We start from the raw sequence: 57,671 nt of genomic DNA on the forward strand, positions 1-57,671 counted from the left end.
CGATGAGCGTGAGTTCGCGCGCCCCGCCGGCGGCCAGCCGCTCGGCCTCGGCCAGCACCTTGGCCACCGGCCGGGAGACCTCGGCGCCGCGGGTGTAGGGCACGACGCAGAAGGCGCAGAACTTGTCGCAGCCCTCCTGCACGGTGAGGAAGGCGGAGGCGCCCGCGACCCGGCGCGGCGGCAGGTGATCGAACTTGTCGTCGAGGGGGAACTCGGTGTCGACGACCTTGCCGGCCTTCGCGCGCCGCAACAGGTCGGGCAGGCGGTGGTAGCTCTGGGGGCCGACCACCACGTCGACGGCCGGCGCGCGGTGGATGATCTCGTGCCCCTCGGCCTGGGCCACGCAGCCCGCGACCACGATGGTGGTCTCGCGCCCGGCCTGCAGGCGCTCACCCTTGAGGTCGCGCACGCGGCCGAGTTCGGAATACACCTTCTCGACCGCCTTCTCGCGGATGTGACAGGTGTTGAGGACGACGACGTCCGCCTCCTCGATGGCCGCCGTCTCGGCGAAGCCCTCGCGGCCAAGCAGGTCGACCATCCGGGCCGCGTCGTAGACGTTCATCTGGCAGCCGTAGGATTTGACGAACGCTTTCTTCAACGAACCGGCCTTCTTGCGCGGGAGACGGACCTGCCGCCCTGCCGTCATTTAAGCGGTCGGGGCGGGAATGAGAATAGGCGGGCTGGCGGCCGTCTCCGGCGGCGCCGGGCGGTCGGCCTGGGGGATGCGCCCGGTCACCGCCGCCTGGAGGCTGCGGCGCACCGCGGCCTCCGCGAGCGCGGTGGCGGCCTTGCGGTCCATGCCGTCCGCGAAGGTGACGGGCTCGCCCCAGACGATCTCGGCGTCGATCGGCCCCCGCTCTAGGAACAGCGCGAGGTGCGGGGCCAGCTCCATGTCGCCGTACCACGCGACCTCGGGACGCTCTTTGCGGGTGAGCGGCATCCCGTGGCGGCCCGTATAGGCGATGCAGAGCGGCTGCAGGCGCACCCGTTCCAGCCCGCCCACCGTCAGGGCCGCCCGGGCGGCCCCGACGAGCGAGGTGCGGAAGGGCAGGAGCCGGTTGCCGTCCCCAGTCGTGCCCTCGGCGAACAGCACCACCACCTCGCCCGCCGAGAGGCGCCGGCTGAGTTCGGTGTTCACCACCGCCGTGTGGCGCTTGCGGGCGCGGTCGATGAAGACGGTGCGCTGGAGCTTCGCCATCACGCCGATCACCGGCCAGCCCGCGATCTCTGACTTCGCCACGAAAGAGAGCGGGCGCAGCGAGCCCAGCACCGGGATGTCGAGCCAGGAGATGTGGTTGGCGAGCACCAGGGCCGCCTCGCCGCCGGAGGGCGGCGTGCCCGTCACCCGCACCCGGACCTGGAACAGGCGCAGGAAGAGCCGGTGCATCAGCATCGGCGCCACGCCGGCGAACCGCCCCCCGGCCACCGCCATGCTCAGGCGGTGCGGCCCGATCAGCAGCGCCAGGGCGGTGAGGTAGACGAGGAGGCGCAGGCCGGTCTTGGCGTGGCGCGCGAGCAGGGCGGGTGCGATCACGCGAGGGAGACCTGCATGGTCAGGGCGCCGGCCCGGCTACCGTCGGGCCGCGCGTAGTAGCCGGCCCGCCGGCCGGTCTCGACGAAGCCGAGGCGGCGATAGAGGGCGAGCGCCGGGCCGTTGGCGTCGTCGACTTCGAGATGGACGGTGCGCACCCCCGCATCGGCGAGCGCGCGCAGGTGGGTGGCGAGCAGCGTGCGGCTGAGGCCGGCACCGCGGCAGGCCGGCCCGAGCACCACCGTCAGGATCTCGGCCTCGTCGAGCACCCGGCGCGAGAGCACGAAGCCGACGAGACCCGTGCCCCGCATCAGCGCGTGCGCGAGGTGGCCGCGCTCGCACAGCATCCGCTCGAACTCGTCGGCCTCCCAGGGGCGCGCGAAGCCGGTTGCGTGCAGGGCCGCGAGGTCGGCGGCGCGCTCGGCGGAGAGCAGCGGCTCCACGTGGGGTGTGGCCGGAGTGCGGAAGGGCATCCACATCGGAGCCGCCTCGCCGGTCAGCGCCGGGGCAGGCGCGCGTGGTCCTGCGGCTGCGCGTCCGGGCCGCGCAGGTACAGGGGCCGCGGCAGGGCATGGTCGGGATCGGCCACGAGGCCGAGCGAGGCCACCCAGGCGATCTCCGGCGCGGTGTGCCCCTCGGGCACCACCGCGCGGCCGCCCGCGGCATTCACGGCCGCCGCCACCGCGGGCGCCCCGGAGCCGGCGAGCGCCGCCGGGCCGGCCCCGACATGCTGCACCGCCTCGGCGAGCGGGATCAGGGCGGGCGGGACGACGATGCCGCCGTCCGGGCTGAGCGCCTGGAAGTAGACGTGGCCGTGCCGGGCGTCGATCGCGGCGCCGAGGAGGTAGCCCTGTCCGAGGAAATCCTCCGCCGAGGCGAGGAGAGGGGCGAGCAGCGCCGAGAGGGTGGTGACGCCGACCACCGGGACGCCGGCGGCGAGCCCGACGGCGCGCGCCGCCGCGAGGCCGACCCGCAGGCCGGTATAGCTGCCCGGCCCCACCGTGACGGCGACGCGGTCGATGGCGGAGAAGCCGCCCTCCACCCGGGCCACGACCCGCTCCACCAGGGGCAGCAGCGCCTCCGCATGGCCGCGCTGCAGCGCGAGACTCTCCTGCGCCAGCGGCTCGGCCGCCTCGTCGGAGGAGATGCAGGCCGCGCAGGATTCGAGCGCCGTGTCGATGGCCAGGATACGCAAGGATCGTCGACTCCGCCCGCCGCACTGACGCGGCCGCGCCTGATCCGCGCGTCCGCCGCCGTCATCATAGCGCAGCGCGGCCGTTTCGTCAGCGCGGCGCCGGCGCCGGCACCGCGCCCGCGGGCGGCCTCAGACCGCCTGGACCTCGCGCACCTCCGGCAGGAAGTGGCGGAAGAGGTTCTGCACGCCCTGGCGCAGCGTCGCGGTGGAGGACGGGCAGCCGGAGCAGGCCCCCTTCATCTCCAGGTACACGACGCCCTCGCGGTAGCCGCGGAAGGTGATGTCGCCACCGTCGCCCGCGACGGCCGGACGCACGCGGGTCTCCAGCAGGTCCTTGATGGTCGCCACCGTGTCGGCGTCGCCCTCCTCGAAGAACTCCTCGGCGTCGCCCTCGGGGGCGGCCCCCTCGGCGAGCACCGGCGCGCCGGACATGAAGTGCTCCATGATGGCGCCGAGCACCGCGGGCTTCACCTGCGGCCATTCCGAGCCGTCGTCGGCCTTCGTCACCGAGATGAAGTCGTGGCCGAAATAGACGCCCGACACGCCCGGCACGTCGAACAGCGCCGCGGCCAGCGGCGAGCGGGCCGCCCCGTCGCGGCTGCGGGCCTCGAAGGTGCCCTCGGGCAGGACCACCTTGCCGGGAAGGAACTTCAGGGTGGCGGGATTCGGGGTGGCTTCGGTCTGGATGAACATCGGCAATCCTTCGGGGTTCTCTGCGCCGGTTCAAGGCCGGCCGGGAACGGCGCGTCGCGCCCTGCGAGATGTGGACCCGCCGCGGCAAAACCGCAACGGCGCTGCGCCGGCCGCCCCGCGCTCAGCCGGCAAGCGCCGAGATCTCCGCCTCGCTCAAGGCCCCCGGCACGATCACGACCGGCACCGGGAAGGTGCCGGCCGCCCGCCCGGCGATGGAGGAGACCAGCGGGCCGGGCCCCTCCGTGCCGGCGGCGGCCGCGAGCACGAGGAAGCCGATATCCTCGTCGTCGCGAATCAGCCGCAGGATCTCGTCGGCCCGTTCGCCTGTGCGCACCACGATCTCGGGATCGACCCCGGCCGCCTGCCGGGCCGCCGCCGCGAGCTGCTCCAGCCGCTCGCGCACCTCGGCCTCGGCCTCCGCCCGCATCGCCTCGCCCACGCCGAGCCATTCGAGGGTCTCGGGCGGCTCGGCGACCGCGAGCATCACCACGCGGGCAGTCAGGCGGGCGGCGCGGCGGACCGCGAAATGCACCGCGCGGTCGCATTCGGGCGTCTCGTCGACCAGCACCATGAACTTGAGCCGGTGCCCCGGCTCGAAGGACCGGCGCCGCTTCATCTCGGTCATGACAGGACGGGCTCCGCCGGCCGCGATGCTGCCCGACGCACCCCCCGGCCGGCAAGGCCCACCGAACCGCCACCCGGGCATCGACAAGTCACGGCCCATCCTGTAGAGACCCGGCCAACTCACAACAGGACGCCGAAATCCTGTGCCGGGCCGCATCCCGCGGCGAGGCGCGACGGCCGGAGCACGACCATGAACATCATCCAGCAGCTCGAGCAGGAGCAGATCGCCGCGCTCAACAAGACCATCCCGGACTTCGAGCCCGGCGACACGGTCGTGGTGAACGTGAAGGTGAAGGAAGGCGAGCGCACCCGCGTGCAGGCCTACGAGGGCGTCTGCATCGCCCGCGCCGGCAGCGGCCTCAACGAGAACTTCACCGTCCGCAAGATCTCGTACGGCGAGGGCGTCGAGCGCGTCTTCCCGATCTATTCGCCGCTGGTGGATTCCATCAAGGTGACCCGCCGCGGCAAGGTCCGCCGGGCCAAGCTCTATTACCTGCGCGACCGCCGCGGCAAGTCGGCCCGCATCGCCGAGCGCGCCGAGCGCGGGGGCGACAAGTCCAAGGCCACCCCGGCCGCCGCTGAGTAAGGCTTTTTCGGAGCGCCGAGGCGGCGCTCCCCTCCTCCCGGGCGGCGTGCCGCGACGGCGCGAAGCGGCCCGGGATCCTGCCACGCATCAAAGCCGCGAACCGGCTCCGTCCGTCAGCCTCGTCGCTGAACCCGGAGACCTCGCGGCTTCTGTCGTTGAGGGCCGAATCGTCCGTCGACGCGCGTCCGGGACGGGGCGTCAGTCGAGCCCCAGGCCCCGCCGCAGCCACCACGCGTAATGCTCGGTGAGGGACACGAGCCGGCGTCGCTCGGAGGCCGGGTCGTACCATGCGCCCCCGGAACTCGCCGGATTGGCCGAGAGCTGGGGATGGCGCGCCAGGACCTCGCCGCGCCGCCCGACCACCAGGGCCTCGCCGTCGAGGTAATCGGAGTTCATGGCGCCGCCGCGGCCGAATCGGCTCTCGCTGCCCGCATAGGCGTTGAGCGAGACCCCGGTCACGCGCACCACCAGGGCCGGCCCCGGGCCGCCGACGCGGCCCGCGAAGGTGCGTGCCAGCGCCGCCTGGAGGTCGTCCTGCACCGCCGTCGCGAAGGGGCCGAGCCCGCGGGCGCGCAGAGGCCCGACATCCACCCGGATGGCCGAGAAGCGGGTGTCGGGCGGAAGCGGATCGGCGCCCGCCGCGGTCGCGGCGAGCCCGAGCCAGGCGGCCGCGAGGAGGCGGCGCAGCGGGAAGGCGCACATGCCGCCGCGCTCAGGTCGCGAAACGGATGCCGACGATCTCGTAGGACTTGCCGCCGCCCGGCGTCGAGACCTCGACCGTGTCGCCGACGCCCTTGCCGATCAGCGCGCGCGCCACCGGCGAGGTGATCGACACGCGACCGGAGCGCACGTCCGCCTCCGGCTCGCCGACGATCTGGTAGGTCTTCTCCTCCTCGGTGTCCTCGTCGACGAGCTGCACCGTGGCGCCGAACTTGACCTTGTTGCCCGAGAGCTTGGTGACGTCGATGATCTCGGCGCGGGAGATCAGGCTCTCCAGTTCGAGCACGCGGCCCTCGTTGAGCGACTGGGCCTCCTTGGCGGCGTGGTACTCGGCATTCTCCGAGAGGTCGCCGAGCGCGCGCGCTTCCGAGATCGCCTGGATGATCCGCGGGCGCTCCACCTGCTGGCGATGCTTCAGCTCTTCCTCCAGAGCCGCAAATCCCCGGATCGTGATCGGAACCTTGTCCATCGTTCTCGTCTCACACCACAAGCAATCGGCCCGACGAGACGCGTCGCCGCGTCCCGAACGGGCCTGTCCCAATACCACTCGCGCAGGCGCGAGAACTTCGGCGCGCGGCCCGCGCCTCAGGCCGCGAAGTATTCCTGCAGGGCGCGCACCTGGAGATCATCCCCGAGATACGCCGTGATGCCCTCCGCAGCCGCCATCGCACCCGCGAGAGTGGTGTAGTACGGGACTTTATGCAAGAGGGCCGCCCGGCGCAGCGAGCGCGAGTCCGACAGCGCCCCGGCCCCCTCGGTGGTGTTGAAGACGAGGTGGATCTCGCCGTTCTTGATCGCGTCCACGACGTGCGGGCGGCCTTCCAGCACCTTGTTGATGCGGGTCGCCGCCACGCCGTTCTCGGCGAGGAAGACCTGCGTGCCGCTGGTCGCCAGGATCGTGAAGCCGATATCGGCGAGCATGCGCACCGCCGGCAGGATGCGGGCCTTGTCGGCGTCGCGCACCGAGACGAACAGCGTGCCCTCGCGCGGGACCTGCGTCCCAGAGCCGAGCTGGCTCTTGGCGAAGGCGACGCCGAAGCTGCGGTCGAGCCCGATCACCTCGCCGGTGGAGCGCATCTCGGGCCCGAGCAGCACGTCGACGCCGGGGAAGCGCGCGAAGGGGAACACCGCCTCCTTCACGGCGATGTGCGGCAGGGCCTTCTGCGTGAGCCCGAAGCTCGCCAGCGTCTCGCCCGCCATCACCCGGGCGGCGATCTTGGCGATCGGCTCGCCGATGACCTTGGCGACGAAGGGCACGGTGCGCGAGGCGCGCGGGTTGACCTCAAGCACGTAGATCTCGCCGTCCTTGATCGCGTACTGGACGTTCATCAGCCCGCCGACGTTGAGCGCGAGCGCGAGGTCGCGGGTCTGGCGCTCCAGTTCGGCGATCGTCTCCGGCGAGAGCGAGCGCGGCGGCAGCGAGCAGGCGGAATCGCCCGAGTGGATGCCCGCCTCCTCGATGTGCTCCATGATGCCGGCGATGAACACGTCCTTGCCGTCGGCCACCGCATCGACGTCGACCTCGGTCGCGTCGGAGAGGTAGCGGTCGAACAGGAGCGGGTTCTTGCCCAGCACCGTGTTGATCTGCCCGGTCTTGTCGTTGGGGTAGCGCGCCTTGACGTCCGAGGGAATCAGGCTCGGCAGCGTGTCAAGCAGGTAGTCGGCGAACTGCGTCTCGTCGCGGATGATCGCCATGGCCCGCCCGCCGAGCACGTAGGAGGGGCGCACCACGAAGGGCAGGCCGAGATCGGCGGCGACGAGGCGGCTCTGCTCCACCGAGAAGGCAATGCCGTTCTTCGGCTGCTTCAGGTGCAGCTTGTCGAGGAGGCGCTTGAACTGGTCGCGGTCCTCCGCGAGGTCGATGGCGTCCGGCGAGGTGCCGAGGATCGGGACCCCCGCCTCCTCCAGGGCGCGCGCGAGCTTCAGCGGCGTCTGCCCGCCGAACTGCACGATGACCCCGTGCAGCGTGCCCGCCTGCCGCTCGGTCTCGATGATCTCCAGCACGTCCTCGGCGGTCAGCGGCTCGAAATAGAGCCGGTCCGAGGTGTCGTAGTCGGTCGAGACCGTCTCCGGGTTGCAGTTGACCATGATCGTCTCGAACCCGGCGTCCGAGAGCGCGAAACAGGCATGGCAGCAGCAATAATCGAACTCGATGCCCTGCCCGATCCGGTTCGGGCCGCCGCCGAGGATCACCACCTTCTTGGCCGAGGAGGGCTGCGCCTCGTCCACCACCGAGCCGGCGAAGGGCGCGACGTAGGTCGAGTACATGTAGGCGGTCGGGGAGGCGAACTCGGCCGCGCAGGTGTCGATGCGCTTGAAGACAGGGCGCACCTGGAGCGCGCGCCGCGCCGCACGCACCGCCGCCTCGTCGGTCTTGGCCAGCACCGCGAGCCGCGCGTCGGAGAAGCCGGCCGCCTTGAGCTGGCGGAAGGCGCCGGCCGTCTTCGGCAGGCCGAAGCGCTTCACCTTGGTCTCGAGGTCCACGATCGCCTGGAGCTGCTCCAGGAACCAGGGATCGATGCGGCAGGAGGCGTGGACCTCCGCGTGGCTGACGCCGAGCCGCAGGGCCTGCGCCACCTTGAGCAGCCGGTCCGGGGTCGGCGTGCCGAGCGCCGCCTTGATGGCGTTGCGGTCGTCGCCCTTGCCGAGCCCCTCGATCTCGATGTCGTCGAGCCCGGTGAGTCCCGTCTCCAGCGAGCGCAGCGCCTTCTGCAGCGATTCCGCGAAGCAGCGGCCGATCGCCATCGCCTCGCCCACCGACTTCATCGCGGTGGTGAGCGTCGGCTCGGCGCCCGGGAACTTTTCGAAGGCGAAGCGGGGGATCTTGGTGACGACGTAGTCGATCGTCGGCTCGAACGAGGCGGGCGTGGCGCCGCCCGTGATGTCGTTGGCGATCTCGTCGAGCGTGTAGCCCACCGCGAGCTTGGCCGCGACCTTGGCGATCGGAAAGCCGGTGGCCTTGGAGGCGAGCGCCGAGGAGCGCGACACGCGCGGGTTCATCTCGATCACGACCATGCGGCCGGTCTTCGGGTCGATGGCGAACTGCACGTTCGAGCCGCCGGTCTCGACGCCGATCTCGCGCAGCACCGCGATCGAGGCGTCGCGCATCACCTGGTACTCTTTGTCGGTGAGCGTCAGCGCGGGCGCGACCGTGATGGAATCGCCGGTGTGGACGCCCATCGGGTCGATGTTCTCGATGGAGCAGATGATGATGCAGTTGTCCGCGCGGTCGCGGACCACCTCCATCTCGTACTCCTTCCAGCCGAGCACCGATTCCTCGATCAGCACCTCGTTGGTCGGCGAGGCGTCGATGCCGCGCTCGACGATATCGAGGAATTCCTCGCGGTTGTAGGCGATGCCGCCGCCGGTGCCGCCGAGCGTGAAGGAGGGCCGGATGATCGCCGGCAGGCCGATCTCGGCGAGCGCGATCAGCGCCTGGCCGAGCGCGTGCTCGCCATAGCGCTTGCGCCTCTCCGCCTCGCCCGCGGCCCACTTCTTGTCGAAGGCGGCGAGCGCGCCCTTGCGCGCCTCGGGATCCGGGGTGGCGCCCTCGATCCGCGCCACCTCGGCGAGGTATCTGTCCCGGTCGGCCTTCTTCGCCGCCGAGGCGTTGGCGAGCGCCGAGCGCGGCGTCTCCAGGCCGATCTTCGTCATCGCGTCGCGGAAGAGCGAGCGGTCCTCCGCCTTGTCGATCGCCTCGGCGGTGGCGCCGATCATCTGCACGCCGTAGCGGTCGAGCACGCCCATGCGCTTGAGCGACAGGGCGCAGTTGAGCGCCGTCTGGCCACCCATCGTGGGCAGGAGCGCGTCGGGGCGCTCCTTCTCGATGATCTTGGCGACGATCTCGGGCGTGATCGGCTCGACGTAGGTCGCGTCCGCCAGCTCCGGATCGGTCATGATCGTGGCCGGGTTGGAATTGACCAGGATGATCCGGTAGCCTTCGGCCTTCAGCGCCTTGCAGGCCTGCGTGCCGGAATAATCGAACTCGCAAGCCTGCCCGATGACGATCGGACCCGCGCCGATGATGAGGATGGAGGAGAGATCGGTGCGCTTGGGCATCGGACGCGTCAGACTCTTGCGGCGCGCATCCGGCCTTCACCGCGCCGGGCGGCCCGGGGACGGGCGCGGGCGGGGCAGGCCGGGCGCGGGGGGATGGTCGTGCGGCGCCTTTAACACGCCCCCCGAGATGAATGAAAGGCCGCGCGACCATCGCGCGGATCAGGCTTGACGGCAGCGCGCGACTGGACCCTCGTCACCGGCGCATCGAGCGGGATCGGCGCGGACCTCGCCCGGGCCTTCGCCGCCCGCGGCCACGCGCTGGTGCTCACCGCCCGCCGGGCGGACCGCCTGGAGGCCCTGGCTGAGAGCTTGCGCGCGCAGGTGCCGGTCGCCGTCCTGCCGGCCGACCTCGCCGATCCGGCCGCGCCGGGCCATCTCCTGGCCGCACTCGCCGAGCGCGGCATCGCGCTCCACACCCTCGTCAACAATGCGGGCTTCGGCCTGCGCGGGCGCTTCACGGCCCAGCCCTGCGCCGAGATCGCCGAAATGGTGGCCGTCAACGTCGCGGCCCCCACCGCGCTCGCCCGCCTCGTCCTGCCCGACCTGATCGCGCGCGGGCGCGGCGGCATCCTCAACGTCGCCTCGGTGGTGGGCTACCTGCCCGGACCCAACATGGCCGCCTACTACGCCACCAAGGCCTACCTGCTCTCGCTCTCGGAGGCGCTGTACGAGGAGGCGCGGCCCCACGGCGTCACGGTGACGGCGCTGTGCCCGGGGGCGACCGCCACCGAGTTCTCGCAGCGGGCCGACCGGCATGGCGCGAAGCGCTTCGAGGGCACCGTCATGAGCGCGCAGGCCGTCGCGCAGGCGGGCCTCGCCGGCTACCTGCGGGGCGACGCGGTGGTGGTGCCGGGCGCGGCGAATCGTCTGGCGGTGCTGGGGGCGCGGCTCGCCCCCCGCTGGCTCAGCCGCAAGGCCGCCGCCCGCCTGCAGGAATGAGCCGGGGTCATCTTCGGTTCAGTCCCATGCGCTAGACAGGGAGCAGGGTGGGGAAGGCCCGCGGCGTCGGATGGATCAGGGCGTGACGGATCGGACGATCGGACTTGCGGCCCGGAGCAGGCATCCCCTCGTGGCGCTGGCCGGGCAATTCACGGCCTATCTCGGCGTCGGCCTCGTGGCGATGGTGGCCCATTACGGCACGCTGGTCGCGCTGGTGGAGGTCGGCCGCCTCGACCCGGTCGCGGCCTCGGTGATCGGCTACGCCTGCGGCGGCGTCGTGTCCTACACGCTCAACCGCCGCCACACCTTCGCCAGCGACCGCCCGCACGCGCAGGCCGTGTGGCGCTTTGCCCTGGTGGCCGGGCTCGGCCTCGTTCTGACCGGCCTGCTGATGGCCCTGCTGACGCGCGGGCTCGGGCTGCCCTACCTCGCCGCCCAGGTGCTCACCACCGGGATCGTGCTGTTCTGGAACTTTTCCGGCAACCGGATCTGGACCTTCGCGGTGCGCCGGTAGGACGCGTCGCGAAGGTCCCCTCTCCCACACGGAAGAGGGGATTCGGCGCTGCATCCTTCGGCCCGCCCGGCGCGACGGGCCCCGGGCCATTGCAGGGCCGGCAGCCTCAGCGCGGCCGGCCGATGATGGCAGGCGGCGGGGGCGTCGGCGCCATCGTCTCGCTGCGGCGGATCTCGCCGCGGATCTGGTTGGTGTCGAACCGGTTCTGCTGCTGGATGCTGCGCATCTGGTTCTGTTGCGTCATCGTGTCGTTGAGGCGGTCGACCCGGCGCTCGGCGCGGGTCTGGGCCAGGGCCGGTCCGGCCGCCAGGAGGGCCGCCAGGATCAGGAACGGTCGGGCACGCATGGGAACTCCGTCTCGGACTCGCTAGCCGTGATGAGATGGGGACGCGCCGGGAAGCCGGAAGGTTCCGCTTCGCCCGCACCGCCGCGTTGCACGATCGCGCGAGGGCCAACCCTCGACGCCGTTCGCGTTTTGGTCCAGTGAAGACCGCATGAGTCGCGATGCCGCCGGGGCCGAGGCGCCCTCCTCCACCTCCATCGCCGCCCGTGCCCGCGCCGCCGTGGTGCCGCAGGCCGCCGGCTATCTCGACGGGCTCAACCCCGAGCAGCGCCGGGCCGTCGAGGCCACGGAGGGGCCGGTGCTGGTGCTCGCCGGGGCCGGGACCGGCAAGACCCGGGTGCTCACCACCCGCATCGCCCATCTCATCGCCATCGGCCGCGCCCGCCCCTTCGACATCCTGGCCGTGACCTTCACCAACAAGGCCGCGCGCGAGATGAAGGAGCGCATCGGCGCCCTGATCGGCCCGGCCGGCGAGGGCATGCCCTGGCTCGGCACCTTCCACGCCATCGGCACCAAGATCCTGCGCCGCCATGCCGAGCTGGTGGGGCTCAGATCCGACTTCACGATCCTGGGCACCGACGACCAGCTGCGCCTGCTCAAGCAGGTGATCGAGGCGGCCAACATCGACGAGAAGCGCTGGCCGGCCCGGGGTCTCGCCCAGGCGATCGACGGCTGGAAGAACCGCGGGCTCGCGCCCGAGCAGGTGCCGGCCGGCGAGGCCGGAGCTTTCGGCTTCGGCAAGGGCGGGCCGCTCTACGCCGCCTACCAGGAGCGGCTGCGCACCCTCAACGCGGTGGATTTCGGCGACCTGCTGCTCCTGTGCCTGAAGCTGTGGCGCGACCATCCGGACGTGCTGGCGAGCTACCAGGACCGCTTCCGCTACATCCTGGTGGACGAGTACCAGGACACCAACGTCGCCCAGTACCTCTGGCTGCGGCTGCTGGCGCAGGGGCGGCGCAACGTCTGCTGCGTGGGCGACGACGACCAGTCGATCTACGGCTGGCGCGGCGCCGAGGTCGACAACATCCTGCGCTTCGAGCACGACTTCCCGGGCGCCGTGGTGGTGCGGCTGGAGCGCAACTACCGCTCCACGGGCCACATCCTGGCCGCCGCCTCGACCCTGATCGCCCGCAACGAGGGCCGGCTCGGCAAGACCCTGCACACCGAGGCTGCGGCGGGCGAGCGCGTCACCGTGATGGGCGCGTGGGATTCGGAGGAGGAGGCGCGCCTGCTCTGCGAATCGATCGAGAGCATGCAGGCCAGGGGCGAGCCGCTGTCGCAGGTCGCCGTGCTGGTCCGCATCTCGGCCCAGATGCGCGAGATCGAGGACCGCCTGGTGCAGCTCGGCCTGCCCTACCGGGTGATCGGCGGCCCGCGCTTCTACGAGCGGGCCGAGATCCGCGACGCCCTGGCCTATCTGCGGCTGACCGCCAACCCGGCCGACGACCTCGCCTTCGAGCGCATCATCAACACGCCCAAGCGCGGCCTGGGGGACGCCACGCTCCAGGCCCTGCACGGGCATGCGCGCCGCCAGTCGGTGCCGCTGCTCCAGGCCGCCCGCCTCATCGTCGAGACCGAGGAGCTGAAGCCCAAGCCCCGCTCGACCCTGCGCGCCCTCGGGCAGTGCTTCGGCCGCTGGGCGAAGCTCCTGGAGGCCCAGCCCCATGCCGAGGTGGCACAGACCATCCTAGAGGAATCCGGCTACACCGAGATGTGGCAGAAGGAACGCACCGCCGACGCGGCGGGCCGCCTGGAGAACCTCAAGGAGCTGGTGCGCTCGCTGGAGGAATTCCCGGACCTGCCGGCCTTCCTCGAACACATCTCCCTGGTGATGGACGCCAGCGAGGCCGAAGGGGGCGAGCGCGTCAGCCTGATGACGCTCCACGCCGCCAAGGGGCTCGAGTTCGACACCGTCTTTCTTCCGGGCTGGGAGGACGGGTTGTTTCCCAACCAGCGCGCCATCGACGAGAGCGGCCGGGCCGGGCTGGAGGAGGAGCGGCGCCTCGCCCATGTGGGCATCACCCGTGCCCGCAAACGCGCCAAGATCTCGTTCGCGGTCAATCGGCGCATCCACGGGCTGTGGTCGTCCACCATCCCGAGCCGGTTCATCGACGAGCTGCCGGAGAGCAGCGTCGAGGTGATCGAGGCGCCCGCGAATTTTTCCTATGGCCCCTCGCGCTTCGACCGGCAGCCGACGCCGTTCGGCTCGTCCTACGGCACGCCCGGCTGGCAGCGCGCACAGGCCAACACGGCCGGCCAAGACCGCTTCGGCGGACAAGACCGCTTCGGCGGCCAGGACCGGTTCGGCGGCGGACGCCGCGGCGGGCCGCAGCAGATCGAAGGCACGCTCGTGGCGAAATCCACCGGCTCACCCTCGTCCTTCGCCGTTGGCGCCCGGATCTTCCACACCAAATTCGGGCCGGGCTCTGTGGCGGCCGTCGACGGCAACAAGCTCACCGTTGACTTCGACAAGGCCGGCCGGAAGATGGTCCTCGACAGCTTCGTCCAGCCGGCCTGAGCCGGTCCGAACAACACTCGGGAGGGGCGGATCGTCTGTCGTCCCGCCCTGCGCGGGCGGAGGAACACGTGGCGGCGGCCCTGGACGGACCCCGGATCACCTCAGATCCCCTCTCCCGCGGCCGAGACCTCCGTTCCTGTGTGGTTCCCGCCACAGATCACCGACATCACCGTGAGAAACGGGGTTTTTTGCACTGCAACGCGGCGCGGGAATTGCTGGTTGAGCCTGCGGGTCATACCCTAGCGGCAGACGCGAAGCGGACTTGTCCACCGCCTGCGTCGATCGGACGTGGAACCCGTCCGGCCCCGCGGACTTTGAGTCGCTGACATCGCACGAAGGAGATCGAGGGACACGAGAGGGCACACGATACAGCGGCACCGCAAGTCCAGTGGGAGTGTTGATCTATGAAGAGACGACGCGCACGACTTGAACTGGTTGAAGACCGCCCGATCCGGGTGCACCGCACCCGCTTCGAGGAGGAACGTAATCCGCCGCCGATCCAACCCATGACGGCCCGTCAGGCCGAATATCTCGAAGCCCTCGGTTCCCACGCGCAAGTCATCGTCCTCGGCCCCGCCGGCACCGGCAAGACCTACATCGCCGGAACCCGCGCCGCCGACCTCCTGCGCCAGCGCCGCATCGCCAAGGTGGTGATCACCCGGCCCAACGTGCCCTCCGGTCGCTCGCTCGGCTACTTCCCCGGCACCCTCGAAGAGAAGATCGCCCCCTGGGTTGCTCCCCTCACGGAGGCGATGAAGGAGCGGATGGGCGCGGGCGCCTTCGACATCGCCCTCAAGACCGGCGACATCGAGATCGTGCCCTTCGAGGTCATGCGCGGCCGTACCTTCAAGAACTGCCTCGTGATCCTCGACGAGGCCCAGAACACCACCCCGGCCGAGATCAAGATGTTCCTGACCCGCATCGGCGACGATTGCCAGGTCATCATCAACGGCGACGTCTCTCAGACCGACCTGCGCGAGACCTCGGGCCTGCGTACCGTGATCCACTTGGTCAAGAGCCGGCTGATGCCGATCCCGATCGTGGAATTCGGGCTGGAGGACATCGTGCGCTCCGGCATCTGCGCCGAGTGGGTGCGCGCCTTCGAGGAGGCGCGCCTGTAAGGGCATGCCCTCTGCGCGCAGTCCGGCGCGGCTCCCGCGCCGGTCCGGCCGTCCGCGCTGTGGTTGTGTCGATGAACCCGCGGTGCCGGGCCTTCACAGCGCCCGCGCCATCGCGACGAATCCCGCCACGGGCACCTCCTCGGCCCGGGCGGTCTCGGGGATGCCGGCGGCGGCGAGCAACCTCGCCGGGTCGGGCGTCGCACCCTTGAGGCTCTGGCGCAGCATCTTGCGGCGCTGGCCGAAGGCCGCGCCGGTGACCGCCTCCAGCGCCCGCACCCGGCAGGATGCGGGCTCGGGCCGGGGCACGAGGCGCACCACGCTCGACGTCACCTTGGGCGGGGGCACGAAGGCCGAGGGCGGCACGTCGAACAGGAGGCGCGCCTGCGTGCGCCAGCCGCACAGCACGCCGAGCCGGCCGTAATTGGCGCGGTCGCCCTCGTCCGCGACGATGCGCTCGGCTACCTCGCGCTGGAACATCAAGGTGAGCGAATCCCACCAGGGCGGCCACGCCTCGGCGGTGAGCCAGCCCGTCAGCAGCGTCGTGCCGACATTGTAGGGCAGGTTCGCGACGATCCGGGCCGGCCCCTCCCCGATCAGCGGGCGCGGATCGAAGGCGAGCGCATCGGCCTCCACCACTTCCAGGCGGCCCGGATAGGCGGCGGCGATCTCGGCGAGGGCCGGCAGGGCGCGCGGATCGCGCTCGATCGCGACGACCCGGGCCGCCCCCTCGGCGAGCAGCGCCCGGGTGAGGCCGCCCGGCCCCGGCCCCACCTCCACCACCGTCACGCCGTCGAGCGGCCCGGCCGCGCGGGCGATGCGGCCGGTGAGATTGAGGTCGAACAGAAAATTCTGGCCGAGCGACTTGCGCGGCATCAGGTCGTGCGCACGCACCACGTCCCGCAGCGGCGGCAGGCCGTCGGCAGCTTTGGCGGGTTCCGTCATGGCCGCGTCAGCCGCCCGGCGAGGCGCAGGGCCGCGATCAGGCTGTCGGCCTTGGCGATGCCCGCGGCCGCGATGTCGAAGGCCGTGCCGTGGTCGGGCGAGGTGCGCAGGAAGGGCAGCCCGAGCGTGACGTTCACGCCCTCGTCGAAGGCGAGCGTCTTGATCGGGATCAGCGCCTGGTCGTGCGTCGGGGCGAGCGCCACGTCGTAGCCGGCGCGCGCTCGGGCGTGGAACAGCGTGTCGGCCGAGAGGGGGCCGCGGATGTCAATGCCCTCCCGGAGAAGCCGGGCCACCGCGGGCTCCAGCACGTCCCGGTCCTCGGTGCCGATGCTGCCGGCCTCGCCGGCATGCGGGTTGAGCCCGGCCAGCACGAGGCGCGGCCGCGCGATCCGGAACCGGGTGCGCAGGTCGCGGTCGACGATCCGGGCGGTCTCGACCACGAGGTCGGCGGTGAGCAGATCCGGCACGGCGCGCAGCGGCACGTGGATCGTCACCGGCACCACCGCGAGCAGGTCCGACCACAGCAGCATCACCGGGCGCGGCGCCGCGCCGTCGGGATCCGCCGCGAGGGACGCGAGGTATTCCGTGTGGCCCGGATGACGGAAGCCTGCGGCGTAGAGGACGTGCTTGGCGATGGGGTTCGTCACGACCGCCTCGGCCCGCCCCGCCCGCACGAGGCCGACCGCCGTCTCGATCGACGCCAGGGTGGCGGGTGCGGTCGCCGGATCGGGCCGGCCGGGCTCGGCCTGCGTCGCCATCGGCAGCGGCACCACGGGCAGCGCCCGGGCGAAGACCGCGGCCGCCTCCGCGGGCGCGCAGGGCTGCAGCGGGACGGGCAGGCCGAACCGCTCGGCCCGGCGCGCCAGCAGGTCCGGGTCGCCGATCAGGAAGAACGGCGCGAGGCCGGCCGCCTCGCGGGCCATCCAGGCCTTCAGGGCGATCTCGGGGCCGATGCCGGCGGGATCGCCCTGCGTGAGGGCGAGGCTCTGTGTCATCGGCACCTCCTGCGGCCGCGCGGGGCCGCCGTCACCGCACGGTGGCGATGCCGTCCGCGGTGGTGGTCGTGCTGAGGTTCTGGCGGAAGTTGGCCTCCCCGAGGGTCCGCAATTCGAGCCGCAGCAGGAAGGTCTGGTTCCGCTCGCGCAGGCCCGAGGCGGTCTCGCGCGGCGAGGAGATGTAGTTGAGCGAGACCGTGGTGCACTCGTCCCGGTAGCCGAAGCCGAGATTGGTGCCCGCGACGTAGAGCTTGTCGCGGGTGCCGCGGTCCGGCGGCAGGCCGACCGGGTTGAGGAGGTAGGCCTCCGCGCCGTTGGAGTAGAGGTCGCGCACTTCGAGGTAGCGCGACAGGTCGAGGAGCAGCGAGCCCGAGACGAACCAGTTCGGGGTGATGCTGTAGGTCGCCGAGGCCTGCACGCCCTCGCGCCGGAAGCTCTGGCCGAGTTCCGGGCGCGCGGCGTAGCGGGCGTAGATCACCGAGGTGTCGAGCGGCACGAACGGCGACAGCTTGGCGAAGACGCCCGCCTCGAAGCGGTCGAGGGCGAAGGTCTTCTGGTCGAAGCGCGCCCGGGTGATGAAGCTGATGTTCTGGTTGGGCGAGACCTGCAGACGGGAGACGAAGTCCGAGCGCTGCGTCTCCAGCCCGGAATCGCGCCCGACATTGGCGATGTCGCCGCGCCGGAAGGAGTTCACGCCCGCGAGCGCGAAGGACTCGCCGACCATCGCGTTGACGTGGAAGCCCGTCCGGGTGGTGATGGCGTACTCGGCGCCGAGATTGGCCCGCACCCCGCCCTCGACCCGGTCGTAGCCGGAGAACTTGTCCCACTGGAACAGGTTGGTGTCGTCGAAGACGAGGCTCTGGGCGTCCTCGTTCGGCAGGCGGCCGATATGGGTCTCGCTCGGCCGCGCGATCACCTGCGCCACCGGCGAGACCGTGTGGACGCCGAGCGCGCCGAAATCGGCCACGAAGGGATAGCGGTATTCGAGGCCCACCGCCGGCATCACCCGGCCGGTGAAGTCCACGTCGGGCGAGAACAGGTTGGTGATCTCGCGGTTCTGGTAGGAGCGCGTGTTCGGGTCGACGTAGAACACGTCGGTGCGCAGGTACGCGAAGGGCTGCCAGACCTGCCCGAACTCGTCCGTGAAGGTGCGCCGCCAGGACACCTGGGCGGAGAGCCGGGTGTCGAGGCCGGCCAAGCCCCGCACGAGGCACTGCCCGCGCTCGAACACCGTGCAGGTGGGATAGAGCGGGAAGGTGAAGCCGTTCGCGCTCGAACTGACGAGATAGGAGCGGGTGCGCGGGATCTCCTGGTACTGCGTCGCCTCGCGGGTGAGGTTCTGGAAGTTCATCTGGAAGCGCACCTCGCCCCCGAGCGGGGCCGGGCCGTTGATGCGCTTGTCGTAGTCGACCACCGGGGCGACGATCGGCTGCTGCTTCTGCCAGTCGTAGGTGGACAGGCCCTTGAAGTAGTAGGCCCGCGCCTCGAACCAGGAGCGATCCCCCTGCCCGATCAGGAAGGCGGTGGAGATCGCCTCGCGGAAGTAGTCGGTCGAGATGGTCTGGTTGCGGATGCGGTAATTGTCGAGGAACCACTTGTCGGTGACGCCGACCACGTCCCAGCCCGCGCGCCAGCGCTCGCTGAGGTAGAAGTGGCCGCTCGACTCGACCGAGCCGCGGAAGTCGCGGTTGCCCGGGCCGAGCGGCCCCGGCAGGAAGGCGCTCGGCGTGGTCTGGAAGATGCCGCTGAGGCGGATGTTGTAGAAGCCGTTGGCCAGCCGCTGGCGCCACTCGGCCTGCCCCAGCACGCCCTGGCGCGACAGGAAGGTGGGCTCGACCGTGAGGTCGTAGTCGGGGGCGATGTTCCAGAAGAACGGCGTGCCGATGCCGTAGCCCAGCGCGTTCGACGACACGAAATGGGGCGCGAGGAAGCCGGTCTCGCGCCGCACGGTCGGGTCGGGGGTGTAGAAGTAGGGCAGGTACGCGACCGGCACGCCGGCGATCTCGAGGGTGGAATCCTCGTAGTAGATCCGCCGCTGCGAGTTGTTGTGGATGATCCGCGCGGACTTCACCTGCCAGAGCGGCGGGCGCTCGGGATCGGTCTTGCAGGGCTCGCAGGCCGTGTAGGTGCCGTTCTCGAAGGTGGTGGTCTCGCCCTCGATCCGCTCGGCGCGGGGGGCCGAGAAGCGCACGCGGGCGACGCGTCCGCGCTGCTCCACGGTCTGCTGCACGCGCAGGCTGTCGATGAAGCCGCTGCGGAAATCGTCCGTCAGCTCCATTCGGTCGCCGGTGACGACCGCGCCGGTCTCGTCGGTGAGGCGGACGTTGCCCTCCGCGAAGACCCGGCCGGTATTGCGGTCGTACAGCACCTTGTCGGCGAGCAGCGTGCGCGGGCCGTAATGCAACTCGGCATTGCCGACCGCCGAAACCGTGTTGCGGTCGTTGTCGTAGACGAGCTCGGCCGCCTCGACGAGGAGCCGCTCGGCGGGCTTGTCGGAGGGCTTGGTGCCGCCGGGCTTGAGCCGGTCGCTGAGCGTGCCCTGCGCGCGCGCGGCAGGCGCCGCCATCAGCACGAGGGCGGGCAGAACCGTCAGGACCGAAGCGGCCGCCCAGCGGACGGCCGTACGCACGACACGACCCATACCTGCACCCGTTGCCGCCGCGGCCTTGGACAGGAGGACAGTCATCAGCCGTCCTCCAGGTACAGAAGCGCGAGCGTGCCGAGCAAACTCCCTACCACGGCCGGGAACCATGCCGCCACCGGCGCTGCGACCAGCCCGGAGGCGCCGAGGCTCTCCATCACCTGCCGGGCGACGTAGAGCACGAAGCCCGCGGTCACGCCGGCCAGCGCCATCGTTCCGATGCCACCAAACCGGAAGAACCTTAACGAAACGGAGGCCGCGACGAGGACCATGGCGAGAAAGAGCACCGGCCGGGCGGTGAGCACGGCCTGCTGCAGACGATAGCGCGTCGCGTCGAGTCCCGCCCGCTCGGTGCGCGCGATGATCTCGTCGAGTTGCCAGAAAGGCACGGAATCCGGCGGGGTGAAGCGCTGGCGCACCTGCGAGGGGTCGAGATTCGAGGCGATCAGGTAGGTGTCGTAGGTCTCGGGCTGCTCGTCCTTGGCCAGGACGCGGGTGTCCTGCAGCTCCCAGTAGCCGTCGTGCAGCACGGCGCGGCGCGCCTCGATCTGGCGCGAGAACACGCCCTCGTCGTCGAAGGTGAAGACCGTCACGCCCGCGAGCGTCGTGGTGCCCTCGATGGCGGTCTCGGCCCGCACGATCGCCTGCCCGTCGACGCTGCGCTGGCGGATCCACAGCTCCTTGCCGGAGGTCGCCTTGTTGGAGCGCGCGAAGATCTTGGCCTCGATCTCGGTGGAGCGCTGCTTCAGCCCGGCCGCGACCGGATTGTAGACCCCGACCGTGAAGGCGCCGATGCCGAGCGCCACGAGGAAGCCCGGCAGCAGGAACTGCCACGCCGAGATCCCGGCCGCGCGCGCGACCACGAGTTCGAGCTTGCGGCTGAGCTGCAGGAGCGCCCCCATCGAGCCGAACAGGATCGCGAAGGGCATCACCTGCTCGGCCACCGAGGGGGTGCGGAAGAGCGCGAGCCGCGCCATCACGGCGGCGGTGGCGCCCTGCGTCTCGCCGGCCCGGCGCATCAGCTCCACGAAGTCGAGGGTGTAGACGAGGGCGAAGACCGTCAGGAACACCCCCGCGATCATGCGCAGGAAGCGCCCCGCGAAGTAGCGGCCGAGAGTGGCGCCGATCAGCATCGCCGCGTCCTCAGCCGTGCCGCAGGCGCGGCCGGGCCAGGCCGGCGGCCATCCGGCGCAGCTGCGCCGCGAGCCCCGCGTTGAACGCCCGCACCCTCGTGCCGTGGAAGGCCACCACGACCGAGATCGCGATGGCGAGGAGCGGGGCGGCGTACATCGCGACCACGGCGCCGGCGCTGCGCACCGCCGCGCCCGAGGCCGCGAACCCCGCGATGCGCAGGGCCACCACGGCCGCGATCGCTCCCGCGATGGCGAGCCCCCGCCCCTGCCGGGTGGTGCGCGGATCGCCGAGGGCCGCGAAGGCGATCAGCGCGAGCGCCAGGGGGTAGAGCCACGCGGTGAGCCGCTCGTGCAGCTCGGCGCGGAAGCGGCCCTTGGTGAGCTTGTAGTAGCCGTCGTTGGCGTTCGGGAACAGGAGCTGCGCCGTCGAGCGCTCGCGCGGCTTGTAGACCGTGTCGGTGTCGGGCGGCGTGAAGGCCGCGAGGTCGACGGCGTAGCGCTCGAAGGTGATGATGGAGGAATCGCGGCTGTCGGGCTGCTGGCGGTGGACGCTGCCCTTCTCCAGCACGAGGTAGCTCTGGCCGTCGAGATCGACGATCTGTCCGCGCTCGGCGAGGTAGACCACTGTGCGGCCGGCCTCGCGGCGGTCCTGCATGAAGATGCCGAGCAGCGACCCGTTCCCGCTGCGCTCGCGGAAGTGGAAGGTGATGCCGTTGTCGAGGCTGGTGAACTGCCCCTCGCGGACCACGTTGGCGATGAAGTCGCCGCGCACCCGGGTGAGCAAGTCGCGCAGCTCCTGGAAGCTCGACGGCATGACCTGGATGGTCAGGAAGCCGACGCCGAGGCTCACCACCAGGGCCAGCGTCAGGAAGGGCCGCATCAGGCGGCGCGGCGAGACGCCGGCGGCACTCATCACGATGAGCTCGGAATCGCCGTTGAGCTTGTTGAGCGCGTGCACCACGGCCATGAACAGCGCCACGGGGGCGATCACCGTGAGCAGCGCGGGCAGCGACAGGCCGGTGATCAGCAGGAAGATCAGCAGCGTCTGGCCCTTGGCGGTGATGAGGTCGAGCTCGCGCAGCGCCTGCGTGACCCAGATCACGCCGGTGAGGCCGACGAGGCAGGACAGGAAGGCGCCGAGGGCGATCCGGAAGATGTATCGCTCGATCTGCGTCATCGGCTCTCGCGGTCGGGCCCCCTTCCGCTCACGGACCGGTTAGGCCTCCGGCCGCCGCCGCACAAGCGGCTGCGACGCCGCAACCTGGGGAGCGCCGCCCGCGGGCGGCGTTTTCCGGCAGGCTGCGCGCTTGCGGCCACAGCCGGGCGAGGCGCAGGGGCGCAGCCCGTGCGGCGCCCCTCGCGTTGCGTTTCCGGGCGCGCGCCCGCTACACAGGACACCTCACGGCGCCGGCGGACCGGCCCTCGCTCCACGGATTGAAAGCAGCGTCATGGCGGACGGCATCAGCATCGCGTTCGAGCCCCTCGATTCGGCGAAGGGGCAGGATCCGGGCGACCTCGTCCTGTTCGTCGGCGAGGACCTCGCCCTGTCGGAGCGGGCCGCGGAGATCGCGGGCGGCGCGGCTTCCGATCTCGTCGCGCGGGCGGCCGGCGTCGAGCGCTTCAAGGGCAAGGCGAACGCCGCCTTCACGGTGACGGCCCCGGCGGGCCTTTCCGCCGAGCGCCTCATCGTGGTCGGGGTCGGCCCCGAGAAGGACAGGGGCAAGCTCGACTGGGCGACGCTCGGGGGCGTCACCGCCGGCAAGCTCAACGGCCGGCGCGCTACGGTGGTGCTGGACTTGGCCACGGGCGCCCCGAGTGCCGAGCAGGCGGCCGAATTCTCCCTCGGCCTGCGTCTGCGCGGCTACAAGTTCGACCGCTACAAGAGCAAGAAGGCCGAGGGCGAGGAGACCGGTGCGACCCGGGTCACGGTGCTCACCGCCGAGGCGGGCGGGATGAAGAAGCCGCTTCGTGCCGCCGAGGCGGTGGCGGAGGGCGTGATCACCGCCCGCGAACTCGTCAACGAGCCGCCGAACGTCCTCGACCCCGAGGAATTCGCCCGCCGCACCGAGGCGCTGGAAAAGCTCGGCGTCTCGGTGGAGATCCTCGACGAGAAGGCGCTGCGCAAGATCGGCATGCGCGCGCTGCTCGCCGTCGCGCAGGGCTCCGCCAAGGAGGCGCGCGTCGTCATCATGCGCTGGAACGGCGGCGACGATGCGAGCGAGGCCCCGATCGCCTTCGTGGGCAAGGGCGTGTGCTTCGATTCCGGCGGCATCTCCATCAAGGGGAGCGGCGGCATGGAAGACATGAAGGGCGACATGGCGGGCGCCGCCTGCGTGGTCGGCCTGATGCAGGCGCTGGCCCAGCGCAAGGCCAGGGTGAACGCCCTCGGCGCCATCGGCATCGTCGAGAACATGCCGGACGGCAAGGCGCAGCGACCGGGCGACATCGTCACCTCGCTCTCCGGCCAGACCATCGAGATCATCAACACCGACGCCGAGGGGCGGCTCGTGCTGGCCGACGTGCTCTGGCACGTGCAGCAGGAGTACAAGCCGAAGTTCATGATCGACCTCGCGACGCTCACCGGCGCCGTGATGGTGGCCCTCGGCCAGGAATTCGCCGGGATGTTCACCACCAGCGACGAACTGGCCGAGCGGCTCACCGCGGCCGGCGAGGCCACCGGCGAGAAGGTCTGGCGCATGCCGCTCTCGCCGGGCTTCGACAAGCTGATCGACTCGAAGTTCGCCGACATGAAGAACACCGGCGGACGCCACGGCGGCTCGGCGACGGCGGCACAGTTCATCAAGCGCTTCGTCAACGACGTGCCCTGGGTGCATCTCGACATCGCCGGGGTGGGCATGAATGCCCCGTCGAGCGAGATCAGCCGTTCCTGGGGCTCGGGCTGGGGCGTGCGGCTGCTCGACCGGATGGTCCGCGACCATTACGAGAGGTAAGATCGGGGTTGCCCGCCAGACGGGTCCCGACCCGGGCGGAATCCTCGCGGAGCGTCCGCCTGGTCTCTTGGTCGTGCATCAGGGGCGCCGCCGCACCGGCGACCGCCTCGACCGATGATGCTGAGGAGCCCGGCCGTGCCGCAGGATTCGCTATGGTGGCGCTGGGAGCGGGGCGGGTTCGGCCTCGGCCCGGCGGATCCCGTCCCCGCTGCGCCCCGCATCCGGCTCGCCGGTCCGGCAGGCACGGCGCCGGCCTTTGCGGCGCGCATGGCGGCGGCGGCATTCCTGCCGCTCGCCGCGGCGCTCGGGACGCTCGTCCTCGTGGCGGCCGCCGGCCTCGATCAGGCGCGGGTCGAGGCCGCAGGCCTGGGCATGTGGTTCTACGGCTTCTTCCTCGACCAGTTTCCGCTCTATGCCGTCGCACTCGTCTACGGCGTCGCACGGGTGATCGCGGTCACCGCCGAGGCGATGGACCGGCCGGTGCCGCTGCGGCTGCTCGGGGCGCTCCTCGGCCTTGCCGTCCTGCTGGCGCTCTCGCTCCACCCGACCTTCGGCGGCCTCGTGCTGCGCGGGGGCTTCATGGTCGGCGGCATGACGTTCCTGAACGGGGCGCCGATGCCGCTCGCCCAGGCGCTGGGGGCGCTCGCCGCGGCGTTCGCGTTCGCGCTGCCGCTCGGGCTCGCCGGCCTCGTCGGCGGCCGCCGGCGCAAGCCGGGCTGGCTCCTGCGCGGGGTCCTGCGCTTCGCGGCGCTGTGGTGGGCGTTCGGCCTGCTGGCGCTCGGGCGCGCGTTCGTGGCGGGCTGGCCCGCCCGGCCGCTGACGGAGCCCGGGACGCTCGCGGCCGCAGGTCTCATCACGGCGGCCTTCCTGCCGCACGCGCTCCTTTCGGCGCTGCCACGGAGAGAGGCGGCCGCGCGGCCTTGACGCGGCGGGAGAAACGCTCTTCCAAGATCGCTATACCCCGAACCGATGCGGCCGGCGCGACCCGGCTGCGGGATCGGCCAACACAGGCGCCGCCACAAGGCTGCCGACGGAGGGAAACGCCACATGGGTGACGCTGCGAAAGCGATGTCGGTCCACTCGACGGAAAAGCCCTGGCTGTCGCATTATCCGGCGGGCGTTCCGGAGGAGATTGACGCCGACCGGCTCGGCACGCTGGCCGACCTCTTCAACGACTGCATGGCCCGCTTCGCCGACCGGCCGGCCGTGACCTGCTTCGGCGCCACGCTCACCTACGCGCAGGTGAAGGAGGGCGCCGAGGCGGTGGCGGCCTGGCTCCAGAGCCGGGGCATCGCCAAGGGCGACCGGGTCGCGATCATGCTGCCCAACGTCCCGTCCTATCCGCTGGCGCTGTTCGGCGCCCTGATCGCCGGGGCCACCGTCGTCAACGTCAATCCGCTCTACACGCCGCGCGAGCTGATCCACCAGCTCAGCGATGCGGGCGCCCGCATCCTGATCGTGCTGGAGAACTTCGCCGGGACGGCGGCGCAGGCCCTGCCCGCGCTGCCGGGGCTGGAGACCGTGGCGGTGGTGGGGGCGGGTGACGGGCTCGGCCTGCGCGGCACCCTGGTGACGCTGGCCGCGCGCCACCTCAAGAAGGCGGTGCCGCCCTACGAGCTGCCCCCGGCGCGGTGCACCACCTTCAAGCTGGTCCTGGCCGCCGGGCGCAAGGCCGCCTTCGTGCCGCCCGCGATCGCCCAGAGCGATCTCGCCTTCCTGCAATATACCGGCGGCACGACCGGCGTGTCGAAGGGCGCGATGCTCACGCACCGCAACGTGATGGCGAACCTGGAGCAGAGCCGCGTCTGGTTCGGCATGCGCGACGACGAGGGGCCGGGCCGCGTCATGGTCACGGCGCTGCCGCTCTACCACATCTACGGGCTCACCTGCTGCTTCTTCTTCATGGTGCGGCTCGGCGCCTGCTGCCTGTTCGTGCCCAACCCGCGCGACATCCCGGGCTTCGTGAAGCTGCTGCGCAGCAACCGCTTCACCAACATGTCGGGCGTCAACACGCTGTTCAACGCCCTCCTCAACCACCCGGACATCGGCAAGGTCGACTGGTCGGCCCTCGAATACGTCAATGCCGGCGGCATGGCGGTCCAGGCGGTGGTGGCGCAGCGCTGGAAGAAGCTCACCGGCCGGCCGATCATCGAGGGATACGGCCTGTCCGAGACGGCCCCGGTGGTCTCCATCAACCCGCGCACCCTGAGCGAGTGGTCCGGCACGATCGGCTATCCGGTCCCCTCCACGGAGATCTCGGTGCGGGACGCCGCCGGGGCGGAGGTGGGCGTCGACGTGCCGGGCGAACTCTGCGTGCGCGGCCCGCAGGTGATGCCGGGCTACTGGAAGCGCCCGGAGGAGACCGCCCGCGCCATGACCCCGGACGGGTTCTTCCGCACCGGCGACGTGGCCGTGCTGCAGGCGGACGGCCAGATCCGGCTCGTCGACCGGATGAAGGACATGATCCTGGTCTCTGGCTTCAACGTCTATCCCAACGAGGTCGAGGACGTGCTGGCGACCCATCCGGGGGTGCTGGAAGTGGCGGTGGTGGGCCGGCCCCACCCGGAGACCGGCGAAATCGTGGTCGCCCACGTGGTGCGCCGCGACCCCGACCTCACGCCCGAGGCCCTGCGCGCCTTCGCCCGCCAGGGCCTGACGGCCTACAAGGTCCCGCGCGAGGTCGTCTTCCACGACAGCCTGCCCAAGAGCAACGTCGGCAAGGTGCTGCGGCGGGAGCTGCGCGACGGCAGCGCCTGAGGCCCCGGCCTCACGCGCCGGAGCGGCCGCCGGTTCGGCGGCGAGACCGATGAGGAACCGGGCCGCTCCGCTCAGATCGGCCGGACCTCGCCGGGCCGGAGCTTGAGGCGGGTCGTCAGCCGGTCCGAGAGCGTGCCGGACAACTCGACCGACGCCTCTTCCGCCGCGACCGCACGCACGGCCTCCAGGGCGCGCGAGGCGTCGGGCGCCATCGCGACGTAGACTTGGAGACCGACCGGAGCGGCCCCGTTGTCGGGAGCCGAGACCGCGACCGTGAACGCCGTCTGCTTCTGCTTCTTGGAGGCCATGGGCGGGTCTATGGCACGCGCAGCGGGCGCTGTCCCGCAGCGATGCGCGGGCCCGGGGGGAATTGGGCGGCGCTGCCGCCCGGGCAAGGGGCAGGCTCCGGCGTAACCGCGGCGCGCTCCTCGCCGAACCGTGATTTGCACGCGGGCGGCAGCCCTCTCATCTGCGGTCCGTGACGGCGCGTGCGGGCGGCAAGGAGGTTCGACATGCACATCAGGATCAGGCGCGGCTGGGAGATCCCGGAGAGCATGGCGACGCCGGAATCGGTCTTCCTCGACCGGCGGGCGCTCCTCGGCGGCGCCGTCGGCCTGGCGGCGGCCTCGCTCGCGGGGGGACCGGCGCAGGCGGCCCTGCCCGGCAGCGGCACCGGTGCGGTCGCGACCGCCGACCTCTACCCGGCCAAGCGCAACGAGGCCTATGCGCTCGACCGCCCGCTCACCGAGGAGCGCTACAGCGCCACATACAACAACTTCTACGAGTACGGCACCGACAAGACGGTGACGCCGGCCTCGAACGCCCTCAAGGTGCAGCCCTGGACCATCAAGGTCGACGGTCTCGTGGAGAAGCCGTTCGAGATCGGCTTCGAGGATCTGGTGCGCAAGATGCCGCTCGAAGAGCGGCTCTATCGCCACCGCTGCGTCGAGGCATGGTCGATGGCCGTGCCCTGGACCGGCTTTCCGCTCGCCGCCCTGGTGGCGCTGGCCAAGCCGAGCGCGGACGCGAAGTACGTCCAGATGCAGACCTTCCTCGACAAGGCGATGGCACCCGGCCAGCGGGCCTTCTTCTACCCCTGGCCCTACACCGAGGGGCTGACGCTCGCCGAGGCGACGAACGACCTCGCCTTCCTGGCCACGGGCGTCTACGGCAAGCCGCTCCTGAACCAGTTCGGCGCGCCGCTCCGGCTCGCCGTGCCGTGGAAGTACGGCTTCAAGTCGGTCAAGTCGATCAACCGGATCACCTTCACGGCCGAGCGGCCCAAGACCTTCTGGGAGGCGCTCCAGGCCGCCGAATACGGCTTCTGGGCCAACGTCAACCCGGCGGTGGCGCATCCGCGCTGGAGCCAGGCCACCGAGCGGGTGCTCGGCACCGACCAGCGGGTGCCGACCCTGATCTACAACGGCTACGGCGAGCAGGTCGCGGGCCTCTACAAGGGGCTGGAGAAGGAGCGGCTGTTCGCCTGATCGCGAAAAGGCCGGGATCCTTGCGGAACCCGGCTTCAGGAAGGGAAGGGTAGGTCCGGCCGGAGGGACCGGACCCGTCCAGAGGAGTCAGGCCGGTCGACGTCCGAGACCGGCCGCGCCCATCATGGTCGGCACGACCGGGCGTATGCAACTGCCGGTTTCAGCATGCGTGCCTCCGCCTCCGCGCATGGAACCGGGCGCGGCCTAGCGCATTGCCGGGCTCAGTACGTCCAGCGCTGCGCCTTGGCGACGAGGAAATCCCGGAACGCCTGCACGCGCGCGACCGAGCGCATCTCCTCCGCATAGACGAGGTAGCTCTCGAGGTTCGGCATCTCGACGTCGCGCAGCACCTGCTGCAGGCTCGGATTCCCGTTCGCCGCGTAGTCGGGCAGGATGCCGATGCCGGCGCCGGTCTCCACCGCCACCTGCAGGGCCGAGATGTTGTTGACCGTGAAATGCACGGTGCGCGGCTCGCGCCCCTCCCGGCCGGCGGTCGAGAGCCAGTGCGTCGCCATCAGGTAGGAGGGCTGGTCGCCGCCGAAGGAGACGATGCGGTGCTCGTCGAGATCCTCGATGGTCTTCGGCTCGCCGAAGCGCTTGATGTACTCGGCCGAGGCGAAGACGTGGTAGTGCACGGTGAACAGCCGGCGCTGAATCAGGTCCGGCTGGGCCGGGCGGCGCAGGCGGATCGCCACATCGGCCTCGCGCATGGCGAGATCGAGTTCCTCGTTGGTGAGGATCAGCTCGATGCGCACCTCCGGATGCAGGTCGAGGAATTCCGAGACGCGCTGCGACAGCCACGCGGTGCCGAGGCCCACGGTGGTGGTCACCTTGAGGTCGCCGGAGGGCCGCTCGCTCGTCTCCACGAGGCGCGCGCGCGTCGTCTCCAGCCGCATCTTCATGTCCCGCGCGGCGCGAAAGAGCAGGTCGCCCTGCTCGGTCAGGATCAGCCCGCGAGCGTGCCGGTGGAACAACGGCGCCTTCAGCTCGCGTTCGAGCGCGCTGATCTGGCGGCTCACCGCCGACTGGCTCAGACCGATGTCGTCGCCCGCCTTGGTGAAGCTTCCCGCCTCGGCGACGTTGAGGAAGATCCGGATCTTGTCCCAGTCCACGGCGTTCATCCCCGCGCCAGAGATCCGGCCGGCGGGCAGCGGCTGGCGGCTCTCGCGTACGCTCACTCGATTGGGCCGCGAGGCGGGGATGGGACCCCGATCCGTCTCGGCCGGTCCCGCCTGCTGCCCTACTCGGCGGCGGCCTGGCGCGGCGTCTCGCCGATGGCCAGGTTCGCCAGGTACTTCTCCGCTTCCAGCGCGGCCATGCAGCCCATGCCGGCCGCCGTGATCGCCTGCCGGTAGACGTCGTCCGTGACGTCGCCGGCCGCGAACACGCCCGGGATCTCGGTCGCCGCCGTGCCGGGCGCGACCGTGAGATAGCCGCCCGCCCGCATCGGCAGCTGCCCCTCGAAGATGCCGGTCGCCGGCTGGTGGCCGATGGCGATGAAGACGCCGTCCGCCGCCCGCTCGCTCACCGCCCCGGTGCGCACGTCCTTCAGGCGCAGATGCGTCACCGACGGCGCCGGGCTCTCGCGCCCGCAGATCTCCTCGACGGTGTGGTTCCAGACCACCTCGACATTCGGATGCCGGAAGAGGCGCTCCTGCAGGATGCGCTCGGCCCGGAAGCCGTCGCGGCGATGCACCACCGTGACCTTGCGGGCGAGGTTGGCGAGGTACAGCGCCTCCTCCACCGCGGTGTTGCCGCCGCCGACCACCACCACGTCCTTGCCCCGGAAGAAGAAGCCGTCGCAGGTGGCGCAGGCCGAGACGCCGAAGCCCTGGAACTTCGCCTCCGAGGGCAGGCCGAGCCACTTCGCCTGGGCGCCCGTGGCGATGATCAGCGCGTCGCAGGTGTAGACCGCGCCGGAATCCGCTTCCAGCCGGAACGGCCGCTGCTTGAGGTCGACCCTGGCGATGTATTCCGAGACGATGCGCGTGCCGACATGCTCGGCCTGGAGGCGCATCTGCTCCATCAGCCACGGACCCTGGATCGCCTCCGCGAAGCCCGGGTAGTTCTCCACGTCGGTGGTGATCATCAGCTGTCCGCCCGGCTGGAAGCCGGAGATCAGCAGCGGCTCGACCATCGCGCGGGCGGCGTAGATCGCGGCGGTGTAGCCCGCCGGGCCGGAACCGATGATGATGAGCTTCTCGTGCGTAGTGGACATCAGGGTCTCCGGGGCTCCCGCTCCGGTCCGGTCTCAGGGGCCGGTGGAACGGGCGCGCGCATCGCGGTGCCTCGCATAGGCAACCGCGACAGCCTCAGCGATCGCGGGGGTGAAATCTAAGGGTTGATACCGGAAGCCTTCAAGCCGGCCGGTGAACGCATGCACAGCTCCGTACTGCCTGAGTGCGGCAAAGACCGGGCGCAGCCTGATATAGGTATCCTGAAACTCGAACACGAGCACCGGGGCGCCGGTGGCGACCGCTTCTCCCAGCATGTTGGCGCTGTCGGAGGTGACGACGATGGCGTCGGCGAGGGCCAGCAGGGCGAGATAGGGGTTCTCTCCCGACCCGTCCCAGAGGAAGGCGCCCCGCCGGGCGGCCAGCGCCGCGAGGGCTCGGCCCAGGAAGGCGGGCGTGCGCCGGGAGGCGGTGATCATCAGGTTCGCCTCGTCGGCGAGCCGGTCGAGGGCGGCGATCAGCCGGTCCGCCTCCTGGGGCCGCACCCGCCCGTGGCGGCTGTCGCCGCCGACCAGCACCGCGGCCCGCGGTCCGCACAGCCGGGCGAGCCGCGGATCGGGCGCCGCCCGGGCGGCGGCGAGGCGCTCGGCCGAGATGCCGTGGGGCGACAGCAGGGTCGTCAGCACGGTCGGCCCGCGCAGGCGGTCGTGCTCGGGCACCCAGACGAGGTCGGCCACGCCCGCGCCGATCCGTGGGTCCTTCAGGAAGACCGTGAAGGTCGCCCCCCCGGACAGGCGCCGCAGCGCGCGAAGATGCGGCACGGCGCGCCGCCCGGTGGCCAGCGCGAGGTCGGGCCAGGGCGGCGCGAGCGGGCTGCCGGGCCGGCCCGGCCCCTCGCGGGGGTCGACCGGACCGCGCGGGGCGAGCCAGGAGAAGGGCGGCCGCGGCGCCACGCGACGCTCCTCGGGATCGAGACCGAGCGCCGCGGCGAGGCCGCGGCAGGGGGCGAGGTCCCCGGCCTTGCCGTCGGTGAGGATCCAGGCGCGGGTGCCGGGCGGCAGGGTGGTCACGTCTCCCTGTCGGGGGCGGCGCCCCTCCCTGTCAAGCCGCCGCGCCTTGTCTCGGGTCCGGCGGCCCTGTAGGGACCCGGTAGCCTCACCGGGACCGCGCGCCGCCTTGCCTGTTCGCCTCGACGCCATCGACTGGGCGATCCTCCGTGAGCTGCAGGGCGACGGCAACATCACGAATGTCGAGCTCGCCCGCCGGGTCGGCCTCTCGGCCCCGCCCTGCCTGCGCCGGGTGCGGGCGCTGGAGGAGGCCGGCATCATCCGCGGCTACCGGGCGCTGCTCGACCCCAAGCTCCTCGGCTACGAGGTGATCTGCTTCGCGATGGTGCAGCTCGCCGCGCAGGGGCAGGCGGAGATAGCCGCCTTCGCCGACCGGATGCGGACGTGGCCGGTGGTGCGGGAATGCTGGACGCTCTCCGGCGAGACGGATTTCCTGCTCAAATGCGTGGCCGCGAACCTGCCGGCCTTCCAGCGCTTCGTCAGCGACCTCACCGGTTTGCCGAACGTGCGCAGCGTGCGCACGGCGCTCGCCCTCGATCAGGTCAAGGACGCGCCCGCCGTACCGCTCGCCGAAGAGTAGAATCTTCGGCAAGTACACAGACAGATCCCGTTCGCTTCACTTCCAAAACGGCCGCTTTCGTGCCTATCATGCGGCGGCACCGAAGCGATGTGCCGGGCTGCCGCGGCAAGTCGAGTGCGGCCGAACCGAGGTTCATGATTGGGTCCGACGCAATCGTCGAGGCCGATCCTCGCGCCGCATCACATGTGTCCGCCTGCCGACAACCGGGAGGGTTGCGCATGCCACGGCCACTGTCCTCCGCCGTCGTCCTGGGCGCGAGCATGAGCGGGCTCCTCGCCGCGCGCGTCCTGAGCCGCCACGCCCGCCGGGTCACCCTGGTTGAACGCGACCGCCTCTGCGGCGAAGCCGCGGCACGCAAGGGCGTGCCGCAGGGCGGGCACGCCCACGGGCTTCTGGCGAACGGCTATCGCATCATCGAGGGCTACTTCCCCGGGACCATGGACGAGCTGGAGGCGCTGGGCGCGACGCGCGGCGACATGGTCGGCGACTTCCTGTGGTTCCAGTACGGACGCTGGAAGCTGCGCCACCGGTCGGGCCTGCGCGGCATCATCATGAGCCGGCCCTGTCTGGAGGCGGCCGTGCGCCGGCGCGTCCTGGCGCTTCCGAACCTCGACGTGGTCGCGGCGGACGGCCTCGCTCCGGTGCTGGACGAGGCGCGGCGCGAGGTGGTCGGCCTGCGCATCAGGCGACCCGGGGCGGCCCCCGAGATGCTCGGCGCCGACCTCGTGGTGGACGCGAGCGGGCGCGGCTCGCAGACGCCCGCATGGCTGGAGGCCAACGGGTTCGGCCGGCCGGACGAGGATGCGGTGCGGGTCGACGTGGGGTACGCGACGCGCCTGTTCGCGCGGCGCAGGGGCGACTTGTACGATTCCTTTGGGGCGATCGTCGCCGGCGCCCCGCCCACCGACAAGCGCTACGGCTGCGCCATGGCCATCGAGGGCGACCGCTGGATGGTCACGCTGAGCGGCATCGCCGGCGATCATCCGCCAGCCAACGTCACCGGCTGGACGGATTTCGCCCGCAGCCTGGCGGTCCCAGCGCTGCACGATCTCGTGGCCGGCGCCGAGCCGCTGAGCGGCATCGAGACCTATCGCTTCCCGGCCAACCGGCGGCGGCGATACGACCGCATGCGGCGGTTTCCCGGCGGGTTCCTCGTCGTCGGCGATGCGGTGTGCAGCTTCAACCCGATCTACGGGCAGGGCATGACGGTGGCGGCGAGCGAGGCGGAGGTGCTCGACGCGGCGCTGGCGCAGGGCCTCGGCGGCCTGCACGAGCGGTTCTCCGCCTCGGCCCGCCGCATCGTCGACATTCCTTGGGCGATCGCGACGGGCGAGGACCTGCGCTATCCCGAGGTCGCGGGCCGCCGTCCGCCGGGCGCGGGTTTGATGGGCCGCTACCTGGAGCGCGTGCACGCCAGGGCGGCCGCCGATCCGATGGTGTGCCGGCGCTTCTTCGACGTCGTCAACCTCCTGGCCCCGCCGGCCGCACTGCTCGCGCCCGCCATCGCGTGGCGGGTGCTCGCCCACCGCGCGCCCGCCGGGCTGGGCTCGCCGCAGCCCGACGCGGCCGCGACCTCGGCCGCCGCATGAGGACGGATGGCGCCCCCGCGCGCGCCGGCGAGGCGGTTTGGCGCGCGCCCGTGATCGTCGAACCCGTCACGGTCGCGGGGCTCCGCACGATCCTGCGCCGGAGCGGGCCGGATCAGGACGACACCGCCTTCGTGTTCGTCCACGGCAACCCCGGCTCGTCCGAGGACTGGACGGCGCTGCTGGGAGCCGTGGGCCGGATCGGGCGCGCGGTGGCCGTCGACATGCCGGGCTTCGGCCGCGCCGACAAGCCGAAGGACTTCACCTACACGGTCGAGGGCTACGCCCGGCATCTCGCCCGCCTGCTCGACCACCTCGGCATCGCGCGGGCGCATCTGGTGCTGCACGATTTCGGCGGGCCCTGGGGGCTCGCCTGGGCCGCCGCGCATCCGGACAGCTTCGCGAGCGCCGTCCTCATCAACACCGGCGTGCTCCTCGGCTACCACTGGCACTACATGGCGCGGATCTGGCGCACGCCGCTCCTCGGCGAGCTGTCCATGGCGACCACGACCCGGGCCGGGTTCCGGCTGTTGCTGAAGCACGGCAATCCGAGGGGGCTGCCCGGCCCGTTCGTGGACCGGATGTTCGACGAGTTCGACCGCGGCACCCGCCGCGCGGTCCTGCGGCTCTATCGGGCTACCGACCCGGCGGCCGGTGCCGAGCCGCTGGCCGCTTTGCTGCGCGCTCACCCGCGGCCCGTGCGGGTGATCTGGGGCGCCCGCGACCCCTACCTGCCGCTCCGCTTCGCCCACCAGCAGGGCGACGTGTTTCCCGGCGCCGAAATCCACGTCCTAGACGACAGCGGGCACTTCCCATTCGCCGACGACCCCGACAGGGTCGAGGACTTGGTGATGGCATTCGCGGCCCGGGTGGCCCGCCCGGTGTGAGACCGAACGCCAAGCGGCGGCCTCTCGGCCGCCGCTCGCCATGTCTACGGTTCCGGGTGTCGCGTCAGCGGGTCTGCTGGATCGCCGAGACCACCCACGGCCCGCCGCGGTCGCGGCGGAAGGTCCAGACCTCGACCGCTTCGGGATCGCCGCTGCGCACCACCCGGCCGGAGCTGCGCTCCAGCGTGACGTCGCGCAGGGTGTAGCGCATCGCCACGGTGGCGTAGTCGGTCTGGCCCTCGCGCCACGCCTCCGAGAGGTCGCCCTGCTGGAGCTTGACGTCCGAGATGCGGTTGATCAGGCCGCGCGAGGCGTTGGTCTGCAACTCCTCGGTGAAGTAGCCGACCATTTCGGGCGTCGCGAGCCGCTGGAGCGTCGCCACGTCCTCGTTGCCGTAGGCGAGCTGCACCTGCCCGAGCGTCCGCTCGAACGCCTCGTAATCGGCCGGGCCGATGCCGACCTCGTCGCGCTGGGCCGGGTTCACCGGGCGCGCGCCGGCTCCGCCACCGCCCCCTGCGCCGAGGCCGCCACCAAGGCCGCCGAGGCCGCCGGCGAGCGGGCCGGGGCCGCCCGTGCCGGGCGCCGGGCCGCTGCGCGCATAGGCGCCGGCCATGGCCGGCTGCGCCTGACGCCGCCGGAAGAAGCGCACGGCGAGGAAGATCAGGCCGCCGATCAGCGCCACCTGGAGCAGCAGGCCGAGGAAGGAGGCGATGCCGCCGAGGCCGCCGAAGAAGCCGCCGCCGATCAGGGCGCCGAGCAGGCCCGCGCCGAGCAGGCCGGCGAAGAAGCCGCCGCCGAAGCGGCGCTGCGGCGCGGCTTGGTTGAAGCCGGGATTGTTCATGCCGGGTCCGGGCTGGACCTGCGAGCGCTGCATCGGCGCCGCCGTACCGGGCGCCGTGGTGGTCGGCGCCGGGGCCGAGTAGGTGCGCGAGCCACGCGAGCCCATGCTCGACGAGCCGCCGGGACGCGCCTCGCCAGCCGTCGCCGCCACGGCCAGCACGGCCGCGAGACCGAAGGCCGCCGCCGCACGGCGACCGCGGGTGAAGGTGGTCATCATCGGTTCAATTCGCCTCACGCAGTCTACAGGGGCGCCCACCGCCCTCCCGACATATGGGGGGACGGTCCTCGCAAAAGAAGGATGCACGACACCGCGCGTGCGGAATCTCTCATCCCCGGCCGACGCAGATTCCCCGAGGAACAGCCGGCGCGCCAGGGGCAAAATTTTTGGGTTTTCGCGGATTACGGCGTGGGAGATCTTCGTAAGATCAACCGTCCGGGGGGCGGCGGCTGCGCGGCGCCTCGGCCGCCGGAAAGGAGAGGCGCAGCAGGGTCCCCTCCCCCGGCGTGCTGCGCAGGCCGACGGTTCCGCCCTGCCGCTTCATCAGCGCGTTGAGGATCGCAAGCCCGGTGCCGCGCCCCGGCTCGCGCGTGGTGAAGAAGGGTTCGAGCGCCCGGGCCAGCACCTCGGGCGGCATGCCGGTCCCGGTGTCGGCCAGCGTGAGCACCACGTGCCGCCCGAGCGTGCCGTCCGTCGCCACCCCGTCGCTCCCGTGATTGGCGGTGGAGACCGTGACGCGCCCGCCCTCCGGCATCGCCTCGCGGGCGTTGGTGAGCACGATCTGCAGGATCAGCTCGGTCTGGATCGGGTCGAGGCAGGCCGGCCGCAGGTCCGTGGCCAGTGCGAGGTCGAGGGTGACGGCCGGACCCAGGATCACCCGCGCGCGGTCGGCGAAGCCCTCGATCAGGGCGTTGAGGTCGGTGGGGCGCGGCTCGGGCCGGTGCTTGCGCGAGAAGGCGAGGAGATGGCGCGTCAGGCCGGTGGCGCGCTCGGCCGCCTCGGTCGCCCGCACCAGTGCGCGTTGCACGAAGGCGTCCGGATGCTCGCCGAGCCGGCGCTTGAGCCCGTCGACGTAGCCGACGAGGATCTGCAGCAGGTTGTTGAACTCGTGCGCGACACCATTGGTGAGCTGTCCCAGCGCCTCGCGGCGCTGCGCCTGACCCAGAGCCGATTCGAGATCGCGGGCGCGCGACGTGTCGGTCCATTGCACGAGGCGCAGGCCCTCCGCCGGGGCGCCGAGATGCAGCCCGGCCCAGAGCGTCGCGCCGTCGCGGCGGCGCAGCAGCACCTCGGCCCGGTGCGCGCCGGGTGCGGCGAGCGCTTGGCGCAGGGCGAGCACCGCCTCGGGCTCGGCCGCGAAGGCGGCGAGGCTCCGCCCGGCCAGGGCGTCCGGCCGCTCGTCGAGGCAGGTGGCGGCGGCCGGGTTGGCGTACAGGATCGCATCGTCGGGCCCGGTCAGCACGGCGGGCAGCGGCGAGGCCGCGAGCGCCGGGATCAGGAGCGCCGATCGCACCTCGACGGGCGCGGCGTCGGGCGCGAGCACATCCGACACGGGCAGTTCCCTGGTGGCGGCGGAGGCCCGGTCCGCCGCATGAACACGCAACATCCCAGAGACTTGCAGCCTTGGGATTTGCAGCCTTGGCCGCCCGTTCCGGACGCGTCGCCGATCTTACGGCCGCGCGCCCGGACTGGCCAGCACCGGCGCGAGGCGGTGCACCGCTTCCTGAAGATCGGCGGCGCTGCGGGCGAAGCACAGGCGCAGGAAGCCCTCTCCGCCCGGCCCGAAGGCGGTGCCGGGGGCGACCCCGACATTGGCCTCGTCGACCAGCCGCAGGGCGAGCCGGCGCGCATCCGGCTCGGTGGCGACCTGCGGGAAGGCGTAGAAGGCGCCCGCGGGCGGCGGCAGCGCGACCCCGGGCAGGCGCCCCAGGCCCTCGCAGAGAATCCGCCGTCCCTCGCGGGCCTGCGCGATCTGCGCCCGCACCAGGGGCTCGCCCTCGCGCAGAGCCGTGACGGCGGCGTGCTGGAGGAAGGTGGCGATGCCGGAGGTGCCGTACAGGACCAGCCCGGCGACGATGCGGCCGAGGGCGGGCGGACCTTCCAGCCAGCCGAGGCGCCAGCCGGTCATCGCCCAGTTCTTCGAGAAGGTCTGGACGAAAAGCACCCGGCCGTGGTCGTCCGGCTCCCAGACGTCGCGGAAGGACGGGGCGCGGCCGAGATCCGCGTGGGCGGGGTCGAAGCTGAAGCGGCCGTAGATCTCGTCGGCGATGATCCAGAGGTCGTGCCGCCGCGCGATCGTGAGCAGCGCCCGCAGGTCGTCGCGGCTCGCGGTCCACCCGGTCGGGTTGGCGGGGGAGTTGATGACGAGGGCGCGGGTGCGGGGCGTGACCGCCGCGGCGAGACGCTCCACGTCGAGGGACCAGCCGGAGGCCGGGTCGAAGCCGATCGGCACCGTCACCGACTTGGCTCCATGGGCCGCGATGGCGCCGAAGAAGTTCGGCCAGATCGGCGTCGGGATCACGATCTCGTCGCCGGGCTGCGCGGCGATCGCGAGTGCGATCTGGAACGCCTGCATGCCCCCGACCGTGACGAAGAAGCGGTCGGGCTCAGGACTGCCGCCGTAGAGCCGGCCGACATAGGCGGCGATCTCCTGCCGCAGGGCCGGAATGCCGAGCATGTCGGTGTAGAAGGTGTGGCCGTCCCGCAGGGCGCGCGCCGCCGCCTCGCCGATAAAGTCCGGGGTCGGCCGGTCGCCCTCCCCGACCCAGAGCGGGATCAGTCCCGTCCGCCCGGCCCCGTAGGCGATGACCTCGCCGATCCCGCTCGGCAGAACACCGTCCGCGACCGGGTTGATGGGCGGCATCGTCGTCGTCGCGGTCATGACAGGCTCGGCGCGGGGTTGAGAGGTGGAGCCTTGCCCGGCCGGCGCCCGGGACTCAACCCCTGCGGGCCAGAACGCACCGGCCCCGTCGCCAGGAACGCGGCCCGCCCCCGGTCAGGGGACGGGCCGTCGTTCTGCGGGATGAGGTCGACAGGCTCACGGCCTTCAGCCCTCGCGCACGAGGATCAGCGTGCCGAGCGGGGGCAGCGACAGGGTGAGGGAGCAGGACTGCCCGTGCGAGGGCTCGCAGGAAGCCTCGACGCCCCCGTAATTGCCGACATTGCCGCCGCCATAGACCTCGGCATCGGTGTTGATCGCCTCGCGGTAGAAGCCGGGGGCGGGCACGCCGATGCGGTAGCCGTGGCGCGGGATCGGGGTGAAATTCGAGACCACGATCGCGATCTCGCCCTCGTTGCGGCCCTTACGCGCCCAGGCGATCACGTTGTTGTCGGCATCGTCCGCCACGAGCCACTGGAAGCCGCCCGCTTCCGTGTCGCGGGCGTGCAGGGCGGGCGTCGCCACGTAGAGCCGGTTGAGGTCGCGCACCAGATCCTTCAGGCCCGCATGGAAGCGGTCCTCCAGCAGGTGCCAGTCCAGGCTCTGGTTGTGGTTCCACTCCCGCTCCTGGCCGAACTCGCCGCCCATGAACAGGAGCTTCTTGCCGGGATGCCCCCACATGAAGCCGAAATAGGCCCGCAGATTGGCGAACTTCTGCCAGCGGTCTCCCGGCATCTTGCCGATGAGCGAGCCCTTCCCATGCACGACCTCGTCGTGGGAGAGCGGCAGGATGAAGTTTTCCGAGAAGGCGTAGAGCAGCCCGAAGGTCAGGTCGTGGTGGTGGTAGCGGCGGTGGACCGGGTCCTTGGAGATGAACTGCAGGGTGTCGTGCATCCACCCCATGTTCCACTTGAAGCCGAAGCCGAGGCCGCCCGTGTAGGTCGGGTGCGAGACGCCCGGCCAGGAGGTCGATTCCTCCGCCACCGTCATGGTGCCGGGGGCATGGCTGTACGTCGCCTCGTTGGTGCGGCGCAGGAAGTTGATGGCGTCGAGGTTCTCGTTGCCGCCGTACTGGTTGGGGATCCACTCGCCGGCCCGGCGCGAATAGTCGAGGTACAGCATCGAGGCCACCGCATCCACGCGCAGGCCGTCGAGGTGGTACTCCTCCAGCCAGAAGCGGGCGTTGGCGGCCAGGAACGCCGCGACCTCGGTCCGCCCGAAATTGTAGATGTAGGTGCCCCAATCCTGGTGGAAGCCCTGGCGGGGGTCGGCGTGCTCGTAGAGGTGGGTGCCGTCGAACTGGCCGAGCCCGTGGGCGTCGAGGGGGAAGTGGCCCGGCACCCAGTCGAGCAGCAGGCCGATGCCGGCCTCGTGCGCGGCGTTGACGAATTCGGCGAAGTCGTCGGGCGAGCCGAAGCGGCTCGTGGGCGCGAACAGCGAGACCGGCTGGTAGCCCCACGAGCCGTCGAACGGATGCTCGGTGATCGGCAGGAGCTCGATGTGGGTGAAGCCCATCTCCTTGACGTAGGGGATCAGGCGTGCAGCCAGCTCCCGGTAGGTCAGGTAGCGGTTCCCCTCCTCCGGCACCCGCGCCCAGGAGCCGAGATGGACCTCGTAGATGCTGATCGGGCTGTGGCGGTGGTCGGCCTTGCCGCGGCTCTGCATCCAGGCCTCGTCGCGCCAGCGCGGCGCGGGCCGGCCGTTGAGGCGCGAGGCCGTCTCGGGCGGCTGCTGGGCCGCGAAGGCGACCGGATCGGCCTTGAGCGGCAGGAGCGAGCCGTCGGGGCCGCGGATCTCGAACTTGTAGTGCCTCCCCGTCGGCAGGTCCGGGATGAACAATTCCCACACCCCGCCGTCCTGCCACAGGCGCATGGGGTGGCGGCGCCCGTCCCAGTCGTTGAAGTCCCCGACGATGCTCACGCGCCGCGCATTCGGCGCCCAGACCGCGAAGCGGAAGCCGTCGATGCCGCCGACCGTGATCGCCTGCGCGCCGAGCACCCGCTGCACCGCGTCGTTGCCGACGTCGCGCAGGAGCTGGATCTCGAGCTGCTGCAGCGTCGGGCCGAATTCGTAGGGGTCGCGGCGCACGCGCTCGGTGTTGTCCCAGCCCTCGACCGCGAGGCGGTAATCCGGCCGGCCCTGATGCGCGAAGGCACCGACGAAGAAGCCCGCCGGGTGACGCCGCTCCATGTCGATGCGCGTCTCCCCGAGCAGCACCGTGGCGGCGCGGGCCTCCGGCAGGACCGCCCGCACCTCCCACTGACCGGGCGCGACCTCGTGGGGGCCGAGAACCGCGAACGGATCGCCGTGGTTGGCGGCCATGATGGCCTCGACCGCGTCGGGATGGAGTCCGGCCTGCCGCGCCTGCGTGGTGACGCGGGCGGGACGCGAGGGCGGCGAGTCCGAGACCGCCGCGCTGGTGGCCGCCCGCAGGGGAGCGGCGCGCGTCTGAGGGGCCGGCGTGCGGGCGCTGGTCTCGTCCGTCATTCAGGCACCTTTCGCATGTCTTCGAGAAGGGAGAGCACGCCGCGGGCGGGAATCTCGATCCAGTCCGGGCGGTTATTGGCCTCGTAGTCGACCTCGTAGAGCGCCTTGTTCAGCAGGCAGAGGCGCAGCAGCCGCTCGTGCGTGGCGTCGTCGAACACCGCCGCGCGGCTGCCCCGCACCGCCGTGCCGTAGGCTTCGAGGAAGGCGGCGGTGATCAGGCCGCGCCACGCGGCCACCGCGGTCGTGGTCCGCTCGGCCGCCTCGGCGAACCGCGCGACGAGTTCCCGCGTCACCGTCTCGCCGCCATACGCGAAGGAGCGCAGGACGCCCGCCACGTCGCGCAGCGGGGTCGACTTCGCCCGCCGCTCGTCCACCGGACGGGACGGCTCGCCCTCGAAATCGACGATGATGAGGTCGTCCTGCGAGGCGAGCACCTGGCCGAGGTGATAGTCGCCGTGGATGCGGGTCTTGTAGGCGCCGAGCGGCTCGCGCCGTCCGAGCCGGGTGATCGTCGCGTCGATCTCGTCCTTCGCGGCGAGGATCGCCGCCGCCGCCTCCCGGGCGCTCTCGGAGGCGCCGGCCCCGACGCCGGCCGCCCCGCGCAGGGCCTTCTCGGCCTGCGCCCGGGTGTCGGCCACCAGCACCGCGAGGTCGTCCGCCGTGAAGGGCTCCGCCGCGAAGGCCGGATCGTCCGTCTCCGTCGCCAGGGCGCGGTGCATCTCGGCGGTGCGCTGGCCGAGCAGGCTCGCCCAGCGCAGGTGCGTGGCGAACACGTCCTCAGCCGGGGGCGCCTCGCTCTCGGGCACCAGAACGATGCTGTCGAGGTCGCGGCGCAGGTACTCGCGCATCAGGGTCCACGCGTCGCCCTGGTTGCGCACGAAGGCCTGCAGTAGGGCGAGCGCCGTGCGGGTGCCGTCCGGCGCCACGTGCTCGATGGTGCCGAGCAGCGCGGGCGTGTTGCGGAAGCCCGCCACCTCGGTGAGGAAGCGCCCGACCTCCACCTCCGGATGCGCCCCGGGCTGCAGCCGGCGCAGCAGCTTCAGCATCAGCCGCGACCCGAAGGCGACCGAGGTGTTGCTCTGCTCCGCGGAGAGACGGCGGATATCGGCCGGGTCGAGGTCGAGCTCGGGATCGAACTGCGAGGTCGGCCGGAACGCCATCGTGCCGTTCTCGGAGGGGAGGTCGAGCCCGCGGCGGATGCCGTCCACCAGCGTCATCGCGAACTCGGCCGACGAGGCGGCGCCGTAGAGGAGGCCCATGCGCGGGCCGCGGCGCACGCGGGCGACCGCGTGGCCGAGCAAGGCCTCGTCCTCGCGGCCCTCGTCCACCGCAAGCGGCACGAAGTAGTCCTGCCGCTCGCCGCTGGCGAGCGTGACGGCGATCCGGGGCAGCAGGAACCCGTCCTTGCCGTCGCGGGTGCGCAAAGCGGCGAAATCCACCACCTCGACGCCGCGCATGCGCGAGCCCTTGGCCCCGAACCAGCGGCGCGAGCGGATGAACTGGGGCGCGATGGTGCGCTCGAAGGCCTCGCGCTCGCGGCCCCGCATCAGGGTTTCGACCCCGCCCGTGAGCACGAGGGTGAACAACTCGGGCGGCTCGTGCCGGGGTCCGGCGGCCTCCGCCCGGGCGGCATCGAGATGGAACCAGTAGAAGCCGTAGGCGGGCAGCGTCAGGAGGTAGGGCAGATCGCCGATCGGCGGGAAGGAGGTGCCGCCGGTCAGCTCCACCGGCACCGCGGTGCGGAAATCCGACAGGTCGAGCTGCACCGCCTGCGGCGCGCGCGAGAGGTTGGCGACACACAGCACCCGCTCGTCGTCGGACTCGCGCAGCCACGCCAGCACCTTGCGGTTGTCCGGGTAGAGGAAGCGCAGGGTGCCCCGCCCGAGCGAGCGGCGGTTGTTGCGGATGGCGATCATCCGCCGCGTCCAGTTGAGCAGGCTCGTCTGCGCGCGGCTGTGCGCCTCGACGTTGACGGCGTCGAAGCCGTAGATCGGGTCCTGGATGGTGGGCAGGAACAGGCGCGCCGGATCGGCCCGGGAGAACCCGCCGTTCCGGTCGGGCGACCATTGCATCGGGGTGCGCACCCCGTCGCGGTCGCCCAGGTAGATGTTGTCGCCCATTCCGATCTCGTCGCCGTAGTAGAGCACCGGCGTGCCGGGCATCGACAGCAGCAGGAACTTCATCAACTCGATCTTGCGCCGATCGTTCTCAAGCAGCGGCGCGAGGCGGCGGCGGATGCCGAGATTGATGCGGGCGCGCCGGTCGGCGGCGTAGAAGCTCCAGAGGTAGTCGCGCTCCTTGTCGGTCACCATCTCGAGCGTCAGCTCGTCGTGGTTGCGCAGGAAGATCGCCCACTGGCAGCCCTCCGGAATCTCCGGCGTCTGCCGCATGATATCGGTGATCGGGTGCCGGTCCTCCTGCGCGATCGCCATGTACATGCGCGGCATCAGCGGGAAGTGGAACGCCATGTGGCATTCGTCCCCGTCGCCGAAATACTGCGCGGTCTCCTCCGGCCACTGGTTGGCCTCGGCCAGCAGCATGCGGTCGGGATAGCCCTCGTCGAGGGCGGCGCGGATCTTCTTGATGACGTCGTGCGTCTCGGAGAGGTTCTCGCAGTTCGTGTTCTCGCGCTCGATCAGGTAGGGGATCGCGTCGAGGCGCAGCCCGTCGACGCCCATGTCGAGCCAGTAGCGCATCACCTCGATCACCGCGTCGAGCACCCGCGGGTTGTCGAAGTTCAGGTCGGGCTGGTGCGAGTAGAAGCGGTGCCAGTAATACGCCTTGGCGACCGGGTCCCAGGTCCAGTTCGAGGCCTCGGTGTCGAGGAAGATGATGCGGGTGTCGCTGTACTTCTCGTCGGTGTCCGACCAGACGTAGAAGTCGCGCCATTTCGAGCCCTTGGGGGCGTTGCGGGCGCGCTGGAACCAGGGATGCTGGTCCGAGGTGTGGTTGATGACGAGCTCGGTGATGACCCGCAGGCCCCGGTCGTGCGCCTCGCGCACGAAGCGGCGGAACTCGCGCATCGTCCCGTAGGATGGGTTGATGCCGCGGTAATCGGCGATGTCGTAGCCGTCGTCGCGCAGCGGCGAGGGATAGAACGGCATCACCCAGATCGCCGTGACCCCGAGGTCGCGGATGTAGTCCAGCTTCGCGGTCAGCCCGTCGAAGTCGCCGATGCCGTCATTGTTCGCGTCGAAGAAGGACTTGACGTGGACTTGGTAGATGATGGCGTCACGGTACCAGTGCGGATCGCTGCGATCGATCATCGCGTCAGAGCCTCGTTCGATCGGTTTCCGAGCGGCGGGCCCGAGACCACGCGGTGTTCCGCATGAACGCGCTGCGCCGGGGGAGGGTTCGGGAAGACAGCGGTTTCGCCCGGTCCGGCGACAGGCCGGACCGGATCGGGTGCCGTGCTGCCATGCGCCGTCTCAGACCGCAACCCGGTCCGGCCGGCTGAGGCGCCAGATCACGACCGAGCGCTCGGCCGGATCGAGGGCGATGCAGTGGGTCTTGCCGCGCAGCTGGAACTTGTAGCCGAGCAGCAGGTCCTCGACCTCCACGGCCCCGTCGTCGGGCAGGCCGAATTCCCACAGCGGCACCTCGTAGGTGCATTCCTGCCGGTTCTTCGGGTCGAGATTGACCATCACCAGCACGACGTTGTCGCGCCGCTCGGTCATCCGCACGTAGGCCAGGATCTGGTCGTTCCAGGCCGGCGTGAAGCGGATGTTCCGGAAGTCCCACAAGGCCGGGTTCTCCCGCCGGATGCGGTTGAGCTTGATGATGTGGTCGCGGATGTTGCCGGGGCGGTCGTAGTCCCAGGCCTTCAGCTCGTACTTCTCCGAGTCGAGGTACTCCTCCTTGCCGGGAATCGGCGTGCCCTCGCAGAGCTCGAAGCCGTTGTAGATGCCGTAGACGCTCGACAGCGTGGCGGCGAGCGTGCCGCGCACGATGAACCCCGGCCGGCCGCTGGTCTGAAGGTAGAACGGATTGATGTCCGGCGTGTTGGCGAAGAAGTTCGGCCGGTAGTACTCACCCATCTCGCCGGCCAGCTCCTCGGAGTAGCTCGCCAGCTCGCTCTTGGTGTTGCGCCAGGTGAAATAGGTGTAGCTCTGCTGGAAGCCGGCCTTGGCGAGCTTCTTCATCATCTTGGGTCGGGTGAAGGCCTCGGCGAGGAAGAGCACGTCCGGGTAGCGGTCGTTGATGTCGCGGATCATCCACTCCCAGAACGGGATCGGCTTGGTGTGCGGGTTGTCGACCCGGAAGATGCGCACGCCGAGTTCGACCCAGCCGACCACCACGTCGCGCAGTTCCAGCCACAGCGACGGGAAGCTGCCCTCGCGGTAGAAGTCGACGTTGACGATGTCCTCGTACTTCTTGGGAGGGTTCTCGGCGTACTTGATGCTGCCGTCGGGCCGCCAGTCGAACCATTCGGGGTGCTGCCTGATCCAGGGATGGTCGGGCGAGCACTGGATCGCGAAGTCGAGGGCCACCTCCATGCCGTGGGCGTGGCTCGCCGCCACGAGCCGGCGGAAATCGTCGAGCGTGCCGAGGTCCGGATGCACCGCCTCGTGGCCGCCCTCGTCCGCCCCCACGGCGTAGACGGAGCCGACATCGCCCTCGCGGGCCTTGAGCGAGTTGTTCTTGCCCTTGCGGTTCTTGCGGCCGATCGGGTGGATCGGCGTAAAGTAGAGCACGTCGAAGCCGAGTTCCCGGATCTCGGGCAGCCGCGCGATCACGTCGTCGAAGGTGCCGTGGCGGTTCGGATCCCCCGATTGCGAGCGCGGGAAGATCTCGTACCAGGCCGAGAACCGGGCCGCGAGCCGGTCGGCGAAGACTTCGAGGGTCACGGGGTAGCGCGAGAGGTTCACCCGCTCCGAGTTGCGGTGGATGATCCGCTGATGCTCCAGGATGCGGTGCAGCTGCGCGCCCGAGCCCGGCTCGTCCGCCGCCAGCGCCGCCACGAGGCCGGTCAGGGCCTGGGCGTCGCTGCCGTCCGCGAGTTCGGCCGCACGCTTGACGAGGGCCACGCCCTCGATGGTTTCCAGGTGCACGTCGATGCCGGCCGCGCGCTTCTTCTCCAGGCCGCGCAGCCAGGACGAGAAGTCGTCGCGCCAGGCCTCCACGGTGTACTCGTAGCGGGCGTTGCGCGAGAGCGGGAAGGCCCCGCCCCAGCGGTCGTTGTCGATGAACACCATCGGGTCACGGCGCCATTCGCTCTCGCCCGCCACGCGCGAGAGCACCGCCGCGTTGATCACCTCGTGCCCGTCCGTGAAGATGTCGGCCTCGACCCGAAGCCGCTCGCCGACGATGCGCTTGACCGCCGAGCGCCCGCCGTCGATCTCCGGGCTCACCGCCTCGATGATCACCCGGCCCTTGCCGGTCGGCTCGGAAGCGCGCCGCCGCCGCGGCTGGGCGGCCGCGATGCGCCGCGCCGCCAGGATGTGGACCGCGCCGGGCAGAAGATCGACCGAGTGGTCGGCCCGGAAGGCAAGCGGGGCGACCTCGGGCGTCATGTCCTCGAAGGGCCCGAGTTCGCCGCCGGTGCGGGCGATCAGGGGGCCGGGATCGACCGCGACGGGCGCCTCGCACGGGTTGTAGAGCACGATCACCCCGTGTTCGGCCGAGCCCGGATGGCCGGTGTCGAGCCGCAGCAGCGCCACGTAGGGCGCGTCCGGTGCCGAGAGCCGCCACTGCGCGCCCTCGACATTGGCCGCCGGCAGGTCGGCCCGCAGCCGGTTCACCGCGGCGATGAAGGGCGAGATGTCGATGCCGCTGTCGGTTTCCCGGGTCTCCGGGCTGGTCTCGACCACGTGCAGGGGCCGTCGGTAGCCCCATTCGTAGCCGATCGGCATCAGCACGCCGGCCGAGAAGAAGGCGGCGAGCGCGTAGCGCGTCTTGAGCGCGGCCGCGACGGCGCCCGCATCGCCCGCCACCCCGGCGGCGAGGCGGGGCATGTCGTGGTTCTCCGGGAAGGCGATCGAGGGCGCGATGGTGCGCAGCCGCTCGTACTGCTCCAGTGCCCACGGCGCCTTGAGGTCCCACCACGCGAAGCTGTTGAACAGGTAGTCGAAGCCCGCGCCCGCGGTGGCGCGCGCCTCCTCGAAGGTGCAGCCGAGCGTCTCGGCGGCGAACAGGGCCGCATGGTCGCGCTCCTTGGCGCGCCCGATCAGCACGCGCCAGACGTCGGGCGGCACCTTGTAGGCGGCGTCGCAGCGGAATCCCGCCACGCCGAGCGCCTGCAGCCGGGCGATGTAGGCGTCCCAGAACCCGATGAGCGCCGCGCGCGGCTCCTCGGCGTGATAGTCGAACTCCGCGAGGTCGCCCCAGACCGTGACCTTGGTCGGGTCGTCGGGATCGACCGCGGCCGGGCTCACCGGCCGGCCGTCGGCGTCGCGCAGGAAGAAGTCGGGCCGCTCGCCGACGAGGCGCCCGTCATTGGCCGCGTGGTTCACCACGAGGTCGGTCATCACCTTGAGGCCCGCTGCGGCGGCCGCCGCGACGAACCCCCGGATCTGCTCGTCGTCGGGCAGGCCGCCGGGGTCGCGGAAGCGCTCGTCGAGGCGGTCCGGATCGGCCACGGCGTAGAGGGAGCGCGAGCCCCCGGTCTGGTGGAACGGGTTGAGGTAGACCCAGTCGAAGCCCATCGCGGCGATGCGCGGCAGTTCCGCACTCCAATCCGCGACCCGGCCGACGAGGAGCGGAAACAGATTGTAGATCCGCGGCCCCGCCGCGAGGGGTGCCAGCGTCGCGGGCAGCGGCGTCACGGCGCGTTCGGCGGGGTTGGTGCTGGTGCGAGGTACGTTCATCGGACCTGTCCTGCCTGCATCGTGTCGTGTCTCGTCGCCCGGCGCCGGGTCCCGGGCCGCACGCATGCCGCCTGCGCGGCGTGATCCGGTCTCTCAATCGGTCGTGCGACGCAGAACGGCGAGGGGCAGCCTCCGGAAGAGGCGGTCGAGCGAAAGACGCCCGCCCTCCGCCCCAAGTTCCTCGCCGGTGACGAGATCGCGCCAGCGACTGCCCTCCGGCACGGGCAGGGCCGTGCCGGTGAACCCCTGCGCAAGGCCCTGCACCGGCCCGCCCCGGCGAGGCACCGCCACGAGGAGCGCGCCGTCGCGGCCCGCCTCGCTGCGCAGGAAGGCGAGCACCCCCTCGGCCCCCGGCCCCTCGGCCGAGAGCGGGTGATAATCGGCATCGGCGTAGAAGCCCGGATGCGCCGCCCGGTCGGCCAGCAGGCGCGCGAGCAGCGCCTGCTTGATCCGTCCGTCGGGCCACTGCGCCAGCATCTCCGCGACGTCGCCGTCGGCCTCCAGCGCCCGCGCCCGCGCGCCGTAATCGACCGGCCGACGGTTGTCGGGATCGACGAAGGAGAAGTCCCAGAACTCGGTGCCCTGGTAGGTGTCGGGCAGGCCGGGCAGCGTGCATTTGAGCGCGGTGCGAGCAAGCCCCGTCACCATGCCGGCCTCGGCGAGCTGGCGCGCGAAGGGCCGGAAGGCCGACAGGAAGGGCGAGCCCGGCGCGATCAGGGCATCGAACAGCCGCCCCACCGCCGCCTCGTAGGCCTCGTCCACGTTGACCCAGCTCGACCGGCGCTTGCTCTCGCGCAGCGCCTTCTCGGCATAGGCGCCGAGCCGGCGGCGGAAATCCGCCACCGCCTCGCCGTCCTCGTCGGGCCCGAGGAGTTCGAGCGGCCACGCGCCCAGGATCGCCTGGAAGAACATCCAGAGGTCGTTGGCATCGGGCGCCGGTTCGCCGTCGAGTTCGCCGAGGTGCGGGTCGGCGATCTCCCTGAAGCGCGCCCATTCCTCGCCCCACGCCTCCGGCATCGCCGAGAGCGCGAGGAGGCGCGTGCGCGCGTCCTCGCCGCGCTTGGTGTCGTGCGTGGCGGTGGTGATCTGCGCGTTCGGCCAGTCGCGGGCGCGGGCGGCCTGGAGCGCGTGGAAGTGCTCGGCCGAGAGGCCGTACTCGCCCGGATCGCCCCCTACCTCGTTGAGGGCGAGGAGTTCGACGAAGCGGTAGAACAGCGTGTCCTCCAGGCTCTTGGCCATCACCGGGCCGGTGAGCTGCTGGAAGCGGCGGCGCACGCGCCGCACGATCTCGGGCGAGGGCCGGCCCGGCGAGTCGGTGTCGATCCGCCCGAGCAGGACGCCCTGCGCGAAGTCGTGCACCGAGCGGTCGGGCAGGCGCGAGTGGCGCTTGGCCTTGCGCACCGCGCCCTCGATCAGCCGCACGTCCTCCTCCTCGAGGTCGCCCTCGTCGAGGTCCTGGGGCATGTAGCTGCGATAGACGGGGAAGCGCGCGACGATCTCGGTGAGCGCCTGCCGCAGGGCGTTGACCGAGAAGTCGCGGGTGCGCCGGTCGGCATCCGCCACGCGCTTGAGGTCCGAGGTCAGGACCTCCAGCTCGCTGGCGAAGCTCGTCTCCAGGATCTCCGCCTTCACTTGGCGCAGCATCAGGCCGTAAGGCTCGTCCATGCCGGTCGCGCCCGCATAGAGCGCCCGCACGGCCTCGCGCCGGCCCTGGTCCACGAACAGGCCGTCGATCTGGTTGAGGACATCGTAGCCGGTGGTGCCGGCCACCGGCCAGGGGCGCAGGCGTTCGCCCGGCTCCAGGATCTTCTCCACCACGATGTAGAAGCCCGGCCCCACCGCGCTCTGGAGCGCCCGCACGTAGCCCGCCGGGTCGGCGAGCCCGTCGATGTGGTCGATGCGCAGGCCGTCGATCCGCCCCGCGCGGATCTGGCGGAACAGCATCGCGTGCGCGCCCTCGAACACCTCGTCGCGCTCGACCCGGAGGCCCGCGAGCGAGTTCACGTCAAAGAAGCGGCGGTAGTTGATGTCGCTCGCCGCCACCCGCCAATGGGCGAGCCGGTAGGATTGCGCCTCCAGGATGCGGTGGAGCGCGCCGAAGCTGTCGGGATGGCCCTTGAAGCCGTTGACGAGGGCCACCGCCCGCTCGATCGCCGCGCCGAGGTCGGGCGAGCCGGCGACGGCCTCGGCGAGCCGCTGCTTGAGCCCGTCCGCCTCGCCCGGGAAGGCCGCGAGGCGCTCGGGACTGGTCTCCTCGCTCATCCGCCGCAGGCGCTCGGAGATCGACAGCACCTCCGCCGAGGCGGCATCCCCCACCTCCGGCAGGGCCGCGAGCGCCCGGTCGAGGACGATCGGGTAGCTCAACGGGCAGATCGGGACCTTGTGCTCGTAGTGCCAGACCGCGAACCCGCCCTCCTGCGGGTCGAAGGCGAGCCTCAGATCGCCCTTCTCCAGCGCCTCGCCGTAGCGGTCGCCCAGGAAGGGCACCACGAGCTTGTTGTGGGCGCCGAGCCGCTCCCAGTCGATGTCGAAGGCCTGCGAGGCGGGCGAGAGCGGCCCCCATTCGAGCACCGAGAGCCACCACGGGTTGTCGGCACCGCCGACCCCCATGTGGTTGGGCACGATGTCGAGGAGGAGCTTCAGCCCGTGCGCCTTCAGGGCGTCGCTGAAGCGGATGAACGCCTCCTCGCCGCCGAGCTCCGGGTTGATCTCGCGGTGGTCGACGATGTCGTAGCCGTGGGTGGAGCCGGGCCGCGCCTTGTGGATCGGCGAGGCGTAGACGTGGCTGATGCCGAGCCGCGCGAGGTACGGCACGATCGCGATCGCGTCGTCGAAGGTGAACTCTTTGTGGAACTGCAGCCGGTAGGTCGCCCGCGGCGGCTCGGAGGCGAGACGCGCCGCGCCCGAGCGCGGGCCGCGATCCTCCGAGGCGAGGGAGGCCGCGACCTTCGCGAGCGGCCCGCCCGGGGCCGCGATGGCGTCGAGGTCGCGGTCGAGCTTGCGGCGCCAGTTCGGATAGCCGTCGGTGACGCCGGGCATGTTCGCCTGGCTCACCTCGCCGAGCACGTCTTCGTATTGCACAGCGGTCAGGATCGAGGGCGCCCGGGCGAGATAGCGGGCGGCGGCGTCGAAGGGCGGCAGGTCCGGCGGCTCGGTGCCGGGGTAGAGCCCTTCCGCGTGCATCGCCTCGGTGAGGCGGCGGCGCTCGTGCACCCGCTCGGCGCGCTCGGCCTCCGCGCGCGCGCCGTCGTAGAGGCCGAGCGACTGGCGCAGGTCGGTGTCGACGCTGCGCCACCAGCCGACGAAGGTCGGCAGGTCGTGGGTGGTGATGGCGCAGAGGGCGTCGCGCGGATAGGCGCCCGGACGCTTGAAGCTGCCGCCCTCGCCGCGCTCGAAGGCGAGGATGCGGTAGCTCAGGATGCCGGCCTGCATCAGCGCGTCGGAGAAGCCCTCGGGAGCGGTGCCCAGGTCCTCGGCGATCACGAGGCAGCGCGCCCGGTGGCTCTCCAGCCGCAGCACGGCGAGCATCGGCTCGAAGGGCATCGCCACGTAGGCGCCCGCCTTCGCCCCCTGCCCGACCGGGATCAGGTAGAGGCGCGCCAGCTGGAAGGCGTGGTCGATGCGGATCGCGCCGGCATGGCGCATGTTGGCCTGGACCAGCGCCCGGAAGGCGGCGAGGCCGTCGCGCTCCAGCTCCAGCGGGTCGAAGGGCGGCAGGCCCCAATCCTGGCCGTTGGGCGCCAGCAAGTCGGGCGGCGCGCCGATCGACAGGGTGTTCGAGAAGCGCTCCGGGTGCGACCACACCTCCGATCCGCCCCGGTCCGCCCCGACCGCGAGGTCGCGGTAGAGCCCGATGCGCATGCCGCCCGCCCGCGCCGCCGCCTCGCCGAGCTGGCGGTCGGCGAGGAATTGCAGCCACGCGTGGAACGACACCCGCTCCGCATGCGCCTGCGCGAAGGCCGTGACCTGCGGCGTGCCGTTGCGGCGGTAGGTCTCCGGCCAGTCGCCGACCCAGTGGGCGCCCTGCGCCCGGAAATGCTCGGAGAGCGCGTCGAAGGTGGCGTGGGCCTCCAGATGCTCGCCCGCCTCCGCCCGGAAGGCGAGGAAGTCGGGATCCTGCCCGGCCCGGGCGCGGCTCTCCTGCCAGAGGGCGTCGAGCACCGGCGCCAGCACCTCCCACACCCCGGCATGGTCGACGAGGGCGGCATCGCGCAGGCGGTCCACCTGCGGCCGCAGGGAGTGGAGCAGCCGCTCGGCGGCGCTGCCGGCGAAGCCCGGCACCGCCTGCGGGTCGACGTAGAGGGTTTCGAGGAAGAGCCGCGAGGAGGGCGAGTAGGGCGAGACCTTCTGGCGGTCGGTGGGGAAGAGCGCGTGGACCGGGCTCAGGCCCAGGAAGGCGGCGCCCCGCGCCCCCGCATCGGCGGCGGCCCGGCCCGCATCCGCGTAGGTGCCGATGCCGAGGTTCTGCTTCGAGCGCAGGCCGTAGAGCTGGACCGCGAGGCCCCAGTCCCGCGCGCCCTCGTCGCCGAGCGCACGCGGCCGCCAGCAGCGCTTCGGCGCGGCGATCACGGTCGCCTCCACGCGCCGCGTGCCGAGCGTCACCACGAGGGTGTGGTAGCCGGGCGTGAGCGGGGGCAGGTCGAACCCGTCATCGCCCGCCGAGACGATGGCGCGCCCGTCGCGGACGCCGCCGCGCTCCTCCACGAGGTGCCAGTTCAGCGTGCCGGCCTCCCCCCGCAGCGGCACGCGGGCGGCCCGGCGGGCCTCGACCGGGATCAGGGGCGGCACGAGGTTGTGCCGCAGGGCCGTGACGCGCGCCAGGCTGTCCTGCGCCTCCGCCTCGGTGCCGGCCGGCAGCCCCAGGGCGGCCAGCATGCCGGCGCGCACCGGGAGCGGCGTCTCCACCCGCTGGCCGAAGGCATCGACGTAATCGGCGGCCAATCCCGCCGCGTCGGAGAGCCGCGCGACGAGTTCCTCGGACACCGCCATCATGCCACCTCTTTCGCGAACAGGCCGGACCAGGGCTGAAGCACGACCTCGCCGGCCTCGCGGCAGGTCGCGGTGTCGGAGATCCAGATCACCCGGCCCGCCGGCATCGGCAGCGCATGGGGCTCCTCGCCCACATTGGCGACGAAGCGCAGCGTTCCGGCCGCGAAGCGCCACGTCACGTCGATCGCGTCCGGACGAGACCGATCGGCCGTGCCGCCGAGCCAGGCGGACTTGGTGAGCGGCACCACCTCGGCCCGGCGCAGGCCGAGGAGAAGCCGGGTATCCTCCAGCACCTCGCGGTGGGGCGAGCGCGAGCGCTCGGACCAGTCGATCTTCGAGCGCAGGAAGGTCGCCTCCGCGGTCGGATCGGGAATCGCCTTCGCCTTCTCGTCGTCCGCGAAGGCCGCGAAGCTGCGGAATTCCCGGCGGCGGCCCTCGCGCACGGCCTTGTTCAGCTCCTCGTCCGGCGCGAAGTCGACGAAGAACAGGAACGGCGCCGAGGCCGACCATTCCTCGCCCATCCACAGCATCGGGATCTGCGGCGCGAGCAGCAGGCCCGCGCGGGCGAGCGCGAGGCGCTGCGGATCGGCGAGGTGGCTCAGCCGCTCGCCCATGGCCCGATTGCCGACTTGGTCGTGGTTCTGCAGGAAGGTGACGAAGGCCGAGGGCGGCAGGTGGCCCGACGGCTCCCCGCGCGGGTGGTTGTCGAGGGTGCGGAACGGCTCGCCCTGATAGGCGAACCCCTCCGCGAGGCTGCGGGCGAGGTGCGCCGCCGGCTTGTCGGCGAAGCTCTCGTAATAGCCCGCATCCTCGCCGGTGAGCAGCACGTGCCAGCCGTGATGCGTGTCGTCCGCCCATTGCGCGTTGTGGCCGGTGGCCTTGCCGTCCCGGCGCTCCAGCCAGCGCGCCTGGTTCGCCTCGTTCTCCAGGATCAGGTGGATCTCCCGGTCCGGCAGCGCCGCGCGGATGCGCGCCGAGAGTTCGGCCAGGAAGTGGGTGTCGGAATCGTCCAGGATCGCGTGGACGGCGTCGAAGCGCAGGCCGTCGACGTGGAACTCCTCCAGCCAGTAGAGGGCGTTGTGCAGGAAGTAGTCCCGCACGACCCGACCGCTCTCGCGGCCGTCGAAGTTGATGCCGGCGCCCCAGGGCGTCTGGTGGCGCTCGGTGAAGAAGCTCTTGGCGTAGGCGTGGAGGTAGTTTCCGGCCGGGCCGAAATGATTGTAGACGACGTCGATGAACACCATCAGCCCGAGGGCGTGGGCGCTGTCGATCAGGCGCTTGAGATCGTCGGGCGTGCCGTAGGCGGAATCGGGCGCGTAGGGCAGCACGCCGTCGTAGCCCCAGTTGCGGCGCCCCTTGAAGTCGGCGAGCGGCAGGAGTTCGATCGCCGTGACGCCGAGATCGCGCAGGTCCTCGAGCTTGGCGGCAAGGCCCGCATAGGTGCCCTCCGGCGTCGCCGTCCCGACATGCGCCTCATAGACCACCGCCTCTTCCCAGGCCCGCCCGCGCCAGGAGCCGTCGCTCCAGGCGAAGGCGCGCGGGTCGACGACTTCGCTCAGGCCCGAGACGTCCTCCGGCTGGAAGCGGGAGGCGGGATCCGGCACCACGAGGTCACCGTCGATGCGGAAACCGTAGCGGGCGCCGGCCTGCGCCGGAGCGGTCAGCCGGCGCCAGCCGCCCTCCGCCTCCGGCATCGGATGATCCTGGCCGTCGAGGACCAGGACGACGTCGCGGGCAGTGGGCGCCCAGAGCGCGAAGCGCACGCCCTCCGGTTCGACCTGAGCGCCGAATGGCATGCTGTGCGCGCGCCGCATCGGTCCGGTTTCCTTCGCATCGGGTTGGATCTCGGGCGCGGGAGCGTCCCTTTCGGGGGCAATCCGCCGAGCTTGCGCCGGTTCCGTGCCGGCCCCGCTCGCAGCGCCACCTAAGGCGGCGCTTCCCCAAGGCAACCCGAAAAAGCCGATCCGGTCCGGTCAGACCCCGTGCGTTCGCGCCGGCCGCGCCAGAGGGCGCCCGTAGACGAGCAGGCAGCGGCCCGGCATCAGGACGGTGCCGCCGGTCCGCAGCGCCTCGCGCTCCCGGGGGCGTCCGTCCGGCGCGGTGGTGTCGAAGAGCGGCGTCCAGGGACCGCCGACGAGCCGCGCCACCTGGAAGGCCACCGCCTCCGGGGCGGCGTTGGCCAGCAGCAGCAGGCGCTTGCCGTCGGGCGCATCGTTGCCGACCTGCATGCCGAAGGCGCGCCGGGCGCCGTCCGCCCAGGCGGCGGCGTCCATCTCGGCCCCGCAGGGCGAGAGCCAGTGCACGTCCTTGAGGCCGGCGCCCGTCACCTTCTCGCCGGTGAGGAACTTGCGCCGTCGCAGCGCCCGGTGGTCGCGGCGCAGCGCCAGGAGATGACGCAGGAAGGCGGTGAGCGCCGGATCACCCCCGTCGTCGTCCCAGTCCACCCAGGAGATCGCGTTGTCCTGGCAATAGGCGTTGTTGTTGCCGCGCTGGCTGCGCGAGCGCTCGTCGCCCATCAGCAGCATCGGCACGCCTTGCGCGAGCACGATCGTGGCGAGCAGGTTGCGCTTCTGGCGCGCCCGGACGGCCAGGATCGCGGGATCCTCGGTCGGCCCCTCGACGCCGTAATTGGACGAGACGTTGTGCCCGTGGCCGTCGCGGTTGCCCTCGCCGTTCGCCTCGTTGTGCTTGTGCTCGTAGGCGACCACGTCGGCCAGCGTGTAGCCGTCGTGCGAGGTGATGAAGTTGACGCTGGCGCCGGGGCCGCGGCCGGAGGGCGAAAACGTCTCGCGCGAGCCGGTGAGGCCCTGGGTCAGGCGCGGCAGCGTGCCGTCGTCGCCGCGCCAGAAGCCGCGGGCGGCGTCGCGGAACTGGTCGTTCCAGTCGCTCCAGCCGACCGGGAACCCGCCGAGCTGGTAGCCGCCCATGCCGATGTCCCAGGGCTCGGCGATCAGCTTGACCCGCGACAGGACCGGGTCCTGCGCCATGGCCTGCAGCACCGCGGCGCGGGGCGTGAAATCGTGCGGCGCGCGCGCGAGGCTGGACGCGAGGTCGAAGCGGAACCCGTCGATCCGGTAGGCCTCGATCCAGTGGCGCAGGGAATCGAGCACCATCTGCATCACCCGCGGATGGGCGACGTCGAGGGTGTTGCCGCAGCCGGTACAGTCGAGGTCGCGGCCGCGGTCGTCGGGCCGCAGCTTGTAGTAGCTGGCATTGTCGATGCCGCGGAAGGACAGGCTCGGCCCGAGATGGTCGGCCTCGCAGGTGTGGTTGTAGACGACGTCGAGCAGCACCTCAATGCCGGCGGCGTGCAGTTGCCGGATGGCGGCCTTGAGCCCCGGGATGCCGGCCGGACCCAGGTAGCGCGGCTCGGGGGCGAAGTAGTTCAGGGGCGAGTAGCCCCAGAAGTTCGACAGGCCACGATCGACCAGGAAGCGGTCGTCCACGAAGGCTTGGATCGGCAGGAGTTCGAGGGCCGTGACGCCGAGCGACACCAGATGCTCGACGATGGCCGGATGGCCGAGCGCCGCGTAGCTGCCGCGCCAGGGCAGCGGCACGCCGGGATGCGTCTGGGTGAACGCCTTGACGTGCGCCTCGTAGATCACGCTGTCGACGGCCGGGCGGCGCAGGGGCGGGTCGTCGCCGAGATGCGGCTCGGGCGCCGTCACCACGCCCTTGGGCACCATCGCGGCGCTGTCGCGCCGGTCGATATGGTCGGATCGGTGCAGGCCCCGCCGGTAGGCGTAGACCGCATCGTGCCAGCGCACCCGGCCGGCGAGCTCGCGCGCATAGGGGTCGAGGGAGAGCTTGTGCGGGTTGAAGCGGTGGCCGCCCGCGGGATCCCAGGGACCGTGCACCCGGTAGCCGTAGAGCTGCCCCGGCAGCATCCCGGCGAGATAGCCGTGCCAGACGTCGTCGGTGCGCCGCGGCAGGCGGATCACGTCCGTCTGGTGGCGCCCGGTCGGATCGAACAGGCAGAGATCCACCGCGGTGGCATGGGACGAGAAGAGCGCGAAGTTCACCCCGCGCCCGTCAAAATGGGCACCGAGCGGCGCCGGCAAGCCGTCATCGAGGGCGATCATCCCGCCTTCATCGGGGTCCCGGCGGCCTCCGGTCAAGCCTCCGGCAGCTCGCGACCGGCGGACTCGTCGCGCGGGACCAATACTGCCTGCTGATTGTGCAACCGCCGCCGGCGCGCCCGCATCTTCCGTCTCACGCAGGGAGAGGCGGCGTGAACCCGAAGCGGGGCTGGCGCATTTCCTTTGCCTTGGCCCCTCTCTTGCGTCTAGCCTCGGGCCAACCAGAGGGACGCCCATGCCGCTCAGTGCGTTCGATGAAATGAACGGAATCCGGGAGAGCGGAGCGGATCAGGCCGAGATCCGTGGTGCCTACGCGGCCCTGAAGCATTGGCTCGATTCGACGCCGCCCGAACACTTCAACACGCGGCGCAGTCAGGCCGAACTGTTCTTTCGCCGCATCGGCATCACCTTCGCGGTTTACGGCGACAACGAGTCGACCGAACGGCTGATCCCGTTCGACATCATCCCGCGGGTGCTGACCAAGCCGGAATGGGGCTTCCTGGAGCGCGGCCTGAAGCAGCGCGTCACCGCCCTGAACCTGTTCCTGGCCGACGTCTACGGCCCGCAGGACTGCATCAAGGCCGGGGTGATCCCGGGCGACCTCGTCTACCGCAACCCGCATTACCGGCTGGAGATGCGGGACTTCGAGGTGCCGCACGGCAAGTACGTCCACATCGCCGGCATCGACATCGTGCGCACGGGCGAGGACCAGTTCTATGTGCTGGAGGACAACGCCCGCACGCCGTCCGGGGTCTCCTACATGCTGGAGAACCGGGAGGTGATGCTGCGCCTCTTCCCGGAACTCTTCAGCAAGCACCGGGTCTCGCCGGTGGAGGATTACCCTGACGCGCTGCTCGCCACCCTGCGCAGCCTCGCGCCGATGAGCGCCGCCCGCGACCCGACGGTGGTGCTCCTCACGCCCGGCCGCTTCAATTCCGCCTTCTACGAGCACTCCTTCCTGGCCGACAAGCTCGGGGTCGAATTGGTGGAGGCCTCCGACCTCTTCACCCGGGACGACGTGGTCTACATGCGGACCACCGAGGGGCCGCGGCGCGTCGACGTGATCTACCGGCGCATCGACGACGACTTCCTCGATCCGCTGGTGTTCCGGCCGGATTCGGTGCTCGGCGTGCCCGGCCTGATGAGCGCCTACCAGAGCGGGAGCGTGACGCTCGCCAACGCGGTCGGCACCGGCATCGCGGACGACAAGGCGGTCTACAGCTACATGCCGGAGATCGTGCGCTTCTTCACCGGCGAGGAGCCGATCCTGCACAACGTGCCGACCTGGCGCTGCCGCGAGAAGGACGCGCTCGCCTACGTGCTGGCCAATCTCGGCGACCTCGTGGTCAAGGAGGTGAACGGCTCGGGCGGCTACGGCATGCTGGTGGGACCGCACGCCACCAAGCGCGAGATCGAGGAGTTCGGGCGCAAGCTGCGGCACGCGCCGGACGGGTTCATCGCCCAGCCGACGCTGGCGCTCTCCACCTGCCCGACCTTCGTGGCCTCCGGCGTCGCGCCCCGGCACGTCGATCTGCGGCCCTTCGTGCTCGC

41 protein-coding genes (2 of these 41 running past the window's edge) are annotated in these 57,671 nt (G+C 71.5%); 13 read left to right on the forward strand and 28 right to left on the reverse strand.

Annotated elements, in window-relative coordinates; all coding sequences use genetic code 11:
- The 6 genes from miaB to MFF61_RS07145 form a co-directional block, all read right to left on the reverse strand.
- Positions 1-598: the beginning of a tRNA (N6-isopentenyl adenosine(37)-C2)-methylthiotransferase MiaB gene (gene miaB / locus MFF61_RS07120; protein WP_238234383.1), read on the reverse strand. Its footprint begins 746 nt before the window's first position; the window shows 598 of its 1,344 coding nt (coding positions 1-598); the start codon lies at positions 596-598; the stop codon falls past the left edge of the window.
- Between the two features lie 48 nt (positions 599-646).
- Positions 647-1,534 carry a lysophospholipid acyltransferase family protein gene (locus tag MFF61_RS07125; protein WP_238234384.1) on the reverse strand — a complete coding sequence of 296 codons (888 nt, stop codon included), beginning with the start codon at positions 1,532-1,534 and terminating at the stop codon, positions 647-649.
- Entirely contained in the window at positions 1,531-2,010 is a 480-nt protein-coding gene (locus MFF61_RS07130) for a GNAT family N-acetyltransferase (RefSeq protein WP_238234385.1), read from the reverse strand. The genes MFF61_RS07125 and MFF61_RS07130 overlap by 4 nt, the downstream gene beginning before the upstream one ends.
- Positions 2,011-2,027: 17 nt before the next feature.
- Positions 2,028-2,726 (reverse strand): tRNA (adenosine(37)-N6)-threonylcarbamoyltransferase complex dimerization subunit type 1 TsaB, encoded by a 699-nt coding sequence (gene tsaB, locus MFF61_RS07135; RefSeq protein WP_238234386.1) that lies wholly within the window; start codon positions 2,724-2,726, stop codon positions 2,028-2,030.
- Positions 2,727-2,855: 129 nt separating this feature from the next.
- Entirely contained in the window at positions 2,856-3,419 is a 564-nt protein-coding gene (locus MFF61_RS07140) for a NifU family protein (protein ID WP_238234387.1), read from the reverse strand.
- Positions 3,420-3,540: 121 nt separating this feature from the next.
- A complete protein-coding gene (locus MFF61_RS07145; protein WP_238234388.1) occupies positions 3,541-4,044 on the reverse strand; it encodes a universal stress protein in 504 nt (167 codons plus the stop codon).
- A gap of 189 nt (positions 4,045-4,233) precedes the next feature.
- On the opposite strand from MFF61_RS07145, the gene rplS reads away from it, so the two are divergent.
- Positions 4,234-4,629 (forward strand): 50S ribosomal protein L19, encoded by a 396-nt coding sequence (rplS, locus tag MFF61_RS07150; RefSeq protein ID WP_238234389.1) that lies wholly within the window; start codon positions 4,234-4,236, stop codon positions 4,627-4,629.
- A gap of 198 nt (positions 4,630-4,827) precedes the next feature.
- Here rplS and MFF61_RS07155 read toward each other — a convergent pair whose 3' ends face one another.
- From MFF61_RS07155 to carB, 3 genes are all read right to left on the reverse strand, one after another.
- Positions 4,828-5,331 (reverse strand): hypothetical protein, encoded by a 504-nt coding sequence (locus MFF61_RS07155; protein ID WP_238234390.1) that lies wholly within the window; start codon positions 5,329-5,331, stop codon positions 4,828-4,830.
- Positions 5,332-5,341: 10 nt separating this feature from the next.
- Positions 5,342-5,818 carry a transcription elongation factor GreA gene (gene greA, locus MFF61_RS07160; protein ID WP_238234391.1) on the reverse strand — a complete coding sequence of 159 codons (477 nt, stop codon included), beginning with the start codon at positions 5,816-5,818 and terminating at the stop codon, positions 5,342-5,344.
- Positions 5,819-5,934: 116 nt separating this feature from the next.
- Positions 5,935-9,408 (reverse strand): carbamoyl-phosphate synthase large subunit, encoded by a 3,474-nt coding sequence (gene carB / locus MFF61_RS07165; protein WP_238234392.1) that lies wholly within the window; start codon positions 9,406-9,408, stop codon positions 5,935-5,937.
- Between the two features lie 165 nt (positions 9,409-9,573).
- On the opposite strand from carB, the gene MFF61_RS07170 reads away from it, so the two are divergent.
- The gene (locus MFF61_RS07170; RefSeq protein ID WP_238234393.1) at positions 9,574-10,347 is read left to right on the forward strand and encodes an SDR family NAD(P)-dependent oxidoreductase; all 774 of its coding nucleotides are present in this window, start codon (positions 9,574-9,576) and stop codon (positions 10,345-10,347) included.
- Positions 10,348-10,429: 82 nt separating this feature from the next.
- Entirely contained in the window at positions 10,430-10,861 is a 432-nt protein-coding gene (locus MFF61_RS07175) for a GtrA family protein (RefSeq protein ID WP_306423384.1), read from the forward strand.
- A gap of 106 nt (positions 10,862-10,967) precedes the next feature.
- Here the strand turns inward: MFF61_RS07175 and MFF61_RS07180 are convergent, their stop codons facing one another.
- Positions 10,968-11,207, reverse strand: coding sequence for a hypothetical protein (locus MFF61_RS07180; protein WP_238234395.1), 240 nt, complete (start codon positions 11,205-11,207; stop codon positions 10,968-10,970).
- Positions 11,208-11,355: 148 nt separating this feature from the next.
- Here MFF61_RS07180 and MFF61_RS07185 point away from each other — a divergent pair, with 148 nt between their 5' ends.
- On the forward strand, positions 11,356-13,722 hold the full coding sequence (locus MFF61_RS07185) for an ATP-dependent helicase (RefSeq protein WP_238234396.1): 2,367 nt from the start codon (positions 11,356-11,358) through the stop codon (positions 13,720-13,722).
- Between the two features lie 404 nt (positions 13,723-14,126).
- Positions 14,127-14,843 (forward strand): PhoH family protein, encoded by a 717-nt coding sequence (locus MFF61_RS07190; protein ID WP_238234397.1) that lies wholly within the window; start codon positions 14,127-14,129, stop codon positions 14,841-14,843.
- Between the two features lie 93 nt (positions 14,844-14,936).
- On the opposite strand, the gene rsmA is transcribed toward MFF61_RS07190, so the two are convergent.
- From rsmA to lptF, 5 genes are read right to left on the reverse strand one after another with little or no spacing between them, the layout of a single operon-like run.
- Positions 14,937-15,785 (reverse strand): 16S rRNA (adenine(1518)-N(6)/adenine(1519)-N(6))-dimethyltransferase RsmA, encoded by an 849-nt coding sequence (gene rsmA / locus MFF61_RS07195; protein WP_238234398.1) that lies wholly within the window; start codon positions 15,783-15,785, stop codon positions 14,937-14,939.
- Positions 15,782-16,780, reverse strand: a complete 999-nt coding sequence (gene pdxA, locus MFF61_RS07200) for a 4-hydroxythreonine-4-phosphate dehydrogenase PdxA (RefSeq protein WP_238234399.1) — start codon at positions 16,778-16,780, stop codon at positions 15,782-15,784. The genes rsmA and pdxA overlap by 4 nt, the downstream gene beginning before the upstream one ends.
- Before the next feature lie 31 nt (positions 16,781-16,811).
- The gene (locus tag MFF61_RS07205) at positions 16,812-19,421 is read right to left on the reverse strand and encodes an LPS-assembly protein LptD (protein ID WP_238234510.1); all 2,610 of its coding nucleotides are present in this window, start codon (positions 19,419-19,421) and stop codon (positions 16,812-16,814) included.
- A gap of 44 nt (positions 19,422-19,465) precedes the next feature.
- The gene (gene lptG, locus MFF61_RS07210; protein WP_238234400.1) at positions 19,466-20,554 is read right to left on the reverse strand and encodes an LPS export ABC transporter permease LptG; all 1,089 of its coding nucleotides are present in this window, start codon (positions 20,552-20,554) and stop codon (positions 19,466-19,468) included.
- Positions 20,555-20,564: 10 nt separating this feature from the next.
- Entirely contained in the window at positions 20,565-21,731 is a 1,167-nt protein-coding gene (gene lptF, locus MFF61_RS07215) for an LPS export ABC transporter permease LptF (RefSeq protein WP_238234401.1), read from the reverse strand.
- A gap of 271 nt (positions 21,732-22,002) precedes the next feature.
- Here lptF and MFF61_RS07220 point away from each other — a divergent pair, with 271 nt between their 5' ends.
- The 3 genes from MFF61_RS07220 (at position 22,003) to MFF61_RS07230 (ending at position 26,262) form a co-directional block, all read left to right on the forward strand.
- Entirely contained in the window at positions 22,003-23,505 is a 1,503-nt protein-coding gene (locus tag MFF61_RS07220; RefSeq protein WP_238234402.1) for a leucyl aminopeptidase, read from the forward strand.
- A 135-nt stretch (positions 23,506-23,640) separates the two neighbouring features.
- Positions 23,641-24,429: a hypothetical protein gene (locus tag MFF61_RS07225; RefSeq protein ID WP_238234403.1), complete on the forward strand. Its 789-nt coding sequence runs from the start codon at positions 23,641-23,643 to the stop codon at positions 24,427-24,429.
- Positions 24,430-24,552: 123 nt separating this feature from the next.
- Entirely contained in the window at positions 24,553-26,262 is a 1,710-nt protein-coding gene (locus tag MFF61_RS07230) for an AMP-binding protein (protein WP_238234404.1), read from the forward strand.
- Positions 26,263-26,333: 71 nt separating this feature from the next.
- On the opposite strand, the gene MFF61_RS07235 is transcribed toward MFF61_RS07230, so the two are convergent.
- The gene (locus MFF61_RS07235) at positions 26,334-26,570 is read right to left on the reverse strand and encodes a hypothetical protein (RefSeq protein ID WP_238234405.1); all 237 of its coding nucleotides are present in this window, start codon (positions 26,568-26,570) and stop codon (positions 26,334-26,336) included.
- Positions 26,571-26,774: 204 nt separating this feature from the next.
- On the opposite strand from MFF61_RS07235, the gene msrP reads away from it, so the two are divergent.
- On the forward strand, positions 26,775-27,749 hold the full coding sequence (gene msrP, locus MFF61_RS07240; RefSeq protein WP_238234406.1) for a protein-methionine-sulfoxide reductase catalytic subunit MsrP: 975 nt from the start codon (positions 26,775-26,777) through the stop codon (positions 27,747-27,749).
- A 221-nt stretch (positions 27,750-27,970) separates the two neighbouring features.
- Here msrP and MFF61_RS07245 read toward each other — a convergent pair whose 3' ends face one another.
- The 3 genes from MFF61_RS07245 to MFF61_RS07255 all read right to left on the reverse strand — a co-directional run bounded on the left by MFF61_RS07245 (position 27,971) and on the right by MFF61_RS07255 (position 30,993).
- Positions 27,971-28,861, reverse strand: coding sequence for a LysR family transcriptional regulator (locus tag MFF61_RS07245; protein ID WP_238234407.1), 891 nt, complete (start codon positions 28,859-28,861; stop codon positions 27,971-27,973).
- Between the two features lie 128 nt (positions 28,862-28,989).
- Entirely contained in the window at positions 28,990-29,967 is a 978-nt protein-coding gene (gene trxB / locus MFF61_RS07250) for a thioredoxin-disulfide reductase (RefSeq protein ID WP_238234408.1), read from the reverse strand.
- 33 nt (positions 29,968-30,000) lie between these two features.
- Complete coding sequence (locus tag MFF61_RS07255; RefSeq protein WP_238234409.1) at positions 30,001-30,993, reverse strand: mitochondrial fission ELM1 family protein; 993 nt, start codon at positions 30,991-30,993, stop codon at positions 30,001-30,003.
- A gap of 106 nt (positions 30,994-31,099) precedes the next feature.
- Between MFF61_RS07255 and MFF61_RS07260 the strand changes: the two genes are divergently transcribed.
- From MFF61_RS07260 to MFF61_RS07270, 3 genes are all read left to right on the forward strand, one after another.
- Positions 31,100-31,570, forward strand: coding sequence for an Lrp/AsnC family transcriptional regulator (locus MFF61_RS07260; protein ID WP_238234410.1), 471 nt, complete (start codon positions 31,100-31,102; stop codon positions 31,568-31,570).
- A gap of 218 nt (positions 31,571-31,788) precedes the next feature.
- On the forward strand, positions 31,789-33,159 hold the full coding sequence (locus tag MFF61_RS07265; protein ID WP_238234411.1) for an FAD-dependent oxidoreductase: 1,371 nt from the start codon (positions 31,789-31,791) through the stop codon (positions 33,157-33,159).
- A 50-nt stretch (positions 33,160-33,209) separates the two neighbouring features.
- Positions 33,210-34,043, forward strand: coding sequence for an alpha/beta fold hydrolase (locus tag MFF61_RS07270; protein WP_238234412.1), 834 nt, complete (start codon positions 33,210-33,212; stop codon positions 34,041-34,043).
- Between the two features lie 64 nt (positions 34,044-34,107).
- Here the strand turns inward: MFF61_RS07270 and MFF61_RS07275 are convergent, their stop codons facing one another.
- The 9 genes from MFF61_RS07275 to glgX form a co-directional block, all read right to left on the reverse strand.
- Positions 34,108-35,100 (reverse strand): TIM44-like domain-containing protein, encoded by a 993-nt coding sequence (locus MFF61_RS07275; protein WP_238234413.1) that lies wholly within the window; start codon positions 35,098-35,100, stop codon positions 34,108-34,110.
- 208 nt (positions 35,101-35,308) lie between these two features.
- Positions 35,309-36,433, reverse strand: coding sequence for an ATP-binding protein (locus tag MFF61_RS07280; protein WP_238234414.1), 1,125 nt, complete (start codon positions 36,431-36,433; stop codon positions 35,309-35,311).
- Positions 36,434-36,550: 117 nt separating this feature from the next.
- On the reverse strand, positions 36,551-37,762 hold the full coding sequence (locus MFF61_RS07285; RefSeq protein WP_238234415.1) for a pyridoxal phosphate-dependent aminotransferase: 1,212 nt from the start codon (positions 37,760-37,762) through the stop codon (positions 36,551-36,553).
- A gap of 165 nt (positions 37,763-37,927) precedes the next feature.
- On the reverse strand, positions 37,928-40,246 hold the full coding sequence (glgB, locus tag MFF61_RS07290) for a 1,4-alpha-glucan branching protein GlgB (protein ID WP_238234416.1): 2,319 nt from the start codon (positions 40,244-40,246) through the stop codon (positions 37,928-37,930).
- On the reverse strand, positions 40,243-43,512 hold the full coding sequence (treS, locus tag MFF61_RS07295; RefSeq protein ID WP_238234417.1) for a maltose alpha-D-glucosyltransferase: 3,270 nt from the start codon (positions 43,510-43,512) through the stop codon (positions 40,243-40,245). The genes glgB and treS overlap by 4 nt, the downstream gene beginning before the upstream one ends.
- A gap of 162 nt (positions 43,513-43,674) precedes the next feature.
- Complete coding sequence (locus tag MFF61_RS07300; RefSeq protein ID WP_238234418.1) at positions 43,675-47,052, reverse strand: maltotransferase domain-containing protein; 3,378 nt, start codon at positions 47,050-47,052, stop codon at positions 43,675-43,677.
- 93 nt (positions 47,053-47,145) lie between these two features.
- Positions 47,146-52,041: a malto-oligosyltrehalose synthase gene (locus MFF61_RS07305; RefSeq protein ID WP_238234511.1), complete on the reverse strand. Its 4,896-nt coding sequence runs from the start codon at positions 52,039-52,041 to the stop codon at positions 47,146-47,148.
- Positions 52,041-53,855: a malto-oligosyltrehalose trehalohydrolase gene (gene treZ / locus MFF61_RS07310; RefSeq protein WP_238234419.1), complete on the reverse strand. Its 1,815-nt coding sequence runs from the start codon at positions 53,853-53,855 to the stop codon at positions 52,041-52,043. The genes MFF61_RS07305 and treZ overlap by 1 nt, the downstream gene beginning before the upstream one ends.
- A gap of 159 nt (positions 53,856-54,014) precedes the next feature.
- A complete protein-coding gene (gene glgX, locus MFF61_RS07315; protein ID WP_238234420.1) occupies positions 54,015-56,123 on the reverse strand; it encodes a glycogen debranching protein GlgX in 2,109 nt (702 codons plus the stop codon).
- A gap of 232 nt (positions 56,124-56,355) precedes the next feature.
- Between glgX and MFF61_RS07320 the strand changes: the two genes are divergently transcribed.
- Positions 56,356-57,671, forward strand: the 5' portion of a protein-coding gene (locus MFF61_RS07320) for a circularly permuted type 2 ATP-grasp protein (RefSeq protein ID WP_238234421.1). Its footprint extends 124 nt past the window's final position; only the first 1,316 of its 1,440 coding nucleotides appear in the window; the start codon lies at positions 56,356-56,358; its stop codon lies off the right edge, out of view.

Source organism: Methylobacterium isbiliense (assembly GCF_022179325.1).
Classification (GTDB): Bacteria; Pseudomonadota; Alphaproteobacteria; order Rhizobiales; family Beijerinckiaceae; genus Methylobacterium; species Methylobacterium isbiliense.

Excerpts from the sequence above, each read along its gene's own strand:
- trxB (WP_238234408.1), bottom strand. The coding sequence starts at position 29,967 with ATGTCCACTACGCACGAGAAGCTCATCATCATCGGTTCCGGCCCGGCG.
- MFF61_RS07285 (WP_238234415.1), bottom strand. The coding sequence starts at position 37,762 with ATGACCGCGACGACGACGATGCCGCCCATCAACCCGGTCGCGGACGGT.
- MFF61_RS07275 (WP_238234413.1), bottom strand. The coding sequence starts at position 35,100 with ATGATGACCACCTTCACCCGCGGTCGCCGTGCGGCGGCGGCCTTCGGT.
- MFF61_RS07265 (WP_238234411.1), top strand. The coding sequence starts at position 31,789 with ATGCCACGGCCACTGTCCTCCGCCGTCGTCCTGGGCGCGAGCATGAGC.
- glgX (WP_238234420.1), bottom strand. The coding sequence starts at position 56,123 with ATGATCGCCCTCGATGACGGCTTGCCGGCGCCGCTCGGTGCCCATTTT.
- MFF61_RS07300 (WP_238234418.1), bottom strand. The coding sequence starts at position 47,052 with ATGAACGTACCTCGCACCAGCACCAACCCCGCCGAACGCGCCGTGACG.
- treS (WP_238234417.1), bottom strand. The coding sequence starts at position 43,512 with ATGATCGATCGCAGCGATCCGCACTGGTACCGTGACGCCATCATCTAC.
- lptG (WP_238234400.1), bottom strand. The coding sequence starts at position 20,554 with ATGCTGATCGGCGCCACTCTCGGCCGCTACTTCGCGGGGCGCTTCCTG.
- treZ (WP_238234419.1), bottom strand. The coding sequence starts at position 53,855 with ATGCGGCGCGCGCACAGCATGCCATTCGGCGCTCAGGTCGAACCGGAG.
- MFF61_RS07230 (WP_238234404.1), top strand. The coding sequence starts at position 24,553 with ATGGGTGACGCTGCGAAAGCGATGTCGGTCCACTCGACGGAAAAGCCC.
- MFF61_RS07155 (WP_238234390.1), bottom strand. The coding sequence starts at position 5,331 with ATGTGCGCCTTCCCGCTGCGCCGCCTCCTCGCGGCCGCCTGGCTCGGG.
- MFF61_RS07205 (WP_238234510.1), bottom strand. The coding sequence starts at position 19,421 with ATGGGTCGTGTCGTGCGTACGGCCGTCCGCTGGGCGGCCGCTTCGGTC.
- MFF61_RS07145 (WP_238234388.1), bottom strand. The coding sequence starts at position 4,044 with ATGACCGAGATGAAGCGGCGCCGGTCCTTCGAGCCGGGGCACCGGCTC.
- rsmA (WP_238234398.1), bottom strand. The coding sequence starts at position 15,785 with ATGACGGAACCCGCCAAAGCTGCCGACGGCCTGCCGCCGCTGCGGGAC.
- MFF61_RS07190 (WP_238234397.1), top strand. The coding sequence starts at position 14,127 with ATGAAGAGACGACGCGCACGACTTGAACTGGTTGAAGACCGCCCGATC.
- glgB (WP_238234416.1), bottom strand. The coding sequence starts at position 40,246 with ATGACGGACGAGACCAGCGCCCGCACGCCGGCCCCTCAGACGCGCGCC.
- greA (WP_238234391.1), bottom strand. The coding sequence starts at position 5,818 with ATGGACAAGGTTCCGATCACGATCCGGGGATTTGCGGCTCTGGAGGAA.
- MFF61_RS07220 (WP_238234402.1), top strand. The coding sequence starts at position 22,003 with ATGGCGGACGGCATCAGCATCGCGTTCGAGCCCCTCGATTCGGCGAAG.
- MFF61_RS07305 (WP_238234511.1), bottom strand. The coding sequence starts at position 52,041 with ATGGCGGTGTCCGAGGAACTCGTCGCGCGGCTCTCCGACGCGGCGGGA.
- pdxA (WP_238234399.1), bottom strand. The coding sequence starts at position 16,780 with ATGACACAGAGCCTCGCCCTCACGCAGGGCGATCCCGCCGGCATCGGC.
- MFF61_RS07235 (WP_238234405.1), bottom strand. The coding sequence starts at position 26,570 with ATGGCCTCCAAGAAGCAGAAGCAGACGGCGTTCACGGTCGCGGTCTCG.
- carB (WP_238234392.1), bottom strand. The coding sequence starts at position 9,408 with ATGCCCAAGCGCACCGATCTCTCCTCCATCCTCATCATCGGCGCGGGT.
- MFF61_RS07140 (WP_238234387.1), bottom strand. The coding sequence starts at position 3,419 with ATGTTCATCCAGACCGAAGCCACCCCGAATCCCGCCACCCTGAAGTTC.
- MFF61_RS07185 (WP_238234396.1), top strand. The coding sequence starts at position 11,356 with ATGAGTCGCGATGCCGCCGGGGCCGAGGCGCCCTCCTCCACCTCCATC.
- msrP (WP_238234406.1), top strand. The coding sequence starts at position 26,775 with ATGCACATCAGGATCAGGCGCGGCTGGGAGATCCCGGAGAGCATGGCG.
- rplS (WP_238234389.1), top strand. The coding sequence starts at position 4,234 with ATGAACATCATCCAGCAGCTCGAGCAGGAGCAGATCGCCGCGCTCAAC.
- MFF61_RS07130 (WP_238234385.1), bottom strand. The coding sequence starts at position 2,010 with ATGTGGATGCCCTTCCGCACTCCGGCCACACCCCACGTGGAGCCGCTG.
- lptF (WP_238234401.1), bottom strand. The coding sequence starts at position 21,731 with ATGACGCAGATCGAGCGATACATCTTCCGGATCGCCCTCGGCGCCTTC.
- MFF61_RS07180 (WP_238234395.1), bottom strand. The coding sequence starts at position 11,207 with ATGCGTGCCCGACCGTTCCTGATCCTGGCGGCCCTCCTGGCGGCCGGA.